This window comes from Methylobacterium oxalidis (assembly GCF_007992195.1).
Taxonomy (GTDB): Bacteria; Pseudomonadota; Alphaproteobacteria; order Rhizobiales; family Beijerinckiaceae; genus Methylobacterium; species Methylobacterium oxalidis.
In genome coordinates this window covers 51,332-103,978 of sequence record NZ_BJZU01000043.1, presented here as the reverse complement: position 1 = coordinate 103,978, position 52,647 = coordinate 51,332, and the positions used below count along the sequence as shown (strand labels likewise).

48 protein-coding genes and 2 pseudogenes (1 of these 50 running past the window's edge) are annotated in these 52,647 nt (G+C 70.3%); 28 read left to right on the top strand and 22 right to left on the bottom strand.

Annotated elements, in window-relative coordinates; all coding sequences use genetic code 11:
- Positions 1-181: hypothetical protein (locus MOX02_RS31855; protein ID WP_210250379.1), on the top strand; the 181-nt coding region annotated here is incomplete at its 5' end.
- Positions 182-282: 101 nt separating this feature from the next.
- Here the strand turns inward: MOX02_RS31855 and MOX02_RS11890 are convergent.
- Positions 283-1,899, bottom strand: coding sequence for a magnesium transporter CorA family protein (locus MOX02_RS11890; protein WP_147026001.1), 1,617 nt, complete (start codon positions 1,897-1,899; stop codon positions 283-285).
- 250 nt (positions 1,900-2,149) lie between these two features.
- On the opposite strand from MOX02_RS11890, the pseudogene MOX02_RS11885 reads away from it, so the two are divergent.
- Positions 2,150-2,386 (top strand): annotated as a pseudogene (locus tag MOX02_RS11885) (IS630 family transposase); the annotation flags it as partial.
- A gap of 51 nt (positions 2,387-2,437) precedes the next feature.
- Here MOX02_RS11885 and MOX02_RS11880 read toward each other — a convergent pair.
- The gene (locus MOX02_RS11880; protein WP_147026000.1) at positions 2,438-2,716 is read right to left on the bottom strand and encodes a hypothetical protein; all 279 of its coding nucleotides are present in this window, start codon (positions 2,714-2,716) and stop codon (positions 2,438-2,440) included.
- 422 nt (positions 2,717-3,138) lie between these two features.
- On the opposite strand from MOX02_RS11880, the gene MOX02_RS11875 reads away from it, so the two are divergent.
- From MOX02_RS11875 to MOX02_RS31180, 3 genes are all read left to right on the top strand, one after another.
- Positions 3,139-5,121, top strand: coding sequence for a transglycosylase domain-containing protein (locus MOX02_RS11875; RefSeq protein WP_147025999.1), 1,983 nt, complete (start codon positions 3,139-3,141; stop codon positions 5,119-5,121).
- Positions 5,122-5,366: 245 nt separating this feature from the next.
- Positions 5,367-6,023, top strand: a complete 657-nt coding sequence (locus tag MOX02_RS11870) for a hypothetical protein (RefSeq protein ID WP_238178851.1) — start codon at positions 5,367-5,369, stop codon at positions 6,021-6,023.
- Between the two features lie 134 nt (positions 6,024-6,157).
- Positions 6,158-6,331 carry a hypothetical protein gene (locus tag MOX02_RS31180; protein ID WP_170267828.1) on the top strand — a complete coding sequence of 58 codons (174 nt, stop codon included), beginning with the start codon at positions 6,158-6,160 and terminating at the stop codon, positions 6,329-6,331.
- Between the two features lie 128 nt (positions 6,332-6,459).
- On the opposite strand, the gene MOX02_RS11865 is transcribed toward MOX02_RS31180, so the two are convergent.
- The 3 genes from MOX02_RS11865 to MOX02_RS11855 form a co-directional block, all read right to left on the bottom strand.
- Positions 6,460-7,515, bottom strand: coding sequence for an efflux transporter outer membrane subunit (locus MOX02_RS11865; protein ID WP_238178853.1), 1,056 nt, complete (start codon positions 7,513-7,515; stop codon positions 6,460-6,462).
- Between the two features lie 492 nt (positions 7,516-8,007).
- Positions 8,008-11,154, bottom strand: a complete 3,147-nt coding sequence (locus MOX02_RS11860; RefSeq protein WP_147025997.1) for an efflux RND transporter permease subunit — start codon at positions 11,152-11,154, stop codon at positions 8,008-8,010.
- A gap of 13 nt (positions 11,155-11,167) precedes the next feature.
- Positions 11,168-12,418 carry an efflux RND transporter periplasmic adaptor subunit gene (locus MOX02_RS11855; RefSeq protein WP_238178855.1) on the bottom strand — a complete coding sequence of 417 codons (1,251 nt, stop codon included), beginning with the start codon at positions 12,416-12,418 and terminating at the stop codon, positions 11,168-11,170.
- A 522-nt stretch (positions 12,419-12,940) separates the two neighbouring features.
- Between MOX02_RS11855 and MOX02_RS11850 the strand changes: the two genes are divergently transcribed.
- Complete coding sequence (locus MOX02_RS11850) at positions 12,941-13,168, top strand: hypothetical protein (RefSeq protein ID WP_174804915.1); 228 nt, start codon at positions 12,941-12,943, stop codon at positions 13,166-13,168.
- Positions 13,169-14,413: 1,245 nt separating this feature from the next.
- On the opposite strand, the gene MOX02_RS11845 is transcribed toward MOX02_RS11850, so the two are convergent.
- Complete coding sequence (locus MOX02_RS11845; RefSeq protein ID WP_147025995.1) at positions 14,414-14,779, bottom strand: winged helix-turn-helix domain-containing protein; 366 nt, start codon at positions 14,777-14,779, stop codon at positions 14,414-14,416.
- Between the two features lie 107 nt (positions 14,780-14,886).
- Here MOX02_RS11845 and MOX02_RS11840 point away from each other — a divergent pair, with 107 nt between their 5' ends.
- Positions 14,887-15,633 carry a glucose 1-dehydrogenase gene (locus tag MOX02_RS11840; RefSeq protein ID WP_147025994.1) on the top strand — a complete coding sequence of 249 codons (747 nt, stop codon included), beginning with the start codon at positions 14,887-14,889 and terminating at the stop codon, positions 15,631-15,633.
- Positions 15,634-15,859: 226 nt separating this feature from the next.
- On the opposite strand, the gene MOX02_RS11835 is transcribed toward MOX02_RS11840, so the two are convergent.
- A complete protein-coding gene (locus MOX02_RS11835; protein ID WP_147025993.1) occupies positions 15,860-16,783 on the bottom strand; it encodes a DUF6328 family protein in 924 nt (307 codons plus the stop codon).
- A 345-nt stretch (positions 16,784-17,128) separates the two neighbouring features.
- Between MOX02_RS11835 and MOX02_RS11830 the strand changes: the two genes are divergently transcribed.
- From MOX02_RS11830 to ppk2, 4 genes are all read left to right on the top strand, one after another.
- Complete coding sequence (locus tag MOX02_RS11830; protein WP_306424499.1) at positions 17,129-18,124, top strand: AraC family transcriptional regulator; 996 nt, start codon at positions 17,129-17,131, stop codon at positions 18,122-18,124.
- 137 nt (positions 18,125-18,261) lie between these two features.
- Positions 18,262-19,380, top strand: a complete 1,119-nt coding sequence (locus MOX02_RS11825) for an efflux RND transporter periplasmic adaptor subunit (protein ID WP_147025991.1) — start codon at positions 18,262-18,264, stop codon at positions 19,378-19,380.
- Between the two features lie 3 nt (positions 19,381-19,383).
- Positions 19,384-22,569, top strand: coding sequence for an efflux RND transporter permease subunit (locus tag MOX02_RS11820; RefSeq protein ID WP_147025990.1), 3,186 nt, complete (start codon positions 19,384-19,386; stop codon positions 22,567-22,569).
- Positions 22,570-22,615: 46 nt separating this feature from the next.
- Positions 22,616-23,437, top strand: a complete 822-nt coding sequence (gene ppk2, locus MOX02_RS11815) for a polyphosphate kinase 2 (RefSeq protein ID WP_373866738.1) — start codon at positions 22,616-22,618, stop codon at positions 23,435-23,437.
- 54 nt (positions 23,438-23,491) lie between these two features.
- On the opposite strand, the gene atpC is transcribed toward ppk2, so the two are convergent.
- The 6 genes from atpC to MOX02_RS11785 are packed head-to-tail and all read right to left on the bottom strand — an operon-like array spanning position 23,492 to position 29,793.
- Positions 23,492-23,893 (bottom strand): ATP synthase F1 subunit epsilon, encoded by a 402-nt coding sequence (atpC, locus tag MOX02_RS11810; RefSeq protein ID WP_147025988.1) that lies wholly within the window; start codon positions 23,891-23,893, stop codon positions 23,492-23,494.
- A gap of 36 nt (positions 23,894-23,929) precedes the next feature.
- On the bottom strand, positions 23,930-24,712 hold the full coding sequence (gene fabI, locus MOX02_RS11805; RefSeq protein ID WP_147025987.1) for an enoyl-ACP reductase FabI: 783 nt from the start codon (positions 24,710-24,712) through the stop codon (positions 23,930-23,932).
- Positions 24,709-27,063 (bottom strand): DUF3141 domain-containing protein, encoded by a 2,355-nt coding sequence (locus tag MOX02_RS11800; RefSeq protein ID WP_147025986.1) that lies wholly within the window; start codon positions 27,061-27,063, stop codon positions 24,709-24,711. Before MOX02_RS11800 ends, fabI begins: the two co-directional genes overlap by 4 nt.
- A 26-nt stretch (positions 27,064-27,089) precedes the next feature.
- The gene (locus tag MOX02_RS11795) at positions 27,090-27,593 is read right to left on the bottom strand and encodes a hypothetical protein (RefSeq protein ID WP_147025985.1); all 504 of its coding nucleotides are present in this window, start codon (positions 27,591-27,593) and stop codon (positions 27,090-27,092) included.
- A gap of 16 nt (positions 27,594-27,609) precedes the next feature.
- Positions 27,610-28,815, bottom strand: coding sequence for an acetate/propionate family kinase (locus tag MOX02_RS11790; RefSeq protein WP_147025984.1), 1,206 nt, complete (start codon positions 28,813-28,815; stop codon positions 27,610-27,612).
- 3 nt (positions 28,816-28,818) lie between these two features.
- Positions 28,819-29,793, bottom strand: a complete 975-nt coding sequence (locus tag MOX02_RS11785) for a phosphate acetyltransferase (RefSeq protein WP_147025983.1) — start codon at positions 29,791-29,793, stop codon at positions 28,819-28,821.
- A gap of 606 nt (positions 29,794-30,399) precedes the next feature.
- Between MOX02_RS11785 and MOX02_RS11780 the strand changes: the two genes are divergently transcribed.
- The 4 genes from MOX02_RS11780 (at position 30,400) to MOX02_RS11765 (ending at position 32,786) form a co-directional block, all read left to right on the top strand.
- On the top strand, positions 30,400-30,765 hold the full coding sequence (locus tag MOX02_RS11780; protein WP_147025982.1) for a PRC-barrel domain containing protein: 366 nt from the start codon (positions 30,400-30,402) through the stop codon (positions 30,763-30,765).
- A 13-nt stretch (positions 30,766-30,778) separates the two neighbouring features.
- On the top strand, positions 30,779-31,606 hold the full coding sequence (locus MOX02_RS11775) for a DUF4344 domain-containing metallopeptidase (RefSeq protein ID WP_147025981.1): 828 nt from the start codon (positions 30,779-30,781) through the stop codon (positions 31,604-31,606).
- Positions 31,607-31,755: 149 nt separating this feature from the next.
- A complete protein-coding gene (locus tag MOX02_RS11770) occupies positions 31,756-32,136 on the top strand; it encodes a GCG_CRPN prefix-to-repeats domain-containing protein (protein WP_147025980.1) in 381 nt (126 codons plus the stop codon).
- Positions 32,137-32,249: 113 nt separating this feature from the next.
- On the top strand, positions 32,250-32,786 hold the full coding sequence (locus MOX02_RS11765; RefSeq protein WP_147025979.1) for a GNAT family N-acetyltransferase: 537 nt from the start codon (positions 32,250-32,252) through the stop codon (positions 32,784-32,786).
- Positions 32,787-32,818: 32 nt separating this feature from the next.
- Here the strand turns inward: MOX02_RS11765 and MOX02_RS11760 are convergent, their stop codons facing one another.
- The gene (locus MOX02_RS11760) at positions 32,819-33,160 is read right to left on the bottom strand and encodes a hypothetical protein (protein ID WP_147025978.1); all 342 of its coding nucleotides are present in this window, start codon (positions 33,158-33,160) and stop codon (positions 32,819-32,821) included.
- A gap of 217 nt (positions 33,161-33,377) precedes the next feature.
- On the bottom strand, positions 33,378-33,767 hold the full coding sequence (locus MOX02_RS11755; protein WP_147025977.1) for a hypothetical protein: 390 nt from the start codon (positions 33,765-33,767) through the stop codon (positions 33,378-33,380).
- Positions 33,768-34,055: 288 nt separating this feature from the next.
- On the opposite strand from MOX02_RS11755, the gene MOX02_RS11750 reads away from it, so the two are divergent.
- The 6 genes from MOX02_RS11750 to MOX02_RS11725 all read left to right on the top strand — a co-directional run bounded on the left by MOX02_RS11750 (position 34,056) and on the right by MOX02_RS11725 (position 40,442).
- Complete coding sequence (locus MOX02_RS11750) at positions 34,056-34,535, top strand: VOC family protein (protein ID WP_147025976.1); 480 nt, start codon at positions 34,056-34,058, stop codon at positions 34,533-34,535.
- A 190-nt stretch (positions 34,536-34,725) separates the two neighbouring features.
- Positions 34,726-35,205 carry a PAS domain-containing protein gene (locus MOX02_RS11745; RefSeq protein ID WP_147025975.1) on the top strand — a complete coding sequence of 160 codons (480 nt, stop codon included), beginning with the start codon at positions 34,726-34,728 and terminating at the stop codon, positions 35,203-35,205.
- Between the two features lie 280 nt (positions 35,206-35,485).
- Positions 35,486-35,788, top strand: a complete 303-nt coding sequence (locus tag MOX02_RS11740; protein WP_147025974.1) for a hypothetical protein — start codon at positions 35,486-35,488, stop codon at positions 35,786-35,788.
- 61 nt (positions 35,789-35,849) lie between these two features.
- Positions 35,850-37,565, top strand: a complete 1,716-nt coding sequence (locus MOX02_RS11735) for a methyl-accepting chemotaxis protein (protein ID WP_147025973.1) — start codon at positions 35,850-35,852, stop codon at positions 37,563-37,565.
- Between the two features lie 21 nt (positions 37,566-37,586).
- The gene (locus MOX02_RS11730) at positions 37,587-39,959 is read left to right on the top strand and encodes an EAL domain-containing protein (protein WP_147025972.1); all 2,373 of its coding nucleotides are present in this window, start codon (positions 37,587-37,589) and stop codon (positions 39,957-39,959) included.
- Positions 39,960-39,971: 12 nt separating this feature from the next.
- Positions 39,972-40,442: a BLUF domain-containing protein gene (locus MOX02_RS11725; protein ID WP_147025971.1), complete on the top strand. Its 471-nt coding sequence runs from the start codon at positions 39,972-39,974 to the stop codon at positions 40,440-40,442.
- Between the two features lie 104 nt (positions 40,443-40,546).
- Here the strand turns inward: MOX02_RS11725 and MOX02_RS11720 are convergent, their stop codons facing one another.
- Positions 40,547-41,320: a Crp/Fnr family transcriptional regulator gene (locus MOX02_RS11720; RefSeq protein ID WP_147025970.1), complete on the bottom strand. Its 774-nt coding sequence runs from the start codon at positions 41,318-41,320 to the stop codon at positions 40,547-40,549.
- 11 nt (positions 41,321-41,331) lie between these two features.
- Positions 41,332-41,721 carry a response regulator gene (locus MOX02_RS11715; RefSeq protein WP_147025969.1) on the bottom strand — a complete coding sequence of 130 codons (390 nt, stop codon included), beginning with the start codon at positions 41,719-41,721 and terminating at the stop codon, positions 41,332-41,334.
- 318 nt (positions 41,722-42,039) lie between these two features.
- Between MOX02_RS11715 and MOX02_RS11710 the strand changes: the two are divergent.
- A pseudogene (locus tag MOX02_RS11710) lies at positions 42,040-42,752 on the top strand (Crp/Fnr family transcriptional regulator).
- 124 nt (positions 42,753-42,876) lie between these two features.
- On the opposite strand, the gene MOX02_RS11705 reads toward MOX02_RS11710, so the two are convergent.
- A complete protein-coding gene (locus MOX02_RS11705; protein ID WP_147025968.1) occupies positions 42,877-44,835 on the bottom strand; it encodes an AI-2E family transporter in 1,959 nt (652 codons plus the stop codon).
- A 218-nt stretch (positions 44,836-45,053) separates the two neighbouring features.
- On the opposite strand from MOX02_RS11705, the gene MOX02_RS11700 reads away from it, so the two are divergent.
- From MOX02_RS11700 to MOX02_RS11685, 4 genes are all read left to right on the top strand, one after another.
- Positions 45,054-45,590 (top strand): Ros/MucR family transcriptional regulator, encoded by a 537-nt coding sequence (locus tag MOX02_RS11700; protein WP_147025967.1) that lies wholly within the window; start codon positions 45,054-45,056, stop codon positions 45,588-45,590.
- Positions 45,591-45,684: 94 nt separating this feature from the next.
- The gene (locus tag MOX02_RS11695; RefSeq protein ID WP_147025966.1) at positions 45,685-46,302 is read left to right on the top strand and encodes a DNA-3-methyladenine glycosylase family protein; all 618 of its coding nucleotides are present in this window, start codon (positions 45,685-45,687) and stop codon (positions 46,300-46,302) included.
- Positions 46,303-46,462: 160 nt separating this feature from the next.
- Positions 46,463-46,708: a hypothetical protein gene (locus MOX02_RS11690; protein WP_147025965.1), complete on the top strand. Its 246-nt coding sequence runs from the start codon at positions 46,463-46,465 to the stop codon at positions 46,706-46,708.
- Between the two features lie 17 nt (positions 46,709-46,725).
- Positions 46,726-46,989, top strand: coding sequence for a hypothetical protein (locus MOX02_RS11685; protein WP_238178857.1), 264 nt, complete (start codon positions 46,726-46,728; stop codon positions 46,987-46,989).
- A 72-nt stretch (positions 46,990-47,061) separates the two neighbouring features.
- On the opposite strand, the gene MOX02_RS11680 is transcribed toward MOX02_RS11685, so the two are convergent.
- Positions 47,062-47,268, bottom strand: coding sequence for a hypothetical protein (locus tag MOX02_RS11680; RefSeq protein WP_147025963.1), 207 nt, complete (start codon positions 47,266-47,268; stop codon positions 47,062-47,064).
- 223 nt (positions 47,269-47,491) lie between these two features.
- Here MOX02_RS11680 and MOX02_RS11675 point away from each other — a divergent pair, with 223 nt between their 5' ends.
- Positions 47,492-49,459, top strand: coding sequence for a hybrid sensor histidine kinase/response regulator (locus tag MOX02_RS11675; RefSeq protein ID WP_147025962.1), 1,968 nt, complete (start codon positions 47,492-47,494; stop codon positions 49,457-49,459).
- Here MOX02_RS11675 and MOX02_RS11670 read toward each other — a convergent pair.
- Entirely contained in the window at positions 49,348-50,013 is a 666-nt protein-coding gene (locus MOX02_RS11670; RefSeq protein ID WP_238178859.1) for a hypothetical protein, read from the bottom strand. The genes MOX02_RS11675 and MOX02_RS11670 overlap by 112 nt on opposite strands.
- Before the next feature lie 107 nt (positions 50,014-50,120).
- The gene (locus tag MOX02_RS11665; RefSeq protein WP_147025961.1) at positions 50,121-50,576 is read right to left on the bottom strand and encodes a tautomerase family protein; all 456 of its coding nucleotides are present in this window, start codon (positions 50,574-50,576) and stop codon (positions 50,121-50,123) included.
- A 194-nt stretch (positions 50,577-50,770) separates the two neighbouring features.
- Between MOX02_RS11665 and MOX02_RS11660 the strand changes: the two genes are divergently transcribed.
- Positions 50,771-51,394: an outer membrane protein gene (locus MOX02_RS11660; protein WP_147025960.1), complete on the top strand. Its 624-nt coding sequence runs from the start codon at positions 50,771-50,773 to the stop codon at positions 51,392-51,394.
- Between the two features lie 14 nt (positions 51,395-51,408).
- On the opposite strand, the gene MOX02_RS11655 is transcribed toward MOX02_RS11660, so the two are convergent.
- Positions 51,409-52,647: the 3' portion of a bifunctional protein-serine/threonine kinase/phosphatase gene (locus MOX02_RS11655; RefSeq protein ID WP_147025959.1), read on the bottom strand. Its footprint extends 498 nt past the window's final position; the window shows 1,239 of its 1,737 coding nt (coding positions 499-1,737); its start codon lies beyond the right edge, outside the window; the stop codon is at positions 51,409-51,411.

The window sequence follows — 52,647 nt, the reverse complement described above, 5'->3', positions numbered from 1 at the left end:
TGGGCTCTTGCAGCACATGTTGCATAAAGTACCTGCTGGTCGGGAGCTACGTCAGCGCCTCGACCGCCGAACCGCGCAGGGTCAGGCGCTCGGCGTCACGGCGGCGGACCTCGGCCACGATGTCGCTCGCCGCCTCGAGATCGTCCCCCGGTCGAAGGTGCGGGCTCCTGAGGATCGATGAAGCCGGAGGGCGACCGGAAAGGGCCACGCTGCCTGCCGGGCCTCTGCGACGGCGGTGACCATCATCCGAAGCGTCAGGCTTGGCACTCCCCTCAGACACGCTCATCGCTCTTCCCTGCGCCAGATGGAAAGAAAAGCCTGCGCCTTGGCGAGGAAAGACAAGCGCTCGTCCGAGAGAGAGTCGATGAACCCGGCGAGCCGACGCGACTTCATGACCGTGTAGGCCGTGAGAAGCACGACCCCAGTGAACACGAAAGTGACAGCAAGTATCTTCTCGAGATGTGTGGTGCCCGCGAAATCGAGCACATTCATGCCCAGGAAGGTCGCCGTAATCGCTCCCACCATGAAGCAGATCGTCACTACGGTGAGCTGCAGGAAAAAGCGCGATTGGCGGCGCAGCGACTCGCTGTCGAGGTAGGCCGACATGGCGCCGAGTGCCTGCCTCACGTCCTCGTAGAGCCGCTCAGTGCCCAGCTTGCTCGTGAGCAGGGAGAAGATCTCACTCGCCTGTGTCTGGTTGGATGCTTGGTGGAACCAGTAGCGGTGCGAGAAGCGCAGGAAGCTCTCCATAGCCAGCCGCATGTCCTGGGCGAAACGGCCCACGCTGCGTCGGTCGTTGATGTCGAGCGCGTTCGCTGCAAGCGCCAATCGATCGGCCTGCATGAGCAGAGCGGCCTTGTGGAAGCGAGCCAGGACGAACAGCAGGAAGTAGCGGTGGCGGAACTCGCCCAGGAGGCCGCGTTCGGGATCGACCGCGGCAGGCGATGCGCCGGTCACCATCGTGAGCCCCCACGCGCTGCAGGTGAGACGCATTCCCGACGCCGACTCTCTCTCGGGGGCGTAGAAGCGATCGTGGCAATGATCCGCCTCGAACCGAGCGAGGTACGCATCGGAGTAGGGCAATCCCTCCGACGGACCAGGCCCCGTATTCAGTCCAAGCCGAACGTAATCAGCCCGCGTGACCGCACCGGGGTCGCTCATCGCGAAGAACCCCATACCCGGGATCCGGTAATCTTCAAGATGCCGGTAGCGCAGTCCGCCGGTCTCCTTCGATTGATGTGGAACCATCGGCGCGAGGAGGAACTCCCAGTGAGCCGCGATCTCGGCCGACCGGTTACGGCAGACGCCAGCAAGATATCTCTCGCGCTTCTCGAAATCGGAAGCTGCGAGGATTTCGCCTGTGGCACTCACCCACTCGACGTGTCTTGCGCAATGGAGCGCTCGTCCCTGCTCGTCCCATCCGGCCGGATAGGCGCGACCAAGGCGGAACATGATGTCCTGCGCAACGGACAGCGGCAGCCGCCGGGCCGCGATCTCAACGTTGAGCAGAACGACGTCCACGTCATGGAAGAAGAAGAGGTCCACACGCGCGACATCGAGCTCGATCGCTGACGTGGCATCGTCGAGCGTGATCCGGACAAACCTCACGTCGTCGCGGCGAACGACGTGGATCGGCGACTCGCCGTAGCCTCGGCCTGCTTCGCGCTCATACGCCTCGCCGTAGAGGAAGTGTTGAACGTGCGGGAGGAAGGAGACGAACTCGCGATAGTGCCGCTCTTGGAAGTGGGCTGGATCGCGGACGAATTCATCCTCAACCTTCCGCCAAGGCAGCCCCAGCATCTGCCAGTGACGCGCCATCTGCTCCTTGCTGGACGGAACCAGCTGCAAGGGCCAGAGCAAGATGTGACGGAAATGCTCGACGATCGTTGTCGATGTCATCGCGCGCCCCGGTTTCGGTTTGCGTATCGGGCTTCCTGCCCAGCCCTTCCAATAAGATCGACTTGCTCGGCCGTCTGCCTCCTGTCGGATAGCAGAGGCTCAGGATGGAAAGAACCAGAGCAGTGGCGCTGACGACGGCCATCCCCGCTAACGCGAGAGCCTGCCTGGCGGCTCTGGCCGCTTCTGAGCGGTTGTCATTGGCAGCCAGCAAAGCAGGAAGCGGCCGTTGGCTCAGCTCTGTTGCTATGCCGCGCGGCTGCTTTTCCTGCCGCCCTGCTCGCCGGACTTCGACCCGATCGAGATGGCCTTCGCCAAGCTCAAAGCCTTGCTGCGCAAGGCCGCAACGCGCACCGTCGTAGGGCTGTGGTCGGCCATCGGGCGGCTCATCGATGCCATCACGCCCGACGAGTGCGCCAACTTCTTCGCCGCCGCAGGAGATGAGCCAAATGAAAATCAATATGCTCTAACGAGCGGACATCTCTTATGAGGAGCGTTATGCAAATTTTCTGTCTTTATGCCGATGATTGAGGTGGCCGCATCAAGCAGCTTCGCGCAATCGAGACGGCGGGCTTGCGCCATCGGTCCTCAGGAGTGCAGAGATCGCCACCTGCTCCTCTCGGAAGAACTCCCGCATCGAGGTATAGAACTGGTGCATGGAGCGGCAGGCCTCATAGATCGAGTCATCCGCCTCGCCTTGCGCGAGCTTGAGGTAGTCTTCAGCCTTTCGCTCGGCGGCCTGAGCGCCGGCGATGCACTCAGCCAATGCCTTCTCGATCTGCGGCGGAAGATTTTCGTTCACCTTGGTCGTACCAGACACGGACGCATCTCCCGTCAGATGGCAATTCTCTAGCCTGTCCCGCGAACAACAGGCGCAGCATGTCGCTTCGCGAGATGCCTGTGCGGCCTGTGCAGCTACGATGGCCCAGCGGGCTCAATGCGAATTGCATCTGTTCCGCCACGGCATCCATTCACGCCGGCCCAGATACTGGTATACGAAATTTGGTATTCCAAACCAACTTTTGTTGACGACGAGGTTCGATTTCCGACTGAGTCCGCGCCAATGTACGAATTCGTGCGGTGTCGACAGTGAGATCCACGCGACGCCGACAAGTGGAAGGCAGCGACTCACCAAGTCGTTGAGCCTCGTTGCGCGCTGAGCTCGCCTTGTAGAACCGTAAAGCCGATCACAATTGCTACAACCGTGGCCGTCTCGCAGTGGACGGGCTGGGGAGTTGGCACATGTGGCGCGCCGCAGGTCTCGTCCTTCTCTGCTCGCTCGCGACGTTTCGGCCCATCCGTACCGAAGCCGCCGAGCACCTGTCGTTCTGGGATCTCAAGCCGGCGCATTTGCGCGCACTCGTAGCCGCGCCGCAGGTGATGGTCACCCGAACGGCATCCGGATGGGACGCATATTGCCGTTGCCCCGTCGTGCTCAAGCCGCACGAGATCCCCGAGTCGATGAAGAAGGCCATCATCGCCGTCGAGGACAGACGATACATGGACCACGGCGGTGTCGACCTGATCGCCCTCGCCGCGGTGTTCCGCGGCGGCCTGAGCCGCGGCGGCAGTACCATCCCCATGCAGCTCCTCAAGAACCTCGTGCTCCACGACCTGCAGGGGCGGGATCTGTTGAGCAAGCTCGAGCGCAAGGGCTCAGAAGTTTGGCATGCGGGCACCTTTGACGGCGCAGTCGCCAAGCAGGAGCTGCTCGCGGCCTACCTCAACCAGATCGAGTTCGGCGGACGGGAGATCATCGGTCTCTATCGGGCGAGCCGGCACTACTTCCGCAAGGAACCGAAGGACCTCAATCTCTACGAAGCTGCCATGCTGGCCGGGATGGTGCAGGCCCCGGCCCGGTTCAACCCGATCAAGGAGACCACGAGAGAGCGGGCTCACGCGCGCGCCCGCCTCGTTCTCGATCTGATGGTTCAGCAGGGCCGCATCGGCAGGGCCGAGCGGCTGCGGGCCGAGCAGGTCGGCCTGCGGCCCGGCCTTCTGCCGGAGTTCAAGATCCAGGCGCAGCCGTTCACCGAGTGGGTGGTCCAGACCTGGGCGCCCGGCTTCGTGCAACAGGGAGAGACCGTCCGGTTCTTCGTCACCCTCGAGCCTCGGTTCCAGCGCTTGGCAGAGAAACATCTCAGCGCGCTGGTCAACGAGGGAGCCGTCCCGCCCGCGTACGAGGCCGGCGCGGTGATGATGACGGGCGATGGCCGCGTGCGCGCGATGATCGGCGGCGTGGACTGGTCGCGGCGCCAGTTCAACGCCGCCGTGAAGACGAGCGTGCAGCCGGGTTCGACGGCGAAGCTGCCGCTCCTGATCGCCGCCTGCGAGGCGGGCCGAGGGCCGCAGAGCCGCGTCACCGACCTGCCGATCACACCGGGTTGGCCGTCGAATGGAACGCTCGGCTATCGGGGCGAGACCACGCTCACGGAAGCGTTCGCGTCCTCCCGGAACGCCGCCGCCGTTCGGCTCACCCAGGAGCTCGGCGTCAAACGCGTGGCGGAGACGAGTCGCCGCCTCGGGATCGATCCCGGCCCCGATCCTGACGTCGGGTTCGTCCTGGGCTCGTTTTCCACCAACGTGATGAGCATGACGGCCGCCTACGCCAGCATCGCGAATGGTGGCTACCGCGTCGTGCCGATTGGCGTGCTGGCGGTCGTCGACGGCCGCGGGCAGGTGAGGGCCAACTTTCTGGAACCGCTGAGGGCGCGGATCGTGCCACAACGCTGCATCGAGCCGACACGGCAGGTGCTGCAGGAAGTCGTGCGGACCGGGACGGGTCGGAACGCTGCGCTCGGTCGGTGGGCATCGTTCGGCAAGACCGGGACCACGACAGGGTTCGCGGATGCGTGGTTCATCGGCTGGAGCGAGGGCCGCGTGCTCGGCATCTGGATGGGCAGGCGGCGGGACGCCGAGGGCGACGCGCTGGCCGGGAAGGGAGCGCCCGCGAATTACTTCCGTCGCGTCTCGATCAGCGCGAATGAGATGATGGAGTACCGCGCCGCTCAGGATCCGGACAAAGCTCGGAGCCTGACTGCCACAGCGGTGGCTCGCGTGAAGCGCCAGACCTCCGCGAACGGACCCGAGCGCCCGTCGGCTCAGGCAAGCTTGCCGCGACGCGACGCGCACCGCGCCGCGGCCCAATCAGGATTGCCCCTCCTGCCGTTCAAAGGGCCCGAGCCGAGGTTCGCCGACGATGACGAGCCGCACGAGCTCAGGTGACCGTGCGTGCCCTGGTCTCCTGAGCGGCCGAAGGCAGCCGTGACCGGGGCGGCGCTGAGCACGCTCGTCAGTGCTGCGCCCAAGCCGAACCCGATCTTCCCGCCATTCCGCGCTGGAGCCGCGCAGGAGTCTCCGGCTTGTCTCAGGCCACCGCGCCGGTCAGATCGGGAACGCGATAACGAGATGAAGCTCCGCGATCCGCGATGCCCGACCCGTCACTCCGCACCACCAAGCCCGAGAGCCTCTTGGCCGAGGCCTGCACGCGGCTGCCGCTGTTCGAGGACCTGACCGAGGACACGATCCAGCGCCTCTCGGCATCCGGATACGGTCGCGGCTTCCTGACGGCGTCTCTCAGGGCGCGCCTGCGAAAGGCCGGCTTTCGGGACCTGGGCCATCTCGCCCAATCGACGCCGGACGAGATCGCGAAGGTTCGCAAATTCGGTCCGGTCCGGGTCGAGGCCGTGCGGGCCTTTCTCCTCGACACGATCGCCCGCGCGCTGCCTGGCGCGCGTGAGCGGCAGACGCGGGACGCGATCGCTGAACGGCGGCTCGCCCGCCTTCGGGACCTCCCTGCCGATCGCCTCACCCTTCACAGAGACGAGATCGTCGCTCTCGGCCTCCAAGGCGCAACCTGCGCGGATCTCGCACAGCGCTCGCGTCTCGAACTTCTCCGCACGGGCATGTTGACGTCTTCCGACCTGGATCGCCTCGTCGCGGACCTCGCCCAGGTTCTCGGAGAAGGCAGGGAGGTCTGCCAGCGGGCTGCGCCGGATCTCGCGGAGAGACCGGATACCGAGGCGCGACGGGCGCAGGCGAGCCGGGCTGCGCTCCTTGCAGAACAGGACCGCGAGTGGGAGGCGGCCGCGCCAGCGAGAATCGGACATCGCGCCGACCTCGCCTAACCGTCGCGCCTCGACAAACCGACCGGCTTGGAGCGAGCGTGAGATTCCGCACCGCTTCCGGCGGTGTACTGCGTCTAGACAGAGAGTGCTGAGAAGACGAACTCAGCCGAGCGGCGTGGAACGAGGATCTCCCGATGACAGACCAGCGCGACGCCGCCCTTCAAGACGTCTGGAACGCCAGCCGGATTGGCAGCGGGTCCGATTTGCGGGACACCCTGACCTGGGCTCTCCTCGCCGCAACGGCGGCACTCGCCATCACGTGGGACAGCACCCTCACGCAGGCTGTGATGAAACTGCTCGCTCTGTAAGGGCGGCGCTGTCGATCGAGAACCGGACGCATCGCTCGTTCCGATGCCTGACCCACTCCATGTTCAGCAGCACGTCGCGAAAGTAATTTGGCTCCTGCACCCGCGCGTGAACCGGCGTCGCCCGCGACCTATAGGAATTTTGCCGGGTCGGTGTCCGGTGGTGACGGGACCACATCCGCGCGGTTCCACCAGCCGCCGCCCAGCGCCTGGAACAGGGCGGCGGTGTCGGCGTATTGGATGGCCCGTGCACCGGCCGAGGTCACGAGAGCCGACAGGTAGCTTTGCTGGGCGATCAGCACCTGCATCGCGTTGACCGACCCTGCCGTGTACTGCTTGCGAACGAGCCGCAGGCTCTCGCCCGTGGCCCTCTCGGCCGCGGAGGCCGCCGCGACGGCCTTCGCGTCGGACTGGAGGGCCCTCAGGCTGTCGGCGACGTTCTGGAAGGCGGCGATTACGGTGGCGCGGTACTGCGCCTGCGCCTGGTTCAGGGATTCCTCGGAGGCACGATAGCGGCGATAGAGGGTGCCTGCATCGAAGATCGGCTGTGTGGCTTGGCCGATGATCGTGAAGAAGCCGGTCGCGGGATTCGTGAGCTGGGCGAGCCGCACCGCGCTGGCGCCTGCGGTCGCCGTGATGCTGAACTGGGGTAGGCGGTTGGCGACGGCGACACCGACATTGGCGCTGGCCTCCTTCACCCGGGCCTCGGCAGCCTTCACGTCGGGCCGTTGCTGGACGAGGCGCGAGGGCAGGCTCACGGGCAGCCGCGTCGGCAGATGGAGCGCGGCCAGGGTGAAGGTCTCGCCGACCTCTTCGCTGGGCAGCCGGCCGGTCAGGGCGGTGAGCAGGTTGCGCTGCTGCGCGAGCTGCTTCTCCAGGGGCGGCAGGAGCTGCTGCGACAGGGAGAGCGCGGCCTGCTGCTGAACGACGTCCGCGCCCGCGATCTGCCCGAGCCTGAGCTGCTTGTTGTAGAGGTCCAGCACCTCGGTCTGCGCCTGGATCACCCGCCGGGTCGCCTCGATCTGGGCGCGCAGGGCCGCCTCCTGGATCGCGGCGGCCACGACATTCGCGGTGAGGCTCAGGTAGGCTGCCTCCAGCTGGAAGCGCTGGTTCTCGGCCTCGGCCTCCAGCGCCTCGATCTGGCGGCGATTGCCCCCGAACACGTCCGGGTTGAAGGCGACGGCCACCTGCGGCGTGTACAGGCTGTAGAGATAGCGGTTCTGGTCCTGCAGCGGCGATTGCAGATCGAGGCCGGGCGCGCGCGCCCAACGCCTGCGGAGCGGCGGTCAGCGTCGGGAACAGCGTGCCGCGCTGCGCGAGGACGTTCTGCTGCGCGATGCGCAGAGATGCCTGCGCCGCCTCCAGCGTGGGGTTGCTGGCGAGCGCTTCCTCCACGAGGCGGTTCAGCGCCTTCGAGCGGAACAGCGTCCACCACTGTCCCGGGATGTCGGCACCGGACACGAAGCTCTGATCGGCCGAGCCACCCTGCCGCGTGCGGATCGCATCCGCGGCGACCGGATTTCCGAGCGGCTCCTTGGTATAGCGCGTGACGGGCGGATCCACCGGGGGCCGGTAATCCGGCCCGACCACGCAGCCTGCGAGCGCCGCGCAGAAGCCGGCGACGCCGAGACCAGCGGCGACCCGATTCACTCGCCGCACGCTCCGCACCCGACGACCCATCACGCGGCGACCCGGTTGGCGGCCGGCGCAGCGCTGTCGTTCGGCCGGCGGCGGGAGAACAGGGAGATCAGAACCGGCAGCACCACCAGGATCAGGTTCGGAGCGAGCAGGATGCCGCCGACCACCACCAGCGCCAGAGGTTTCTGGACCTGCGACCCGATGCCGGTGGAGATCGCGGCCGGCAACAGGCCGACGCAGGCCGCCACGCACGTCATCATCACCGGCCGCATCCGCACGATCGAGGCGTGACGCACGGCTTCGGCCCGCCCCCAGCCCTCGTCGAGGAGCTGATTGTAGTAGGCGAGCAGGATCACGCCCTCCATCGTCGAGATACCGAACAGGGCGATGAAGCCGATCGCCGCCGAGATCGAGAAGGGCGTGCCGGTGAAGAACAGGGCGAAGATGCCGCCGATCATCGCCATCGGGATCACCGACAGGGTGAGCAGCATGTCGGTGACGGAGGAGAAGTTGACGAACAGGAGCAGCGCGATCAGGCCCAGCGTGATCGGAACGACGATGCTCAGCCGGGCGACCGCCTCCTTCAGGTTGGTGAACTGACCGACCCATTCGAGATGGAATCCCGGAGGCAGCGTCACCGTCTCCGCGACGCGGGCCTGCGCCTCCAGAACCGCGCCGCCGAGGTCGCGTCCGCGCACCGAGAACTTCACCGGAATGTAGCGCTCCTGATCCTCGCGGTAGATGAAGGCCGCCCCGGAGACCAGCTCGACGGTCGCGATCTCCGAGAGCGGGACCTGCACCACACCGCCGTTCGGGTTCGGTGCCCCGACGGTGATGCTGCGGATCGTGTCCAGGGATGACCGGTATTGCGGGGCGAGCCGCACCCGCATCGGGAAGTGGCGGTCCGAGCCGTGCTCGTAGAGGTCGCCCGCGGTCTGGCCGCCGATCGCCGCCGCCACCGTGGTGTTCACGTCGTTGATGGAGAGGCCGAAGCGCGCGGCCTTGTGGCGGTCGACGTCGATCTGGACGGTCGGCTGGCCGAGGGATTCGAAGACCGCCAGATCCGCGATGCCCGGAACGGAGGCGAGCGCCGCCTTCACGGCGTTGGCGGTGCGGGTGATCTCCGCGAGATCGTTGCCGTAGATCTTGACCGAGTTCTCGCCCTTCACGCCCGAGGCCGCCTCTTGGACGTTGTCCTCGATATACTGTGAGAAATTGAACTCGATTCCCGGGAATTCGCTGTCGAGGCGCCTCGACAGGTCGCGGATGAGCGTCTCCTTGTCGAGCCCCTTGCGCCACTGATCGAGCGGCTTGAGCGGCGCCAGGATCTCGACGTTGAAGAACCCGGTGGCGTCCGTGCCGTCGCTCGGCCGGCCCTGATGCGAGATGACGGAGACGACCTCGGGCACCTCCTGGAAGATCTTCCGCATGCGCTGGACGTAGCCGTTCCCGGCCTCGAGGGAGATCGAGGCCGGCATGGTGCCCCGGACGTAGAGGTTGCCCTCTTCGAGCCGCGGCAGGAACTCGAGACCGAGGCTCCGGACCGCGGGACCGGACACCGCCAGGATCGCCAGGGTCACGCCGAGCGCGAGGATGCGGTTGCGCAGGCCGAAGCGCAGGACGATGCGGTGACCGAACCGCAGGACCCGCACGATCAGCGTGTCCCGCTCCTCGACGCGCCGGGGCAGAACGAGCGCCGAGAGCGCGGGCGAGACCGTGAAGGTGGCGAGCAGGCCGCCGACCAGCGCGTAGGCGTAGGTTTTGGCCATCGGGCCGAAGATGTGCCCCTCGACGCCGGTCATCGTGAAGAGCGGCAGGAAGCCGACGATGATGATGCTCGCCGAGAAGAAGATCGCCCGGTTCACCTCGGCCCCGGCGATGGCGATGGTGGCGAGCCCGCCGGTCAGGCCGCCCGGCGCGGGCACGCCTTCCGCGCGCTCGGGTTCGGCCAGGTGGCGGAAGATGTTCTCGACCATGATCACGGTCGCGTCGACGATCAGGCCGAAATCGATCGCGCCGAGTGACAGCAGGTTGGCCGAGTCGCCGCGCAGCACGAGGATCAGGATCGCGAAGCCGAGGGCGAAGGGGATTGTCGCCGCCACGATGATGGCGCTGCGCAGGGACCCCAGGAACAGCCACTGCACCGCAAAGACCAGCACCACGCCGAAGACGAGGTTGTGCATGACCGTGTGGGTGGTGGTGTGGATCAGCTCCGAGCGGTCGTAGATGCGCTCGATCCGCACGCCCGGCGGCAGGATCGTCGAGCCGTTGATCCGCTCAATCTCGGCTTCCACGCGCCGGAGCGTGGGCAGGCTCTGGCCGCCGCGGCTCATCAGCACGATGCCCTCGACCACGTCCGGGTCGTTGTCGTGACCGACGATGCCGAGCCGCGGCGCGTGCGAGACGCGCACCTCCGCCACGTCGCGCACGAGGACCGGCACGCCGTTGACCTGCGTCAGCATCGTGTCGCCGATATCGTCCATGTCCCGGATCAGGCCGATGCCGCGCACGACCGCCGACTGCTCACCCACGTTGAGCGTCTGCCCGCCGACATTGATCGAGGAGTTGTTGAGGGCGTTGACGAGTTGGACGAGGGTCATGCCCAGCCCCTGCAGGCGGGGCAGATCGACGGCGATCTCGTATTCCTTGGCCTTGCCGCCGAAGGCCGTCACGTCCACGACGCCGGGAATCGCCTTGAAGCGGCGCTGCAGCACCCAATCCTGCAGCGTCTTCATGTCGGCAGAGGAGAAACCCGCCGGTCCGACGAGCTTGTAGCGCATGATCTCGCCGACGGGGCTCGTCGGCGAGATCTGCGGCTGGGCACCGTTCGGGAGCGGAGGAAGCTGCGACAGGCGGTTCAGGACGCGCTGGAGCGCCTCCTCGTACGTGTATTCGTAGTTGAACTGCACCTTCACATCGGAGAGGCCGAACAGCGAGATGGTGCGCACCACCTGGGCGTTCGGGATGCCGGCGAGCTGCACCTCGATGGGGATCGTGATGTAGCGCTCGATCTCCTCCGCAGACTGACCGGGGTTCTGCGTGATGACGTCGACCAGCGGCGGGACGGGATCGGGATAGGCCTCGACGTTGAGCTGGAGGTAGCTCGCGTAGCCGAGGGCGAGCATCATCACGAAGCCCAGGACCACCAGCACGCGCTGCCGCAGGGCGAAGATGATCAGGCTGTTCATCGCTGCCGGGCCCTTACGACGCCTTGTCGCCCGAGGCGGCGCGGTCGATGAACAGGGCGCCGCGGGTGACGATCTCCTCGCCAGCCTGCAACCCTTCTGTGACCTGCGCCCGGCCGCCGTTCACAAGCCCGGTCCGGATCGGTCGCGCCGCGATGGTGCCGTCGGCGCGCGCGACCCAGACATGGGCGGCGGCCCCTTCGTAGACGATCGCCGCGAGGGGCACGGAGGGCGAGGGCTGCGTCGGGCCGGTGATGATGGTGATGGTCGCGAACATCTCCGGCCGCAGCACCCGAACCGGATTCTCGACCTCGCTGCGCACGACGAGCCTGCGCGTCGCCGCGTCGAGGCTGGCGGCCATGTAGTCGATGCGGGCCTTGAACACGCGGTCGCCGAAGCCCGCCACCTGCGCCTCGACCGGCTGGCCGATCCGCACCTTCGGGACTTCGCTCTCGCGGATGTTGGCGATGAGCCAGACGGTCGAGAGGTCTCCGATGACGAAGGCGGGATCGCTTGACGAGGAGAGAAACTGGCCGACGCCGACCTTGCGCTGAACGATGGTGCCCGCGATCGGCGCACGGATCTCCACTTCCGAATTGAGCTGGCCGCTCTTCTCGAAGGCGGCGATCTCCGCATCGGACTTTCCGAGGAGGCGCAGACGGGTCCTCACCGCGTCGAGACTCGCCTCGGCGGACTTCAGGTCACTCTGCGCGGCGATCACGTCGTTCTGAGCCGACTGGTAGTCCTTCAGTGCGACGGCCCGGGCGGCGAACAGCTCCTGCTGGCGGGCGGCAATGGTCTGGTCGAGCTTCAGCAGCGCCTGCTGTTTCTGAACATTGTTGAGAGCGGTCTGAAAGTCGTTCTGCGCCTGGACCATGTCGCTGGCCTCGAGCGTCAGCAGGAGGTCGCCCGCCTTCACCTCCTGGCCGGCTCGGACCTGCACCCTGGTCACGCGGCCCGAATAGGGTGAGGCGACCGGCACGTTGTCGTCCTCGTTCAGGGCAATGCGGCCCTCGGCGGAACTCTCGGGCCGGAACGACAGCGTGGTGACCGGCGCGATGTCCAGATTGGCGCGCTGTTCCCGCGTGGGACGGAAGACGGGCGCACCATCGACGGGACGTTTGCCCTCTCCCGCTCCCGCCGCTCCCTCGCCCCGACCCGAGAGACCGAAGGCATCCGCGGCTGTCTCGAGTGCGCGCCGCGCCGGCTGCGGGACGATGACGGCCGCGGCGACCACACCGGCGACGGGGAGCAGGCAAGCGACCACCGGGAACAGGACTCTCCGGCGACGCGGCGCATCGCGCACATCGGCTTTTCCGGACTGGTGCGCGTCCATCGCGGCCTCTGCTCGATAGAGTTGCTCGAGGATTGGTCGGGAGGATCGCGCATCCCACCAGATGCTCGCCCGCCGACGGCCAGAGCACGCTCCTTAGCGGCTTTCCGACGGCGGAAGCGTGACCGTACGAAAATGTGATGGAGGGATGGCGCCGCATCGGCGGATCGCGGACGCGCGATCCACGGCGGCGATCTGAGACGGACGGCGCATCGTCACGGCTCAGCACTCCTGCAGGCCGAACAGGGCAATGGGTCCGAGCGGGACAAGGGCGCGGCTCCGGGGACCCCGCGGCGCAGAGATCATCGAGCGAGACGCGGCAGGCGGAGGCCCCGATTATATTGATGACGTCGATATAGGATATCGATCGCATCTGTTTGAATGATGGTGTAGCGCAAAGCATATCCCTCCCATCAGACAGGGCACCGGCCCTGAAACATGAGAGGGATCAGTATCATGACCGTTCGTGCTCTCGTTCTCGCCGTCGTCGCGTCGGCCACCCTGGCCGGCACCGCGCAGGCCGATGACCGCATCCACGTCACCCCGACGCTCTATCGCGAGCAGGCCCGCGCCACGGCCGCCGTGCGTCCCGCTTCCGAGCTGACGACCACGCCGTCGCTGACCGTGCGGGCTTCCGAGGGGCCGCGCATCGTGGCTGAGGCTGCCGCGACCTCGGCCCGCTAGGACGCGCCGTTCCATCGGGAACAGCCACCTCGGCATCGCCCCGGCCTCGCGCCGGGGCTTCTTTCTTGCCCCGGCCCCTGGCGAACCGTGACGGCGGTACGCCGATCGCGTGCGACCGCGCGCCGTCTGCCCGGTCATGATCCGGCAGTTGGCCAGGGTGCGCCTGATTCTGCCCGAGCCTCGTCGAGATCGACGAGAACGGGAGCGCCCGGATGATCGATCCGGCAGAACCGGACCGAAGGAACGACATCCGCGGCGGACTCGTCGTGTGCGCTCCGTCGTCCCCGGCGTAGCGTCCGCGCAACACTCTGATTATCATGAATTCAGATACGTCCGACCGCTTGCGTCATCCACAGGAACTCGCGATGAACTGGTGATGTCGCTTCGCCGAGATGGTCCGGATGGTGATCTCGCCCACCAGTGTTGTGGTTACAAGCTCATGCGGAACGTGGGCGGCAACGATCCATCGACGCAATGATCTCGCCGCCGGTCAGATCTTGACCGTATCCAAGTCGCCGACAATCTCTACACAGCGCGCTCTATCGCGGTCCCCAGGTTTGCTGGAGCGGGCAATCACCGCTTTGCTGCCCTTGAGGTCAGCCGTTCCGCTCCAACCGCTGAGTTCATCCGAGCACCTTCAAGGTCTCGCAGAAGCAGCGGCTTGACGCCCGGCCCGCGGCCGGATCGATGGAATCAGATCAGGCCGAGACGGCTCAGCACCTCGCTCACCCCATAAACGGCAAGCGCGGCGAGCAGGCCGCAGATCAGCGCGACGAGTATAGGCTGGCGACGCATTCGCACCTCAGCGCACGCAGGCAGCCGAAGCGCCTCGGCAGAGCATGTCCAGCCATGCCGTTCAAAATATGTCCGGCCAAGCATCCGCAGAGTTTTCGATAAAATTATCCCGATCGATAGTGAATGGTTCGTTAATTTGAGCCTTACGCTCGATTGATCTAGACAGATCTGCGCCTCTGAGAACGCAACGCAACACCCAGAATGGTGCGGCCTGCCGGTCGTTCGCGTAGCCCTGATGCGTCGGGAGTTGGCAGATCCGTGGCTCACCCGACGCGTTCCGCCGTCCACGGGTGGCCGGGCATGCATCCAGCCCGCCCACTACAGGGAGAACCTTCGTCGCCGCGAGATGGGCCGTCCTGCACATCGCCCGCCAGGTTGGTTCCGCCTCCGAGCTTACCCTGGCGCCGTCACGCCCGGCGGAGGCCGGACGATCGCCCACCATCGTCGAAGTCAGGCGGCGGTCCCGCCCTTCTGCGCCGCCACCCGGGGCGCGCCTGCGCGGGCATAGGCGCCCATGATCGCGGACAGCAGGCCCGGGAAACGAGCCTCCACCTCGGCGCAGCGCGAGTGGTTGCGCATCTCCACGCCGTGACGCTCACAGCGGATCAACCCAGCCTCGCGCAGCACCTTGAAGTGGCTGGACAGCGACGATTTCGGGATGACCCGATCACCCACCGATGAGACGGCCGAGCAGGCCTCGACGCAGCCCGCCGTGCTGATCTTCGCGAAGATCGCGGCGCGGGCGGGATCGGATAGCGCGTGCAGGATCGCCTCCGGCTGAACGTCCTCGATGGCGGGGTGGAACAGGGGCCTCATATTTTGTCCATATGGGGGGTTGTTTCGCGTTCCGTTAGTTCCGAAATTCAGAACTATGGGACCGAAGCCGCCATTCTGGTGCCGGCCCAGGCTGAAGGTTAGCACACATGACGAAGCTTGATGGCAAGGTCGCCGTGGTCACCGGCGCATCGAAGGGCATCGGCGCGGCGATCGCCAAGGCGCTGGCGAGAGACGGCGCGGCAGTCGTGGTCAACTACGCGTCGAGCCAGGCGGGAGCGGAGGCTGTCGTCGAGGCCATCACCGCGGCCGGGGGCAGGGCCATCGCGGTGCAGGGCGACGTATCGAACGCCGCGCAGGCACGGGCGTTGATCGAGGCGGCGGTGGACCACTTCGGCCGGCTCGATGTGCTGGTCAACAATTCCGGCGTCTACGATTTCGCAGCGATCGAGGACGTGACGGAGGAGCACTATCGCCGTCACTTCGACATCAACGTGCTGGGCGTCCTGCTGGCGACCCAGGCGGCGGCGAAGCATCTCCGGGAGGGCGGCAGCATCGTCAACATCTCGTCGGCAGCCGTGAGCCTTCGGCCGGCGACTTCGGCGGTCTACACCGGGACGAAGGGCGCCGTGAACGCGATCACGGGCGTCCTCGCCAACGAGCTGGCCCCGCGCAGGATCCGGGTCAATGTGGTCAGCCCGGGCTTCGTGGTGACCGAGGGCACGCACACCGCCGGCATCGTGGGCTCGGACATGGAAGCGGGCTTCGTCGCGCAGCCTCCGCTCGGCCGCGCCGGACAGCCGGACGACATCGGCGGCATCGTCGCGTTCCTCGCGTCGGACGACGCCCGCTGGGTGACCGGAGAGGAGATCACGGCGAGCGGCGGCCTGCGCTGACGCGCGGCAAGTCGGCCGACGCGTGCTCCCGCAAGGGAGTGCGCAGTCCCGAATCGTCTGCGCACCGCTCCGGCCGATGCAGATTGCCCGCGCCGTCGAGCGGTGCCCGTTCCCCTTGGGCCAGCCCCGTGTCCAAGCCCGGATCGCGCCCGGTGATCGACGTGGGCGGCGTTCCGGGTGTCCCGGGAGAGTCGAGAGCGTGCATCCCACCCCACCGGGCGCCGTCTCACCCGGGTGAATCTCGCCTCCGCCGAAGCATCGCCGGGTACAGGTGCCAGAGGCCGATCAGGAGGCCGAGGGCGGCGAGGGAGGCGGCAATCCCGGCCTTGTCCGAGCCGAGGACCTTGGCCACCACGATGCCGAGGTCCGCCGAGATTCCGAGCGCCAGGCTCACGCTGGCGGCGAGCAGGAAGCGGGTGCCGAGCGTGTGGAACTCGGGTGTGTCCTCGCCCGCGTAGACGATGCGGTGGAACGCGGCCGGCGCCATCAGCCAGATCACCGTGAGGGCGAGGAAGCCCAGGGCGATCAGGTGCACGACCTTCGAGGCGAGGGGCAGCGTCTCGAACGCGTCGGAGAAGGTGATGACGAGCTGAAAGCCGAGCAGAGCCTGGGCGCCGGGCAGAACCACCCGCGCTTCGGTCAGCATCTGCTCGATCTTGGTCTCCAGGGAGGTGTGATCGTGCTCGGGTTCGCGGCTGGTCATGGTGCGCTCCCGGTGTCCGAAGCGGCGCGCCTTCAGCGCCTCCAATCCGTACCAGAACAGAAGCGCGAGGCCGCAGAAGCCGATGCCGGAGGCCAGGCCGGGACCGAGCCCCAGAACCGGCTCGACGGCCAGGAACAGGTCGGCCCCGAGCGCCAGAGCGAAGGGCGCCAGCGAGAGACCGGCGCAGCGCCCGATCACGCCGAGCAGGCGCCTGGTGTCCCGGCCGTCCTCGACCATCCGGTGTTGGACCGACGGCGTGATCAGTAGGGCGACGGTGAGGGTGATCAGGCCCAGCGCCGCGGCCCAGACCAAGCGGTCGCGATAGGGCAGCGCCTCGAAGGCCGGGCGGAAGGCGCCCTGAAACTGAAAGCCCAGCAGGATCTGCGAGCCGAGGATCAGGATGCGGGTCTCGTCGAGACCGACTTTCACCTTCTTCGACAGGGACATACGCGACACCGATCCCCAACCGGGAGGTCACCGAGAACGGAGCGCCAAGCCGGTGGGTTTCTGGGCGGCGACCCCGACCACGACGAGCGCCACCCGCCTCCCAGAAGATATCAGCTTTGTATAAATCGGGACATTATCCGTCTCGGTCGTGTACGGATAAGACACGCCGTTGCCGTGCCAGATTAGTCGAGGTTACATTTAGGAATCGGTCTGAAAGCCGGAGGATTACCTATGTCCTCGTCTGTCAGATTACGTACCTGCCGTGCTTCGGTCGAGGCTGACTCGATCACAGATCTTGCTGAGGCTGACAGATCTCCGTCCGCCGGCTACATCCATTTCGGAGTCGTGCAGGCGATCCGCACCGTTCTGGCCGAGCGCGGCGCCGATTTCGACGGCCTCGTCGCCGAGGCGGGCCTCGATCCGCGCGTGTTCGGCGGCCGGCTCGTCCCGTTCACGGCGCTGGGCCAGCTCCTCGCGCTCGGGGCCGGCCGCACGGGCTGCGCGCATCTCGGGCTCCTCGTCGGGCAGCGGGCCACGCTGGACTCCCTCGGGCTGATCGGCCTGCTGATGCGCAACTCCGGCACGGTCGGGGACGCCCTGCGGGCGCTCGAAGCCCATCTTTGCGTGCGGAACCGGGGCGCCCTGGTCGGGCTCAGCGTCTTCGACGACACCGCCGTCCTCAGCTACGCGCCGCACGAGCCGGAAGCCGAAGGCGCAGCGCATCATGCGGAGCGCGGCATCGCCAAGGCGACGAACCTCCTTCGGGCGCTGTGCGCGGCCGACTGGGCGCCGCTGGAGGTGCTGCTGCCGCGGTCCGCGCCGCAGGATATCGCGCCCTACGGAGCGTTCTTCCGGGCGCCCGTCCGGTTCGACCAGGAGACGGCCGCCCTGGTGTTTCCGGCAAGCCTCCTGGAGCAGCGGATCGCCGGTGCGGACGCGGCCGTCCGGCGCAGCGTGGAGGAGCGCATACGCCGCCTGGAAGCCGCTCAGTCCTCCACGCTGACGGAGAAGCTCCGCGAATACCTCCGGACCGAGGTGACCCGCCAGCGCTGCAACGCCGAGCGGGCGGCGCGGCTCAGGATGGTCAACCGCCGTACCCTGAGCCGCCGCCTGAGAGCCGAAGGGACGAGCTTCAAGCGGCTCGCCACCGAGGCGCAGTTCCGGGTGGCCCGGCACCTCCTGGCCGACACCACCCTGACGATGGGGCAGATCTCGGCGGCCCTCGACTTCTCCGAGCCCGCCGCGTTCACGCACGCCTTCCACCGCTGGTCGGGCACGTCGCCGAGCGCCTGGCGGCGGGAGAACCAGCCGGAGCGGAAGGGAGCGCAGCCGAGAGCCTGAGACTGCGCGAGCCGGGGCGTTCTGCCGGCCCGGATCCGCGGCCTCCCATGTCCCGTCCAATCAAGCCGACCGGCGCCGGAACTGCGAAGATCGGGCATCCGCTGAGGTCCGGGGGCGCGGCGAAGCGAGGGACGACGATGGCCCGCCTTTCCCTTCTCCTGTGTGCGTTGGGGATGGCCGGCGGGCTCGCCCTTCCCGCCGGGGCACAGCCGGATCCGGGCTCCGCGCTGCCGGTCGGCACCGTCGCCGCCGAGCGCCGGGCCATCGACCGGGCGCTCGACTTCGTCGGCCGCATCGAGGCGATCGGCCGCGTCGAGGTGCGGGCGCGGGTCACCGGCTTCCTCGAGGCCGTCCAGTTCAAGGAAGGCGAGCCGGTCAGGGAGGGGGCGGAGCTCTACCGCATCGAGCCGGACCTCTTCGAGGCCGCCGTCAAGCAGGCCGAGGGCGCCCGGGAGCGCAGCCGGGCCGCGCAGACGCTGGCGGAGATCCAGCTGCACCGGGCCCAGGAACTCCTCGACAGGAATTCGGGAACCGTCGTGGCCCGCGACCAGGCCCGCGCCGCCCTCGACCAGGCGAAGGGCGCTGTCACGGGCGACGAGGCGAACCTCCAGACGGCGCGGATCAATCTCGGCTACACACGGATCCTCGCGCCGATCGCCGGCAGGATCGGCCGCACGAGCGTCACGAAGGGGAACGTCGTCGGGCCGGACAGCGGCGTGCTGACCTCGATCGTCAGCCAGGACCCGATGTACGTCACCTTCCCGGTGAGCCAGCGCGAGTTCCTGCGCTACCAGCAGGGCGCCGATCGCCCCGACCGCGACAAGGTCGGCGTCCGGATCCGGTTCCAGGACGGCTCGGATTACGGTCAGGTCGGCCGCGTCGACTTCGTCAACATCAGCGTCGACCGCGCCACCGACACGGTGGTCGTGCGCGCCGTGATGCCGAACCCGGCGGGCGCGCTGCGCGACGGACAGCTGGTTCATGTCGCCCTCCAGGTCGGGACGCCCGAGCAGAAGGTGTTGGTGCCGCAGGCGGCCCTGATCGCGGACCAGGGGGGCGTCTACGTCTTCATCGTCGAGGACGGCAGGGCCGCGATGCGGCGCGTCAAGACGGGGGCCGGCGGCACCGGGCCGGACGTCGTCGTCGAGGAGGGCCTCTCGGGCGGCGAGCTCGTCATCGTCGACGGGCTGCAGCGGGTGCGGCCCGGAATACCCGTGCGGGCGAGCCCGATAAGCCCGTCCGCCAGCAGGACGTGAGCCATGCTCTCGGCCATCTTCGTCGACCGGCCGCGCCTCGCCGTGGTCATCGCGATCGTGATCTCGATCGCCGGCGCGCTGGCGCTCCTGACCATCCCGGTGGCGCAGTACCCGGACATCGTGCCCCCGCAGGTCTCGGTGACGACGACCTATCCGGGCGCGTCCGCCGACGTGGTGGAATCGACCGTCGCGCAGCCAATCGAGTCCCAGGTCGTAGGCGTCGACAAGATGATCTACATGAAGAGCGTCAGCGGCAACGACGGCAGCTACACGCTCACCGGCTCGTTCGAGCTCGGCACCGACCCCGACATCAACGCCGTCAACGTCAACAACCGGGTCCAGATCGCCCTCGCCAAGCTGCCCGAGGACGTCCGCAAGCAGGGCGTCACCGTCAAGAAGAAGTCCTCGGCCCTGCTCGGCGTCCTGGCGGTCTACTCGCCGAAGGCGATGCAGGATCCGCTCTTCATCTCGAACTACGTCACGATCAACCTGCTCGACCGCATCAAGAGCACGCCCGGCGTCGGCGACGCCACGCTCTGGGGCCCGCAGGACTACGCGATGCGGGCCTGGGTGCGGACCGACCAGCTCACCGGGCTGAACCTGACGACAGGCGACGTCATCGCCGCGATCCAGGCCCAGAACGTCCAGGCGCCGGTCGGGCGGATCGGCGCCCGGCCCATCTCGGACGAGCAGCAGCTCCAGCTCAGCATCCAGACGCAGGGGCGCCTCGCCTCGGCCGACCAGTTCCGGAACGTCGTCCTGCGCACCAACCCGGACGGATCGTTGCTGCGGCTCGGCGACGTCGCCCGGGTCGAGCTCGGCGCGGCCAATCTCGACCGCGAGACGCGGCTGAACGGCAGCCCGGCGACCGTGGTGGCGATCTACCAGTCGCCCGGCGCGAACGCCCTCGCGACCCTGAAGGAGGTCGAGCGGCGGGTGGGCGAGCTGGCCAAGGCCTTCCCCGAGGGGCTGGCCTGGAAGGTCACCTACGATCCCACGACCTTCATCACCGAGACGGTGCACGAGGTGCAGAAGACGCTCGTCGAAGCTTTCGTGCTCGTCGTGATCGTGGTGTTCCTGTTCCTCGGCAGCCTGCGCGCCACGCTGATCCCGACGCTGGCCGTGCCCGTCAGCCTGATCGGCACCTTCATCGTGCTCAAGGCGGTCGGCTACTCGGCGAACTCGGTCTCGCTCCTCGCCCTGGTGCTCGCCATCGGCATCGTCGTCGACGACGCCATCGTGGTGGTCGAGAACGTCGAGCGCGTCATGGAGGAGCACCCGGAGCTGTCGCCGCGCGAGGCGACGAAGCGGGCCATGTCCGAGATCACGGCGCCGATCATCGCCATCACGCTGGTGCTGCTCTCCGTGTTCGTCCCGGTGGCCTTCGTGCCCGGCATCTCGGGCGAGCTCTTCCGCCAGTTCGCGGTCGCGGTCTCGGTCTCGATGCTGCTCTCGGCCATCAACGCGCTCACCCTGTCGCCGGCCCTGTGCGGCGTGCTGCTGCGCCCGCATCACGGCCCGCGCCGGGGCGTCATGGGCGTGATCATGCGGGCGATCGACCGGGTCCGCGACGGCTACGGCGCCGCCGTGGCCCGCATCGTGCGCCTCTCCGTCCTCGGGCTCGTGCTGGCCGGCGCCGCGGCCTACGGCACGGTGCAGCTCGCCAAGATCACGCCGACGGGCTTCCTCCCGGAGGACGACCAGGGCGCCTTCTTCGTCGTGGTGCAGCTCCCCGAAGGCGCGTCGGTCGGCCGGACCGCCGAGGTCGTTGGCCGCGCCGAGGCGATCCTGCGCGAGGAGCACGCCGTGGCCGACACCACCTCGGTGATCGGTCTCAACTTCATCGACAACTACTCGCAGGGGAACGCCGCCTTCCTGGTGGTGACCCTGAAATCCTTCGAGGAGCGCAAGGAGGCGTCCGCGGGGGCCGGCGCTATCATCGCGCGCCTCGGGAAGCGCTTCCGGGAGATCCAGGGCGGAACGGTGGTGCCGCTGGCGCCCCCGCCCATCATCGGCCTCGGGACCGGCGGCGGCTTCGCCTACGTCCTGGAGGATCTGCGCGGCGGCGACCCGAAGGAGCTCGCCCAGGTGCTGCGCGGCCTGATCGTGGCGGCCAACGAGGAGCCGCGCCTCAATCGCGTCTTCAGCACCTTCTCGGCGACGAACCCGTCCGTCTATCTCGATATCGACCGCAACAAGGTCCAGATCCTCGGCGTGCCCCTGAACAACGTGTTCCAGGCGCTCCAGGCCTCGCTCGGCGGCTACTACGTCAACGACATCAACCTGTTCGGGCGCACTTGGCAGGTGCAGGTCCAGGCCGAGGCGGCCGACCGGGCGAGGATCGACGACATCTACCGCATCAACGTGCGCAACAAGGACGGCCAGATGGTGCCGCTGCGCAGCCTCGCCGAGGTCCGGATCGTGGTCGGGCCGCCGGCGCTGATCCGCTACAACAACCTGCGCGCCGTCACGGTCCAGGGCTCGCCCGCCCCCGGCGTCTCGTCGGGGCAGGCGCTCGCCGCGATGGAGGCGGTGGCCGCCCGCACGCTGCCGGCGGGCTTCGCGGGCGAGTGGACCGACACGGCCTTCCAGGAGAAGCGGGCCGAGGGCAAGACGGCCATCATCCTCGGCTTCGCGGTCCTGTTCGCGTTCCTATTCCTCGTCGGCCTCTACGAGAGCTGGACGATCCCCGTGCCGGTGCTGCTCTCGGTCACGGTCGGCATCCTCGGCGCCTACGCGGCGATGGCGTGGGGCGGGCTGACGCTCGACCTCTACGCCCAGATCGGCATGGTGGTGCTGATCGGCCTTGCGGCCAAGAACGGCATCCTGATCGTCGAGTTCGCCAAGGAGCAGCGCGAGCGGGGCGTGGCCGTGCGCGAGGCGGCGACCGAGGGCGCGCGGCTGCGCTTCCGGCCCGTCATGATGACCTCCTTCGCCTTCATCCTCGGCCTCCTGCCGCTCGTCATCGCGACGGGCGCCTCGCAGCTCGCGCGGCGCGACGTGGGCACCCCGGTCTTCGGCGGCATGATCGCGGCCTCCTTCATCGGCATCTTCGTGATCCCGCCGCTCTACGTGGTCTTCCAGAATCTGCGCGAGCGGGCCTGGAGCCTGATGGGGGGCAGGGGCGCGAGGAAACACGAGCCGGCCGACCGGTCGGCTGCCACACCGGGACACCTCCCGGCCGAGTGAGGGGGCGGCGCACAGGAGCAGGGCGATGCACGAGACCGAGCAGATCATGCTGGACGAGCGGCCCGAGGCGGAGGAGAGCGAGGGCGAGCGGGGCAAGAAGCTCAAGCGGAAGATCTACGAGCGGGAGCTGCGCAAGCTCCAGGTCGGGCTCTGCCACCTGCAGGAGGCGGTGCGGCAGAGCGGGGAGCGCGTCATCGTCGTCTTCGAGGGGCGGGACGCGGCCGGCAAGGGCGGCACGATCAAGGCCATCACCGAGCGGGTCAGCCCGCGCGTGTTCCGCGTCGTCGCGCTGCCCGCACCCTCGGACCGCGAGAAGTCGCAGATGTTCCTGCAGCGCTACATCGCGCACTTCCCGGCCGCCGGCGAGATCGTGATCTTCGACCGGAGCTGGTACAACCGCGCCGGCGTCGAGCACGTGATGGGGTTCTGCTCCAAGGCGGAGTATCGCCGCTTCCTCGAGCTCTGCCCGCGCATCGAGCACTTCATCGTCGACGGCGGGATCCGGCTCATCAAGTTCTGGCTGGAGGTCGGCAAGCCGGAGCAGAAGCGCCGCTTCGAGGCGCGGATCGCGGACCCCCTGCGGCACTGGAAGCTGAGCCCGATGGATCTCGAATCCTACGGCCGCTGGTACGACTTCTCGCGTGCGCGCGACGCGATGCTCGCGGCGACCGACACGGAGGAGGCGCCCTGGCACATCGTCCGCTCGGACGACAAGAGACGGGCACGGCTCAACTGCATCGCCCACCTGCTCCACCTGATCCCCCACAAGGCAGTGAAGCGCGAGGCGGTGAGCCTGCCGAAGCGCGACCGGGACAGGGCCTACGACGACGCGCTCCGCCACAGGCGCTTCGTGCCGGAGCTGTACTGAGGCCCGCACTCGCCGCGAGCGTGTGCGCGGGCTCCGCGTCGGAGAGGATCGGGGTCAGAGCCCGAGGCTCGCCTTGTACTCCACGAGGCGGCCGATCGAGACGTCGAACCGGGCGCGGGCCGCGTCGTCCATCGTCCCGTCCCGCTGCGTCTGGAGGTGGAGGATCTCCTCCTCGAGCTGGTCGCGGGTCAGCTCCTCCACCGGCAGGACCCGCTCGGCCAGGATCGTGAGGCGGTCGCCGGCCATCTCGGCGAAGCCCCCGCTCACGAAGGCGCGCCGTCCCGTGCCGGCGATGTCGGTGGCGAAGACGACCCCGGGATGCAGCATCGTCAGCAGGGGCGCGTGGCCCGGCAGGATGGTCATGTCCCCCTCGATGCCGTGCAGGACCACCGACCGGACCTCCCCCGCGAAGACGAGCCGGCCCGGCGAGACCAGTTCGGCGAAGAGCGTTTCCATCGGCGCGTCCTCCTCGGCATCGGGACGGGCGGCACCTCAGGCCATGATGCTGAGGCCGCCGTCCACGTAGACGGTCATGCCCGTGAGGTGGGCCGCGTAGGGCGTCGTCAGGTAGGCCGCGGTCAGGCCGACATCGTCGATGTCGACGAGCTCGCCGATGGGCGCGCGCTGCACCGCCTCCGTCAGCAGCAGGTCGAAATCCTTCAGGCCCGAGGCGGCGCGCGTCTTCAGGGGGCCGGGCGAGACCGCGTGGACCCGGATGTCCTGCTTGCCGAGCTCGTAGGCGAGATAGCGGACCGCGCTCTCCAGCGCCGCCTTCACGGGGCCCATCAGGTTGTAGTTCGGCACGACCTTGTTGGCGCCGTGATAGCTCATGGTCAGGAGGGTTCCGCCCTCCGGCATCAGGGGCGCGGCGAGCCGGGCCATGCGGATGAAGGAGTGGCAGGACACGTCCATCGCCACGGTGAAGCCCTCGGCCGAGCTGTCGACGAGGCGCCCCTGGAGATCCTGCTTGGGCGCGAAGGCGACGGAGTGCAGGGCGATGTCGAGGCCGCCCCAGGTCTCGCCGATCCGCCGGAAGACGGCGTCGAGATCGCCGTCCCGCTGGACGTCGCAGGGCAGGAAGATCGGGGCTTCGAGCTCCCGCGCCAGCGGCTCGACGTAGGGCCTCGCCTTCTCGTTGAGGTAGGTCAGCGCGATCTCCGCCCCGAGCCGGTGGAACACGCGGGCGCAGCCGTACGCGATGGAGTGGGCGTTGGCGACGCCGAGGACGAGGGCGCGCTTGCCGGCAAGGGCGTTGCCGTCGGGAAGCTGAGTCATCGGTGGGCCCTCTGCGGTTTGCCGCGGCCGGGCGGTCGTCGGGTCGCGCGCGAGGCCGCCAGGGCCGCCGACGCCGTCCCGGGGGGCGGCTCCGGCGCCAGCAGGCGGCGGAACTCGGGCATCAGCGCCCGCTGCTCCGGCTCGAGGTCGATATGGCCCATCAGCCGCTCCAGGAGGCCGAGCAGGCGGCGGCGCTCGCCCGCCCCCGGGACCAGCCTCGGCAGCGTTTCGAGCGCCCGCTCGGGCTCCTGCTCGACGATGCAGGCCTGCAGCCGCACGACGTGGCTCGCCTCTCCCGCCGGCAGGTCGAGCAGGCCGACATCGTGGCCGACGAGCTCGCGCATGCGCTTGAAGGTCGAGAGCCGCCTCTCGTGCGTCCCGAGCCGGGCGGCGAGCAGGGCGGCGCGCACGGCCGCCTCGGTGAACCCGCCCTCCGCGATCCGGGCCAGCGCCTCGCGGACGAAGGCCCCGTCGCGGCCGGCCGGCTTCGCGGGGGCGGGGGCCTCCTCCGGGGCCAGCACGCTCATCGGCGCGTAGACCGTGTAGAACAGGTTCTCGACCGCCGCGTCCCGCACCTGCCGGTAGAGGTCCCACGCGGCGGTCGTCTCGGCTGCGAGGAGCCGCTCGGCCGCGGCGCTCGGGCCGGCCTCGTCCCGTTCGGCCCGATGCGCCCGCGCCAGCGCGGCCCAACCCTCCAGCGGGGCGAGCCAGGGGTTGAGGTCCGAGATGGCCCAGCGGCGCACCCGCAGCGGGTGGAAGGCCCGCGCGAGCCGCCCGGATTCCGGCGGCACCAGCGCGCCGAGGATCGGGTGCACGAAGGTTTCGTAGAGCGAGGCGTTCAGCTCGGAGACCTTCTCGACCGCGCTGAAGGGAATCTCGTCCTTGCGGGCGTATTTCTGCAGCCTCTGCAGGTCCTCGACCCGGTGCTCCGTCAGGACGACGTCGTAGCGGGCCGCGCCGTTCGTCCGCTGCTCCTCCACCTGCATGCCGTAGAGGCCGGGGGGCAGGTGCTCGATGTACTCGAGCAGGTCGATGATCTGGGCGTGCTCCTTCCGTGCCACGCCCGCCGAGACGAAGATGCCGAGATGGCCGATGCTCCGGTGCATCAGCCCGACGATGACCTGCCCGTTCGCCTTGAGCTCCTCCGTCGTGGGGTAGACGTCCGCGACCCAGTTGAAGGCCTGCTGCGGCGGGGTGATGTTGTCGCCGAGCGAGGCGAACAGGATGATCGGCGAGCGGATGGCGCGCAGGTCGAAGGCGTGCCCCGCCGACCATTCCGCGCCGCCGCCGGCGAGCTTGTTGCCGACGAACAGGTTGTCGACGATCCAGCGGATCTCCTCGCGGTTCATCAGGAAGTAGCCGCCCCACCAGCGCTCGAATTCCAGGTAGCGCTCGGGCTCCGTGTCGATCTTCGCGAAGAGGTTGTAGCTCTTGCCGAAATAGGTGTTGGCCGGGTTCAGGTACTCGAAGTTCTCCACGAGGTAGGCCCCGTCGAAGGTGCCGCCCCCGAGATCGCTCGCGAGCGAGGCGGTCCAACTCCCGCCGAGCATGCCGCCCGCGTAGCGCATCGGGTTCTCGGCGTCGTTGCCGGCCCAGTAGGACATCGGGGCGCCGTTCACCACGATGGGCCCGGCGCAGTCCGGATCGAGTGCGCCCACCAGCATCGCGGCCCAGCCGCCCTGGCAATTGCCGACGACGACCGGCTTGCCGCGGGTGCGGTGGCGCGTACCGACGATGCGGAGGAACTCGGCCTCGGCCCGCGCGACGTCGGCGAGGGTCTGGCCCGAGACGGGCTCGGGGAAGAAGATCACGACGTAGACGGGATGGCCCGCCCTGAGCGCGACGCCGACCTCGGAATCCGCCTTGAACCCGCCGATGCCCGGCCCGTGGCCGGCGCGGGGGTCGATGATGACGTAGGCGCGCCTGTCGGGGTCCGTGCGGATGCCGGGCGGCGCCTCGATCCGCACGAGCGCGTAGTTGACCGGCCGCGCGAAGGTGCGCGCGTCGGCCACGATCTCGTAGTCGAAGGCGAGGAGCGGGGGCTTGCCCGCCTCCTCGTGCTCCAGCCAGTTGTTGCCGCGCTGCCGGAGCGTGTCCCAGAACAGGAGCGTGCGCTGGCCGAAGTCGCTCCAGTAGGTGGCGGCGTCGCGCCACGCCTCCATCGGCGTGAGCGGCCGCGACGCGTCGAGCCAGTCGCGGCCGGCCGCGCCTACCGCGTCGAGATAGGTCCGGGCGGCCGACGCGCAGCGGTTCTGGTAGACCTCCGCGACGCGCGCCTGCACGGCGAGCAGGGAGACCGGCGCGGGCTTGCCGGCCGCCGGGGAGGGGTGGGATGCCTGGGCGTCGGTCATGGCTGCCGTCCCGAAGCTTGAGGGGTTCACGCGCGGCGCTGGGTCCAGGTGAGGAAGAAGCCGACGTCGCCCGGCATGCCGTCCGGCCAGTCGACGATCATCGCCTTCAGGCCATAGCCGGCGGGCTGCAGGCGGTCGCGCCAGAACTCGAAGGCCTGCCGCGGGCGGCCCGTCAGGGTCTCGGGCCAGTCCCGTTCCGCGTTGTTGATGGCCCGCCCCCCGTCGCGGCACATCACGTTCGGGAAGCGCATCACCAGGAGCTCGTTCTTGCCCTGCTCGGCGGCGATGCGGAGCTTGTGCAGCAGGGACTTGGTGATGTCGTGAATCCGCTCGGGCGTGACCTCGACGGGCTCCGAGAGGGTCTTGATCAGGTCGGCCCGCGCCTTCCCGGCGCGGTCCTGGGCCTGCATGTCCTTCATCATCTTCGCGGCCTTCAGCTTGGCCGTGTAGGCCCCGAGTTCGGCGGCGGACATGAAGGTCTCGTCGCCGAGCTCGTGCTCGGCCGGCGGCTTCGTCTTCAGCGCTTCCATGACGGGCTCCCTTCGCTCACAGGGCCGGCTGGCGCCGGGCGTGGTCCAGCGCGGCGCGCGCGCCGCGCGCGATCATCAGTTCCTCGTCGGTCGGGATGACCCAGGCGGCAGGGCCGGGCCCGCACGTCACGCGCGGGCCCCCGGCGGCGTTCCGCGCCTCGTCGAGGGCGAACCCCGCCCAGGCCGCGCCGCGCAGGACCTCGGCCCGCGTGGCCGCGTCGTTCTCGCCGATGCCCCCGGTGAACACGAGGGCGTCGATCCCGCCGAGCGCGGCCACCAGGGAGCCGAGCTCCCGCCCGATCCGGTAGACGAACAGGTCGATGGCGAGCCGCGCGTCGGGATCGGAGGCGGCGAGGGCGCGCAGCCGGCGCATGTCGTTCGAGAGCCCCGAGACGCCGAGAAGCCCCGACTGCGTGTAGAGCACGCGCTCCGCCTCGGCCGGGTCGAGCTTCATCTCCCGCAGCATGTAGAAGACGACGCCGGCATCGAGGCTGCCGCAGCGGGTTCCCATCATCAGCCCGTCGAGGGCCGAGAAGCCCATCGTGGTGGCGATGCTGCGCCGGTGCCGGAGGGCGCACAGGCTGGCGCCGTTCCCGAGATGGGCGACGACGACGCGGCCCGAGGCGAGCGCCGGGTCGTGCTGCGCGATGACCGAGGCGATGTAGGCGTAGGACAGGCCGTGGAAGCCGTAGCGGCGCACCCCCGCCTCGGTCATCGCGTGCGGCAGGGCGAAGAGCTGCGCGATCTCGGGCTGGGCCCGGTGGAAGGCGGTGTCGAAGCAGGCGACCTGCGGCAGGTCCGGCAGGCGCCGCTGCAGGATCCGGATCGGCGCCAGGTTGTGCGGCTGGTGGAGCGGGGCGAGGGGCACGAGCCGCTCGAGGGCTTCGAGCACGGCCGCGTCGACGCGCACCGGCTCGGCGAAGTCGAGGCCGCCGTGGACGACCCGGTGGCCGACCGCGGCGAGCCGGAGGTCGCGGCTGTTCGCGCGCAGCCACGCGGCGACGTGCAGGAGCGCCGCCTCGTGGCCGGGGGCCGGCGCCTCGACGGTCTCGTCGGCCACCAAAGCCCCGGCGCTGTCGCGGATCAGCAGGCGGGCGGACCCGTCCAGGCCCTCGAACAGGCCCCGGAAGAGGCAGCCCGGATCCTCGCCCTCGCCCGCCTCGAACACCTGGAACTTCAGGCTCGACGAGCCGGCGTTGAGGACGAGGAGGACTGGGGTCATCGCCTAGACCTCCGGCAGGACCCGCCGCGCGCGCTCGGCCGCGGCGACCAGGGAGGCGACCGCGCAGGAGGCGAGCCGGGTCAGCCGCGCGTCGGCGCGGCTCGTCAGGATGATCGGGACCCGCGCCCCGAGCACGATCCCGGCCGCGTCCGCGCCGGCCAGGAAGGTCAGGCTCTTCGCCAGCATGTTGCCGGCCGCGAGGTCGGGGACGACGAGCACGTTGGCTTGGCCGGCGACGGGGGAGCGGATCCTCTTGATCCGAGCCGCGCCGAGGTCGATGGCGTTGTCGAGGGCGAGCGGCCCGTCGAGCACCGCGCCGGTGATCTGCTCCCGGTCCGCCATCTTGCAGAGGGCGGCGGCGTCGAGCGTCGAGGTCACCTTCGGGTTGACGGTCTCCATCGCCGACAGGACGGCGACCCGCACGGTCTCGACGCCGAGCGCGTGCGCGAGGTCGATGGCGTTCTGCGTGATGTCGCGCTTCTCCTCGAGCGTGGGCGCGATGTTGACGGCGGCGTCGGTGACGATCAGGGGCGTGGGGTGGCCCGGCACGTCCATGACGAAGCAGTGGCTGAGGCGGCGGGCCGTGCGCAGCCCGACGTCCCGGCGCACCACCGCGGCCATCAGCTCGTCGGTGTGGAGGCTGCCCTTCATGAGGGCCTCGGCCTCGCCGGCACGCACGAGCCCGACAGCCCGCTCGGCCGCCTCGTGGCTGTGGGCGGCCTCGCAGAGGCGGAACGGGCCGATGTCGGCGCCGAGGGCCGCCGCGGCGGCCTCCACCTTCGTCCGCGGCCCGACCAGGATGGGCTCGACGATCCCGAGGTCCGCGGCTTCGAGGGCGGCGCCGAGGGCGGCCTCGTCGCACGGATGCGCGACCGCGACCCGCAGCTTCGGCAGCGCCCGGGCGGCCGCGATCAGGCGGTCGTACTTCTCGTGTCCGCGGGCCCCGGCCGGGGGGCGTTCGAGCGTCGACGTCGGCACGGCGGTCTCCCCTGACGTCCGCGAGGATGGGTCTCCCGCCGGCGGGTCCCGGCCTGTGGGAGGCCTGAGGCCCGTCGGAGGCGTCGCGGCCCGGCCGGCCCGCGCGGGCTCGCCGCTCCTCGGGCGAGCCGCGCCGCGGGTTCCGGGCCGTGCGCCGGCGACCGATCGGCACTCTGCCGCTTCCGCCGCGGGCGAGCTTGATCGAACGGGACGGTGCGCCGGCCCGCCGAGTCGTGCCCGCGGCCTGTACGGATGATGGCGCCGTCGACCCCAAGGCAGAGAATCAGTCGAGCCCGCGGCGACATCTAAGTTTGTATGATCTGTCGACGAATAAGCCGCGGACAGCAGCGTACAAACAAAAGGCAAGGACAACGCTTGCTTCATCTCGACTAGATGTGTGGGCAGGTTCAGTACGGCATTCGGGCGAAGGCAGGCGAGTGCCGCCGCCGCATTCCGCGCGGCGACGCGGCCTCCTCGACCGATCCGCGGATCGCCGCCGCGCCCGAGCCGACACCAGATCCGATCCCGAAGGCTTGGCCGCCCCCTCGCGCGGCCAGGCCGCGTTCCGGCCGGCCCGATCCGCGAGGGAGGGTGCAGGAGCGTGAGATGCGCAAGCCTGTTCGCCGCTCGGCCTGTGTTGCCGCCGCCATGACCCTCGCCGGTGCCGCGGCCGGCCAGGGAGCCCCGACGCCGCTCCTGAACCGCGCGGATTCGATGATGCAGATGAGCGCCGCCTCGCTGATGCCGACGCTGGGCGGGCGCTGGCTCTACGCGGACGGCGGCCTCGTCGTGGGCCGCGTGCACGAGGTCCGCGTCTCGCCGGACGGCAACACCCTCGTGGCGGTCGTCGTGCGGCGGCGCTGGCTCGGCGGAGGGCTGATCGGCGTGCCCGTCCCCCGGCTCCGGCAGGTCGGCAACGACCTCAGCATGGCCGGGACGCGCCAGTCGATCCGGGCGATGCCCCCGCTCTGAGGCGGAGCCGGACATGATCCGGATGCTCGGGCTCGCGGCGGGACTGGCGCTCGCCCTCCTGACCGGACCGGCCTGGTCCGGTCCCGCCCGCGAGAGCCGCATCCGCGTCCTCTACGAGCTGCCGAAGCGGCCCGAGGCGCTGGAGATCTACCGCGAGATGCGCGCGCGGCGCCTGCTCGAAGGGCTGCGCGAGGTCGTCGGCATCGTTCGGCTGCCCCGCTCCCTCACCCTGCGCCTCGCCGAGTGCGCGGGCGAGGTCAACGCCTGGTACGCGCCCGAGACCCGCTCGGTCACGGTCTGCTACGAGTACATTCAGGATGTGAAGAATCGCGCGCCGGAGGAGACCTCCCGCGCCGGCGTCACCCGCCGCGAGGCCATCATGGGCCCGCTCGCGCAGGTCTTCCTGCACGAGACCGGCCACGCCCTCTTCCACCTGCTCGACCTCCCGATCCTCGGCCGGGAGGAGAGCGCCGCCGACCAGTTCGCCGCCCTGCTCGTCCTGCGGCTCCGGTCGGCCCAGGCAAGACAGATCGTGGACGGCACCGCATTCCTCTTCACGAGCTACGGCGCCGAGGAGACGCTGGAGACCGAGACCCTGGCGGACGACCACGGCCTCGCCCGCCAGCGGCTCTACGACCTGCTCTGCCTCGCCTACGGATCGGACAGGCGCGCCTTCGCCTACCTCGTCGAGCGGGGAGACCTGCCCCGCGAGCGGGCCGAGCGATGCGGCGCCGAGTACGATCAGGCGGCCTACGCCCTCGACAGGCTGTTCCGCCGCCACCTGCGCGGCGGCCGCATGGAGCGCGAGCGGGTGCGACGGGGCTTCCGCTGGGCGTTCTGACGGCGCGGCCTCCGCAGGCCACGCCGCGGTGAAGCCCCCGTCCTGTCCCATCGGATCAAGCGCGCGGCGCGGCCTCGCTCTACCGTTCCGGTCGCCGGCTCGCGGGCCGCCCGCCCGGTCGGCGCAGATGTCCGCTGGAGTGCCTCGTGATGAGAGCATGGAGACTGACGGCGCTCGTCGCCCTGACCTTCGCGGCCTTCCTCGGGTTGGGTTCGCCCGAACGGGGCCGGATCGGCATCGACACGGCCGAGGCGGCGGGCGGCTGCGGGCCCGGCTTCCACCGCGGCCCGTACGGAGGCTGCCGGCCGAACGTCTACGGCGGCGCCTACGGATACCGGGGCGGGGCCTACGGCTATCGGGGCGGGGCGGTCTACGGATACCGGGGCGGAGGCGTCTACGGCTATCGCGGCGGTCGCGCCTACGGCTATCGCGGCGGCCGGGCCTACCGTGGGGGTGCCCTGTACGGCCGCCGGGTCGGCGGTGTCCACGCCGGCCGCGGCTTCCACGGGGGCGGCCGGTTCCGCCGCTAGGCTCGGGCCCGATCCTGCTTCGCGGTCAGCGGAGCGGGCATCGGGTCGCCGGCGGCCCGTCCGCTCCGGATACCGGCCGCGCCGTCCGAACAGCGCGTCTGGCCGAGGCCGACATGGATGATCTCCCGCACTACGCGGCCCTGGAAAGCCTCCGCGACGGACGCGCGCTGGAGATCCGCGCCCTGCGCCCGGATGACCGGAACGGGCTCCTGGCCGTCGTCGATCACGCCAGCGAGGAATCGCTCTACCGGCGCTTCTTCGGTGCCCGGCATCGTTTCACCGATGCGGAGATCCGCTTCTTCCTGAACGTCGATTTCAGCACCCACGTCGCCCTGGTCGCCGTCGCGGAGGAGGGCGGGGAGCGCGGGATCGTGGGCGGCGGCCGATACGTCCTGACGCGGCCGGGCGAGGCCGAACTGGCCTTCTTCGTCGTCGACGCGCTCCAGGGGAAGGGGATCGGCGCCGTATTAATGCGGCACCTCATCGCCATCGCCCAGGGCAGCGGGCTCCGGGCGCTCACCGCGGAGGTCCTGCCCGAGAACACGCCGATGCTGAAGCTGTTCGAGCGCTGTGGCCTGCCGCAGAGCCGCAGGCGCGAGGGATCCGTGGTGCATGTGGCGCTTCGGCTGCCCGGAGGGGCGCCGCCGTGAGCCCGCGGCTTCGCGCGGGCGCCCGACCGCGCTCACAGGCTCTGCAGGAAGCGGCTCCGCGCCCGCTCGAAGCCGCTCGTCCACCGGGTGGTCTCGTCCCGCATCACCTGGGCGCCCTCGCCGAAGGATGAGCCGAAGGCGACCTGCCGGTCGCCGTCGACGTAGCTGTTGATCGCCCGGATCGTGCCGCGCGGCATGACGCTGAGATCGTCCGCGAGAGCGTCGCAGATCGCCAGCAGGACCGTCTCGCTGAGATCGGGGCCGAGACCGAGGGCCATCGCCCCGCCCTCACGCTCGACGAGCGCGCAGAACGCCTCGCGCACCGCGCTCCTGCTTCTCAGATCGAGCGCGCCGACCCTGCCGCTTCCCGCCATGGCCTCCTCCCGGCTCGGGTTCTGCCGCATCATTCGATGCCGGGAGCCGGGAGGGCGGGCCGCGGCACTCCGGTGAGGAGAACGGGCGCGCCGGGCTCGGACGGCAGCATCGCGGCCTCCGGACCTGCCGGGTGGACGCCCCTCTGCGCGCCGGCTGTTCGGAGCCGTCCGGCGGACGGGGAGGGTGCGCCCGGAACCGGGCGCACCGGCGAGCCGGTCAGTTCGGTCGGCAGGTGCCGGAATACGCGTCGTAGTAGCTGTAGGGGCCGCAGCCGCCATAGGTCGCGCCGTAGCCGGCAGCGGCTGCGGCACCGACCGCGGCCGCGCCGAGGCCGTAGCCGTAGGGGCGGTATCCGTACCCGTAGCGCCCGACCCGTGCGTACCCGCCGCGATAGCCGCCGGCCACGGCGCCGCGATAGCCGCGGAAGCCGCCGGCCCGCACGCCGTAGCCGCCGCCCCGGAATCCGCCGCCCCGGAAACCGGCACCGTGGAACCCGCCGCCGCCCCGGAACCCGCCGCCGCCGCCTCGGAAGCCGCGCGCATCGGCCGCCACGCTGGTGATGATCAGGGCGGCGAAGGCCGTGGATGCGATGAGCAGCGTTTTCATGGGATCATCTCCTCGCCGGAGGACGACGTATCGCGCCGAGGCGCCCGTTCGGCCGCTGTGGTCGGCCGCCCGGTCCGCACGGCTACGACCTGCGCGAGTCGAACGTAGGTCCGAACGGACGGCGCTGCTTGATCCGAAGGGACAGCCGGCGGAGTTTCGCCCGGCGCCGCGAGCCGCGGTTCCGACGCCGCCGGAGCGAAGCGGCCGCCGACTCGCCGAATCCGCCGCTAGACGCTAAGCCTACCGCCCGGGACCCCTCGACCAGCCGTATCCGGATGGAGGCTCCTCATGTCGAAGGCCAGCACCTGCCTCTGGTTCAACCGGGACGCGGAGGAGGCCGTCCGCTTCTACGTCTCGCTCGTGCCGGGCTCCAGCCTCGATTCGACCCTGCGCGCCCCCGGGCCCTGGCCGGGGGGCGAGCCCGGCGACGTGATCCTGCTCACCTTCACGCTCGGCGGCCAGAGCTTCCAGGCCCTGAACGGCGGCAGGCCGGCCGAGTACGGCACGGCCGCCTCCATCTCGGTCTCGTGCGCGGATCAGGCGGAGGTCGACCGCCTCTGGGAGGCGCTGACCAGGGACGGCGGGGCCGAGATCATGTGTGGCTGGCTGCGCGACCGCTGGGGAGTACCCTGGCAGATCGTGCCCGAGATCCTGCCGCGCCTGCTCGCCGACCCGGATCCGGCGGTCGCCGCCCGCGCGTTCGCCGCCATGCAGGACATGGTCAAGATCGACGTCGCGACCCTGGAACGCGCCGCCGGCGCGCCCTGAGCGGATCCCGCCGGCGGGCAGCCTCAGCCCGCGTCCGCGCGAGGACCCCGGTCGTGGCGGGCGCGCCGCCGCCGCGCCGCGGTGCTGTTCGCGCGCGTGACGCGTTACAGAGGCCCTGGCCGGTGCCGAGGGACGATGTCCCGAACGCGGCACCCGGGCCAGGCACCCGTCCCGCGCGGACCGCACCGACATGACCGCCCTCGAAGTGATCTGCGCCCTCGCTCACGACTCGGCCGTGGCCATCGTGATCACCGACGCCAAGGTGGAGAAGCCGGGTCCCACCATCCTCTACGCCAACGCGGCCTTCTCCAGGCTCGTCGGCCGGGAAGCGGCTGAGCTTGTCGGAAGCAACCCGCGCTTCATGCAGGGGCGGGAGACCCGGCGCCCCGCCCTCGACCAGTTCGCCCAGGCGCTCGCGGCGGGCGAGCGCTTCCATGGATACCTGACGAACTACCGGCCGGACGGCAGCAAGTATGTCGCGGAGATCGACTGCCATCCCCTCAGGAACGCCGAAGGACGCGTCGAATATTTCCTGGCGTTCGAACGTGAGGTTGTCCGCCGACGGGGACGCCCCTGGGGCGGGACCGCCAGCCGCTTCGAGCCCGCCTCGGTAAGTGACGAATCATTAACACCTGACCTCAAGTTGCTCGGCGCGTTTCAGCGCAGATAATCAACTCAAGTTAGTCTTCAGATCCGTTGTGTACGCAACTGGACGATAAAGCAACCTGCGTTAATTTGGTTCTTCAGCGGCTTCCGAGGCGTTTTAACGAATAATTAGCAAATTCTTGACACTGTTGGAACATCGAGGGCTCGGTCGCGGCACCGATACTTCACGATCAGCCTCTCGCATCCGCATCATCATTCCTGCCAGGCGGCCGAGCGTGCCGCATCCCTGCTGCCGAGCCCCGCCCGGCCCTGGATGCTCGCGTGCCGAGCGTTGGAGCGTTCGCATGAGCCGTCCCACCACGAACGTCGTCAGGCCGTTCCCCCGCAGGGTCGAGCAGATCGGCCTCGTCGAACGGCGCCGCCTCGGCCTGACGGCGGACCGGCGGTACCTCGACGAGCTTCAGCTCCGGCTCGGGGCGCTGAAGCAGGAGCTTTCCGGCGCCACGGCCGCCTTCAACGAGGCGCTCGCCGGGGTCGGCAGGCCGGAATGCAGGGTGCCGACGCAGAGCTTCGTCGAGCAGATCGCGGCGCTCGAGGCCGGCATGCACCGCCTGGCGGGCGCGATGACCGCGCACCAGCCGCGCTGACCGAGACGGATCGCCACTCTCGCTGCTGGCTCAAGGCAGAGCATTTTTCGAGGAGCCCGGAATGTTCGGCACGTTGAAGAGCCACACGGACCTGAAGGCCAAGCTCGACGCCCTGAGCCGGTCCCTGGCGACCATCGAGTTCGCGCCCGACGGCACGATCCTCGACGCCAACGAGAACTTCCTGGCCGCGATGGGCTACGCGCGCGCCGAGGTGATCGGCCAGCATCACCGTCTCTTCATGGAGCCGGCCGAGGCCGCGAGCCCCGCCTACGCGGCGTTCTGGGAGGCGCTGCGCGCGGGCCGCTTCCAGGCGGCCGAGTACCGTCGCCTCGCCAGGGGCGGCCGCGAGGTCTGGATCCAGGCCACCTACAACCCCGTGCTCAACGGCAGCGGCACGGTGGCGAAGGTGGTGAAGTTCGCCACCGACGTCACCGCCCAGAAGCAGCGCAACGCCGAGTTCGAGGGGCAGATCGCGGCCATCAACAAGGCGCAGGCCGTCATCCACTTCGCCCTCGACGGCACGATCCTCGACGCCAACGAGAACTTCCTCGCAGCCGTGGGCTACCCGATCGAGGCGGTGCGCGGCCAGCACCACCGCATGTTCGTCGATTCCGCCTACGCGGCGAGCTGGGACTACGCCGACTTCTGGCAGAGACTCGGCCGCGGCGAGCTCCAGGCCGGCGAGTACAGGCGGCTGGCCCAGGGCGGCCGCGAGATCTGGCTGCAGGCAAGCTACAACCCGGTTTTCGACGCGGCCGGACGGCCGGTCAAGGTGATCAAGTACGCCACCGACGTCACCGCCCAGAAGCTGCACGCCGCCGACGTCAACGGGCAGATCCAGGCGATCGGCCGCTCGCAGGCGGTGATCGCCTTCGCGGTGGACGGCACGATCCTCGACGCCAACGAGAACTTCCTCGAGACGGTCGGCTACAGCCTCGCCGAGATCCAGGGCCAGCACCACCGGATGTTCGTGGACCCCGAGGACGCGGCCGGCCGCGAGTACCAGGGCTTCTGGGCGGACCTGCGCCGCGGCGAGTACCGGACGGGCGTCTACCGGCGGCGCGGGCGCCAGGGCCGCGAGATCTGGCTGCAGGCGACCTACAACCCGATCTTCGACATGAATGGCAAGCCCTTCAAGGTCGTGAAGTACGCCTCCGACATCACACTGAGCGTGCAGGCGCGGCTGGAGGCGACCGAGGCGACCAGGCAGACCCTCGACAACGTGCAGGCGGTCGCCTCCGCGGCCGAGGAGATGAGCGCCTCCGTCACCGAGATCAGCGGGAACATGGCGCAGTCGAAGGCGGCGGTGGACGACATCCATCACCGGACGCTCGCCGCCGACCGCGCGACGACGCAGCTTCAGGACGCCGCCCAGGCGATGGACGGGGTGGTGCAGACGATCAGCAAGGTCGCCGAGCAGATCAACCTCCTGGCGCTCAACGCCACGATCGAGTCGGCCCGGGCCGGCGAGGCGGGCAAGGGCTTCGCGGTCGTCGCCAGCGAGGTGAAGGCGCTGGCGAACCAGACCACCGCCGCCACGGCCCGGATCTCGGACCAGATCGTAGAGATGCAGCGGGTGTCGGGCGACGTGGTCGGGCTGCTCGCCGCCATCGGCGGCATCGTGGCGACGGTGCAGAGCTACGTGACGGGCGTGGCGAGCGCGATCGAGGAGCAGAGCGCGGTGACGCGCGAGATCTCCTCGAACATGCAGACGGCGGCCGGCGGCGTCGCCAGCATCAGCCGCAGCCTCGATCGCGTCGCGCTCGCCGCCGGCTAGGTCCAGTCCCAGGCGCCCGCCATGACCCAGCTCTACGCCTGCGTGGCGCACCAGCACGATCTGCGGCTCGTCGCCGTGGCGGCCGTCATCTGCGCGCTCGGGACCTACTCGACCTTCGCCATGGGCCGGCAGGTGCTCCGGGAAGGCCCTGCGAAGGACCGGATCGCCTGGGGCGTCACGGGCGTCGTGGCGACCAGCACGGCGATCTGGGCGACCCACTTCGTCGCGATGCTGGCCTACGAGCCGAGCCTGCCGTTCGGCTTCGCGGTCGGCCAGACGGCGGCCTCGCTCCTCGTCGCGATCCTGATGGTCGGCCTCGGGGCCGGGATCCTCGTCGCCAGGCGAACGCTCGGCGGCCGGGTCTGCGGCGGAGCGGTCGTCGGGCTGGCGATCTCGGCCATGCACTACACGGGCATGGACGCCTACTACGTGCAGGGCACGCTGCACTGGGAGACCGCGTTGGTCGCGGCCTCGGTCCTCGTCGGGGTCTCGCTCGGCAGCCTGTCGATGGTGCTCGGCTTCAGCGCCGACCGGCGCCTGCGCCGGCTCGCGCCGCCGTCCCTGCTGGCCGCGGTCTGCGGCATGCACTTCCTCGGCATGAGCGCGGTGACCATCGCGTTCGACCCCGCCGTCGAGATCCCGGGCGGCAGCCTCGATGCCACGATCCTGTCGATCCTGACAGCCAACGCCGCCCTCCTGATCGTCGGGCTGTCGCTGGCCGCGCTGCGGCTGTGGCACGCGAACCGGAGGCGCCACGAGGCCGAGAACCAGCGCCTGCGCGACCTCGCCGACATCGCGGTGGAGGGCCTGATGATCTGCGACGGCGACACCGTCACGGGCATCAACCACAGCCTGGAGCGCATCATCGGGCGGCCCCGAGAGGCCCTGATCGGCGCGCCCCTGCAGAGCATCCTGCCCGGCCTGTCCACGGCCGGGATCCCGACGGAGCAGGAGGCCGACGCCCTGCTGCGGGACGGCGAGGCGGCCGGCATCCCGGTGCGCGTCATCGCCCAGTGGATCACCATCAAGGCCAAGCCGCACCTCGTCGTCGCCGTCCGGGATCAGCGCGAGCGGCTGCGGGCCGAGGCTGAGATGCACCGCCTCGCCCATCACGACGCCCTGACGGGCCTCGCCAACCGGCACCAGTTCAACGAGGCGCTGGCGGCGCGCTACGCCTGCCGCCGCGGCGAGGAGGGGAGCTTCGCCCTGCTGCTCCTCGACCTCGACCGGTTCAAGCTCGTCAACGACACGCTCGGGCACGGCATGGGCGACGAGCTGCTCCGGCGCGTCGCCCGTCGGCTCATGAGCGCCCTGAGCGAGGATGATCTGGTGGCACGGCTGGGCGGCGACGAGTTCGCCATCCTCAAGGGCGGCGGGACCGACCTGCCGGCGATCCAGGCCGTGGCCGAGCGCGTGAACGACATCCTGGCCCGCCCCTTCCTCATCGACGGGCACATCCTGAACGTCGGCACGAGCATCGGCATCGCCCTCGCCCCGGACGACGGCGAGACACCGGACCTCCTGATGGGCAGCGCCGACCTCGCCCTCTACGGCGCCAAGGAGGAGGGCCGCGGCCGCTACCGGATGTTCGAGGCCAGCATGAACGCGCGCATCCAGGCGCGCCGCTCCCTCGAGCTCGACCTCCGGCGCGCCATGGCCCGGCAGGAATTCGCGCTCTACTACCAGCCGCAGGTCGACGCCCGGACCGGCACCTTCGACGGCGCCGAGGCCCTGATCCGCTGGCATCACCCGGAGCGTGGCCTCGTCTCGCCCGCCGATTTCATCCCGCTGGCGGAGGAGACCGGCCTGATCGGCAGCCTCGGCGAGTGGGTGCTGCGCACCGCCTGCATCGAGGCGCTCGGGTGGCCGGACCACCTGACGGTGGCCGTCAACCTCTCGCCGGTGCAGTTCCGCGACGCGCGACTCGCGGCCACGATCCGCAACATCCTGGCCGAGACGAGCTTCCCGGCCGCCCGGCTGGAGCTGGAGATCACCGAAGGCTCGCTGATGCAGGACGAGCAGCGCGCGCTGACCACCCTACGGGAGCTGCGGGCGCTGGGCATCCGCATCGCGATGGACGATTTCGGCACCGGCTACTCGTCGCTCAGCTACCTGGGCCGCTTCCCCTTCGACAAGATCAAGATCGACCAGTCCTTCGTGCGGCGCACGCCCGAGGACAAGGACAGCGCCGCGATCGTGCGGGCGATCGCGATGCTGGGCGCGAGCCTCGGCATGAAGACCACGGCCGAGGGCGTCGAGACGGACGCGCAGTCGAACTTCATCGCCGGCGAGGGCTGCGACCAGCTCCAGGGCTACCTGATCAGCCGTCCGGTCCCGGCCGACAGGATCGGCGGCCTGTTCGCCGCCTCCATGACCCGCCGCGCCAGCGCCTGAAGGAGGGCCCGCTTGCCCATCCACCGCCTTCTCTACTGCAGCGACATCCACATCGCCGGGACGGAGGACGCCGTCCGGCAGCAGATCGCGGAGATCGTCCGGGCCTCCGAGATCCGCAACGCGGCGGACGACCTGACCGGCGCCCTGCTGCACACGCGCGGCGTGTTCGTCCAGGCCCTGGAAGGCCCGCTTCCCGCCATCGAGGCGACGTTCGAGCGCATCTGCTGCGACCTGCGCCACCGGCGCGTCGAGCTCTTGGAGTTCGTCCAAGCCGAGGCGCGCACCTTCGGGGCGTGGTCGATGGCGGGCATCCGCCCGGACCGCACGATCGGTAAGCTGTTCCCGGGCCTCGAAGCGGGCGCGGCGCAGATCGCGGAGCCGGCCTCCGCGCAGGCCACGATCAGCCTGATGCGCTCGCTCCTGATCGCCGGAGCGGGCGAGGCCGCGCCGCTGCCGACGAGCCCCGCGCAGACGGCACGCTGACCGGGAGCGTCCGGTCGGCGCGGGAGGTCCAGTCGGGCCGCTCGGCGACCAGCGACAGCGTCGCCTCGAACACGTCCTTGCCCGCCGGCCGGCGGGCGCGCCGGTCAGTGGGCGGTGCAGAGGTCGGTTCCGACCGCCGGCTGAAGGTAGCCGGCCTGGAACTCGGCAAGCGCCCGGAGGCGCGGCAGGTCCAGGATGATGAGGCGGCGCTGGCCCGTCGCGATCAGGCCCTGCCGCCGCAGCTCCTGCAGCGTGCGGTTCACGTGCACGTTCGACAGGCCGGTCGTGTCCCCGAGCTCCACCTGCGTGACCGGGAACTCGAAGCTGTCGTTCTCGGCGAACCCTACCGCCTGCAGGCGCAGCAGAAGCTCGCAGAACAGGTGGGCGATGCGCTCGATGGCGGAGCGGCAGCCGAGATTGACCAGCCACTCGCGCGTGACGGCCTCCTCCACGATCTTCGCCCGCCGGAACGCCTGGGCGACGTTCGGGTGCCGCTCGACGGCGAACAGCAGCGCCTCACGCGGGATGCGGGCGACCGAGCAGGCCGAGAGCGTGCCGAGGGCGTGGTCGATCCGACTCAGATGCGCGATGTCCGGGTCGCAGAGATCGCCCGGCAGCAGGTAGCTCAGGATCTGGCGTTTGCCGTCCTGGCGATGCTTGTAGCGGCAGGCGATGCCCTTCAGGACCAGGAAGGCGGCGTCCGGGGCGCTGCCCTCGCGGATCAGGTCGACATGCGGATCGGCGAGCCGCGCGCCCGCGGCGAGCTGATCCAGGATGCTGCGGTCGGCTTCCGAGAGCGGGGCGAGCCCCTCGAGCTTGCGCACCAGCGGGTTGGAGGAGTGGCCGTTCAGGAGGGACCTCCGGAGGGGTGCGTTCATTGCGAAACCGGTCATCGACAGCATGGGCGGGCCTCCCGCCGCGCGATCTCGCTCAGCAGATCGACGACGTCGCGGTGCCAGGCGGGCTTGGCGAGCCAGGGCGCGTCCGGGAGGGCGTCGGGCGAGGCGCCGTCGCCCGGGTGGTCAGCGTGGATGACGAAGGGCACGCCCCGTGCGCGGAGGACGCGCATCAGCGCGCCGCTCGGACCGTCCCTGAGCCGCTGATCGACCACCGCGAGACTGGGCCTCGTCCGCTCGATCTGAGCGATGGCTCCTGTCTCGGTGTCGAGCGGGCCGGCGACGCGGTAGCCTGCCCGCTCCAGGGCGTCGGACAGGTCCAGGCCGACGATCGGATCGTCCGCCGTGAGCAGGACCGTCGGGCGCAGATCGAACCGTTCCATGAGGCATCCCGTGGGCGAAGCGAGTGACATTCGGCTCGCTCCGAGCAGATGCACTTGGCTGTAGACGCAAGTGAAACTGATCGGAAGAGGAGTTCTCTCCCGGTGTGTTGTCGAACGTTTCAGATCATTTGCCAAGTTCCGAAAATTAATCCCTGTTAAAATCCGAAATAACTTATGTTAAACCCTCATATTCCTCTCAAGACAATGAGATATTTCATGCAGAAACTCACTTTACTACTATGCGTTCCCTGACTTCGATAGATTGCTCGGGCGCTCGCTGTTGGAAACGTGAGCTCGTGCCTCGACGGTGAGGGCGTCATGGCTCAGCCACAGCAAGCCACCTCACGCAACCGCCTGCTGCGGGCGCTCGCGCCCGACGACTTCCCCTGCTTCAACCGCACCTGCAGACCACGACGACGCAGCTGCGCGAGACGCTGATCGAGCCGGGCCGGACGATCGAGGAGGTCTACTTCCCGGAGACGGGCTTCGTCTCGATCGCCACGACGGTCGGCGGCAGCGACATCGAGGTCGGCCTCTGCGGGCGCGAGGGAATGGTCGGTGCCGCGGAGCTGCTGCTCGGCAGCGGCACCACCCCGCACGAGTATTTCGTGCAGATGGCCGGCGAGGCGCTGCGGATGGAGGCGCAGGCCCTGTGCGCCGCGGTCGAGCGGAGCCCGTCCCTGCGCAGGCTGCTCCTGCGCTACGTGCACACGCTGATGATCCAGGGCGCGCAGACCGCCTACGCCAACGCGGCGATCAACCTGGAGGGCCGGCTCGCCCGCTGGCTGCTGATGTGCCACGACCGTTCGGACGGCGACGAGCTGGTGCTGACCCACGAGTTCCTGTCGATGATGCTCGGCGTGCAGCGGGCCGGCATCACGCTGGCGATCCAGAACCTCGAGGGCGCGGGCCGCATCCGGGCGCGGCGCCGACGCATCCAGGTGCTCGACCGGGAGAAGCTGGAGGCGCTGACGAACGGCAGCTACGGCGTGCCCGAGGCGGAGTACGGGCGGCTGATCGGGAGGGGGTGAGATGCCCCGCGACTTCTTCCATCTCCGGCACGGGCCGGCGCCCGGGCAGGTGGCGATCGACGAGGAGGGCGAGGCGCCCGCTCCCGCCCGATGAGCCCCGCGCGGGCGGGAGCCCACCTGGGCCTCACGCCGCGGCGGCAGGCTCGCGCGGGGCCTCGCGCACGGCCTTGAGGCAGGCCTCGACGCCGCCGCGCAGCGATGAGACGTAGACATCGGCCCCGAGCTCCCGGCCGAGCGCCGCGTCGCTCAGGACGCGCTCGCCCACCGGCCAGAGGCCGACGAGGATCGGGGTGTCGGGCGCGCGCCGGCGCAGGCGCTCCAGGAGGTAGCGCAGGTGCGCCGGGCTGCCGGTGATGTCGAGGTAGGAGATGCAGATCATCGCCACCCCGCTCAGGTCGAGGTCCCGGATGCGCCCCCGGGCCACGGCCTCGTGCGGCGTCACCCGCGCCCCGAGGCCGTGCTTGCGCAGGAGCTGGGCCAGGATCGAGGCGGCCGCCTCGTCCAGAGGCCCGCGGCCGGCGATGCACAGGACCGGCGCCTCGCCGCGCCAGGCGGGCGGGCGCTCCTCGACCGGGGGCGCCTGGCCCGGCACGGCCTCGTTCTTCGGGTGCGCCTGCTCGGCCAGGGTCGGGACGTCGGAGTGACCTCGCGCCTTGCCGTCGCCGGGCGGCTCGGCGTCCGGCCGGCCCTCGAAATCCTCGACGAGGCCCTGGCAGGAGGTCTTGATGTTCTCGAGCTGCGCCGGCGTGACGACCCCGCGCGCGTAGTCGTTCGCGGCGAGCTGCAGCCCCTTGAGCGCGACCTCGTCGTAGTAGGAGGAGAGCGAGCGCTCCTTCAGCATCGCCTCGCCGATGTCGCGCGCCTCGTCCGGGTCGCCGGCGAGCATGCGCTGGTAGAAGTTCTCCACCGGCGTCAGCGGCGGCCGGTCGCCGAGGAGCACGTCGAAGAACTCCAGGCTCTCGACGTGGCGGCCCAGCACCACGAGGCAGACCGTGAACGGCGTGGCCAGGATCAGGCCGATCGGCCCCCAGAGGAAGCCCCAGAACAGGGTCGAGACGATGACGGCGAAGGGAGAGAGGCCGGTTGAGTGGCCGTACAGCAGCGGCTCGATCACGTGGCCGAACAGGGGCTCGGCGATCAGGAACAGGGCCGCCGTCCAGACGACCATCGACCAGCCCGGATCGACCGCGGCGGCGAGGGCGAGGGGGAACAGCGCGGCGATGAAGGCGCCGATATAGGGCACGAAGCGCATCAGCGCGGCGAACACGCCCCAGAGGATCGGGCTCGGCACGCCGATGAACCAGAGGCCGAGGCCGATCAGCACGCCGAAGGCGGCGTTCATGCCGAGCTGGGCCAGGAAGTAGGTTCCGAGCCGGCTCGCGGCGTCGTCCATGGCCACCGTCGTGCGGTGCAGGTCGCTCGAGCCGAACAGGCGGATGAGGCGGTTGCGCAGGTCCTCCCGCTGCATGAGGAGGAAGATCACGACCACGAGCACGATGCCGACCGTGGTCAGCGGCTCGACGACCGGCCCGAGGATGTTGTGGGCGAGGGTGAGCGGCGAGGGATCGGGCTCCTGCACGCGCACGAGCTGGGCCTTCGGCGTCTCGCCGCCGCTCGGCGCCGCGGCGGTCGTGCCGGAGGCGGCGGCCTTCTGGGAGGCGTCGTGGACCTGATGGTTGATCCGCTGCAGCAGGGCGTTGGCGCGGCCGAGGATGCCCTCCTGCAGGCCGGAGACCTTCTGCTGCACCGTCGCCTGGTACTGCGGCAGGTTGCCGGCGAGGCTCGCCACCTGCGTCCCGATCACCGCCCCGATGCCGAGGATGACCCCGAGCGCGAGCAGCACGGCGACGATGACGGAGGGCGCCCGGCCGAAATGGATGCGGCGCAGGAGATTGACCACGGGCGCGAGGACGAAGCTCAGCAGGATGGCGAGCACGAGGGGGATGAACACCTCGCGGCCGAAATAGAGGGCGGCGATGACCACCACGCCGACGGCGAGGGTCAGGAGGCCGCGCAGGCCCGGCGTGACGGGGGGCGGCACCTGGGCGGGCTGGCGCGGGGCGGATGTCGAGGGTGCTTCCATCGGTGAGGCCGGCTGGGACACGGGACCGGCCAGGCCGGGTTCCCCCCTCAACGCCGGTCGGTGCGTTTCGGTGACATCCCTTTGTCCGCCAGCGCTCGCAGGAGTTGCAGAACGGCGGCGGCCGAAGGGGAGAAGCCGCCCAGATCGGCCCGCAATCTTGCCACCGCAGGTTGCGTCACTATGTCGGCTGCCCGGCCGTCAACAGCCTGCAGGGTCCCATGCCCACGAACGGTCCCCCTCCAGCCGCGCTCGTCGCCCTCACGGCCGAGATCGTCTCGGCCTATCTCGGCCGCAACCACGTCCGCCCGAACGACCTGCCCGGGCTGATCGCGAGCGTGCACGCCTCGCTCACCGGCCTCACCGGGTCTTCGGGCAGCGCGGCGCCCGCCGTGGCGAAGCCGACGCCCGCCGAGATCAAGCGCTCCGTCACCCCGGACCACCTCGTCAGCTTCGAGGACGGGAAGCCCTACAAGACGCTGGCGCGCCACCTGCGCCTGCGTGGCCTGAGCCCCCAGGCGTACCGTGCGAGATGGGGCTTGCCCCTGGATTACCCGATGACCGCGGCGAGCTACTCCGCCCAGCGCGCGGAGCTGGCCCGCTCCTCGGGCCTGGGCCGGGGTGGCGGGCCCCGACCGGGACCGGCAGAGGCGGGCGAAGGGGCCGCTCCCGGCAGGGCGTCCGAGCCGGAGGATGCCGAGGCCGTCGCGGACACCCTCACCCGCGAGCCGTTCGAGGACGATGGCGTCGCCGAGTAGGGGCGCGGGGCTGGCCGGGAGCGCGCGCGCGACCACCTGTCATGGCGGGCCCGCTCATGGCGGGCCCGCGCGGCGGAGGGTGTAGCCGATCCCGATGCTCGACCCCGACGTCTACGATCACCTGCGGCAGGTCGCGGCCACCGAGTCCGAGCCGCTCTTGGCCGCCATCGAGCGGGTCGGGCCGATCGGCATCCCGGCACCGGCCCATGCCCGCGTCGCGGACCGCCTGTTCGTCGAGGTGGTCAACCAGCAGCTCTCGACCCGGGCCGCGGCCGCGATCTGGGCGCGCGTCGAGGCCGCCGCAGCAGGGCAGGCCCTGGCCCCCCGCGACCTGTTCGTGCCCGGCCACGAGGAGCGCCTGCGCGCCTGCGGCCTCTCCCGGAACAAGGTGCGCGCCCTGCAGGCGATCCGGGAGGCCGAGGAGGCCGGATCCCTCACGGACGACCTCGCGGCGATGCCCCACGGGGCTCGCTCCGCGATCCTGTGCGGCATCCGCGGCGTCGGGCAGTGGACGGCCGACATGGTCGGCATCTTCCACTACCTCGACCCGGACATCTGGCCGGCCGGGGACGTGGCGGCCGTGGGCAGCCTTCGCCGCCTGACCGGATGCACGGACACGGTGGCGCTCGCCGCAGCGTTCGCGCCCTACCGGTCGATCCTGGCGCGCTACGCCTGGCGCATCCGCGACGTCCAGGAGACGCCGGTCGCCTGACCGGTCCGCGCCGCCGGCCCCGGGCTCGCTCGGGGCGCCGAAGTGTCTCCGAAAGGACACGCCGGCGCGGAAAGGGCGTGCCGGCCGGCGCGCGGCCACATTCCCTCCACCTCGCGTCGCTCAGGTGCGCCCCGGATCGGGGCAAACCAAGGAGCGCGTCATGTCTGCTCTTCCCACGGCTTCGGGCGCCGCGCCCGTTGCGGAGACCGCGGCCGGACGTCCGTCCGCCGATCTCGACCGCCAGGCCATCGGATGCATCGTGAGCGGGGTCGCCTCGGGGCTGCGCGACGTCCTGCCGGTGCCGGAGCGCGAGCCGCTTCCCTCGCGGTTCGAGCCCCTGATCCGGCGCCTGACGGCCGGCTGGCCGCGTCGCCCCAGATTGCCCTCGCGGCGGAAGGCTGCCTGATGTCCTTGGAGGCCCCCTTGTCTGAGCGCACGAACGTCACGCGGCTGCCGACCCGCGCCGCCGAGGTCGAGCCCGACGCGAACATCGCCTCGGTGATCGCGGTTCTGCAGGAACAGCTCGCACTGGCCCGCGAGGGCAAGCTTCGCTCCGTCGCCGTCGTCAGCGTCGCGGCCGACGGCGGAGCGGTCGGCACGCACTGGTCCTGCACCAACGGGGACATCGTCGGCCTGATCGGCAAGCTGACGGTCCTGACCCACGACCTCATGGCCTCGCGCAACTGAGCCTCGCGCGCGGGGCCCTCGCGGAGGGGGCCGCCCCGGGATGGAGGCGGCCCGGGACCGTGGATCCGCGGTCTAGGCTTCGGGGCCGGCCGCCCCGGAGCGGACGAAGCAGCGGTCGAACGCCTCCGGGTCGTAGACCCGCCCGTGCATGTCGCTGACCTGCACGTCCTCCGCCTCCTCGCCGGCGAGCGTTCTGGCCCGCTCGAGCGCGGCCTCGGCGGTGCGCGTCTGGTAGGCGACGTGCCCGTCCGGCGTGTTCGCCCTGATGATGAACAGCAACAGCTTCCCTCCGTGATCCGGACGGTCAAGCTTAGCCGAAGCCCGCGCGCCAAGCGAGGCGGGATCGGCCGCCGGCCCTCGCGGCCGCCGTTCCGAGGCGGCCCACTCGGGTCGGGACCCGTTCCGCCCTTCGTTCGGATGAAAAGAGACGCTACAACCCTGCGTTGAGTAATGCTGGGATAGTCCTGGAACGGACGCGGACGGCAGGTCGATCGAGGATGGCATGACGGCAGAACATTCGGCTGGCGCCGGACCGTTCGGCGAGGATCGTTTCCGGCTCCTGATCCAGGCGGTGACCGACTACGCCATCTACATGCTCGATCGGACCGGCGTCGTGGTCAGCTGGAATCCCGGCGCGGAACGCTTCAAGGGCTACGCCGAGGCCGAGATCATCGGCCAGCACTTCTCCCGCTTCTACACCGACGAGGACAGGGCGACGGACCTGCCCAGGCGCGCGCTGGCGACCGCCGCCACCGAGGGCCGCTTCGAGCAGGAGGGCTGGCGGGTCCGCAAAGACGGCACCCGCATGTGGGCGCACGTCGTCATCGACCCGATCCGCGACGCCTCTGGCACCCTGATCGGCTTTGCCAAGATCACCCGGGACATCAGCGCGCGTCTGGCGGCCCAGGAGGCCCTGCGTGCCAGCGAGGAGCGCTTCCGCATCCTCGTCCAGGGCGTGACCGACTACGCCATCTTCATGCTGGACGCGGACGGCATCGTCACGAACTGGAACTCGGGTGCCGCCCGGATCAAGGGCTACAGCGAGGCCGAGATCGTCGGCCAGCACTTCTCCCGATTCTACACGGAGGGGGACCGGGCCGCGGGGCTCCCGGCCCGTGCCCTGGCGACGGCCGCCCGCGAGGGCAGGTACGAGGCGGAGGGCTGGCGCCTGCGCAAGGACGGCACGCGCTTCTGGGCGAGCGTCGTGATCGACGCGATCCGCAACGAGGCGGGCGAGCTCGTCGGCTACGCCAAGGTCACCCGCGACATCACCGAACGGCGCAAGTCGCAGGAGGACCTCGAGAAGACGCGGGCGTCCCTGTTCCAGGCACAGAAGCTCGAGGCGCTGGGCGGCCTCAGCTCCGGCATCGCGCACGATTTCAACAACCTGCTGACGGTGGTGCTCGGCAATCTCGACCTGCTGCGGCGGGCGCCGGAGGAGCACCGCCCGCGGCTGATCGACAACGCGATCCAGGCCGTCGAGCAGGGGCGCCGGCTCACGCAACAACTGCTCGCCTTCGGCCGTCGCCACGTCCTGCAGGCCGAGGTGGTGGACGTGAACCGGCTCATCCGCGGTATGGACGACATGCTGAAGCAGTCGCTGCGGGGCGACATCCACGTCGTCCTCGACCTCGCGGACGGTGCCTGCCCGGTCGAGGTCGACGTCACGCAGCTTCAGACCGCCCTGATCAACCTGGCGGTGAACGCCCGCGACGCCATGCCGAAGGGCGGCGAGTTCCGGATCCGGACGGAGACCGTGACCGGCGGGAGCGAGGCCGTGAGCGTCGAGATCGCGGTCAGCGACACCGGGCACGGGATGTCGCCCGAGGTGCTCGCACGCGCCTTCGAGCCGTTCTTCAGCACCAAGGACGTCGGCAAGGGCACCGGCCTCGGTCTCCCTCAGGTCTACGGCTTCGCGCAGCAGGCGAAGGGCTCGCTGCGGGTCGCGAGCGAGGTCGACCAGGGTACCACCTTCACCATCGCGCTGCCCTGCACGAGCGCCCGGGGTGCCGAGGCCGCCGAGGCCGGCCTCAACCTGGGCGAGGTCCCGCGCCCGCTCCGTATCCTGCTCGTCGAAGACAACGCGCAGGTGGCGGAGGTCGCCGGCGCGGTCCTCACCGAGCGGGGGCACGCGGTCACCGCGACCGGCGACGCGCTGGAGGCCCTGCGCGTGCTGGCCACCGATCAGCCCTTCGACCTCGTCCTGTCCGACCTGATCATGCCGGGCGGCCTGAGCGGCTTCGACCTCGCGCAGCGCGTGCGGAGCCGCTGGCCGGCCCTGCCGGTCCTCCTGGCGACGGGCTACAGCGATCAGGCGGCGAAGGCGCTCGGCGACGGCTTCCCGCTGATCTCGAAGCCCTACGAGCCCGCGGCGCTCCTGCTCGCCGTCGAGAGGGCGGCCGCGCCGATCGCGGTGTCGGCCCTGCAGGACAACGTCGTCCCGCTCTCGCGCTCGGCCGGCGAGCGGTGAGCGGGCGGCCCCTGCGGCGCCCCGGCCTCGGTGCCTGACGAGGCGCCGAGCCACGCCCGGAGCTTCTGCGCGAAGGACACCGGCCCCGCCCGCTCCGGCGCCTCGTGCCGGCGCGCAGCGTCCATCCGGCCGGCGACCTCGTGCCGCCCGGGCGCGTCCGCCTGCCGCCCGATGGCGAGGGCCCCTTCGAGGATGCGGATGCCCTCGTCGATCGTCATGTGCGGCATGTACCGCGCGTCGAGATCGATGTGGCGGCGGATGTAGGCCGCGCGCTCCTCCTCGATCGCCGGCACGTCCGCGCAGGCGAGGCGGGTGACGAAGGGGATGAGCCGCTGCCGCTCCGTGTCGCCGGCCTCGTCGTTCAGGTGCAGGGCGAGGCGGCAGATCGGGCGGGAGAAGCAGAGAGGCAGGTCGACCGGCGCGCGCACCGGCCGGTAGGGGTAGCCGCACGCCACGACGGCCGCTTCGTTGATGCAGGTGCCGCCATCCGGTCCGGGAAAGGCGTGCGAGCCGCGCTTCAACGTCCAGTTCAGGAGGTGGTCGAATTCCTTCATGGTGGCTGATCCTGTGGCCGCCCCCGGAACCAACGCTCCGGGCGACGTCCGGTATCCGCGCGCGAGCCCGCCCCCGTGCCGGCCCGGGATCGTCATGGCCAGGATCGTCAGAGCTTGAAGGAGTCCCGGTTCGTCCCGAGGCCCGACAGGTAGGTCCGCAACGCTTCGGGCAGCGCGTCGAACCAGGCCCGCTCCTGCCCCGGCGCCGGGAGCACGTGCCCGTACTCGACCATGTCGGTCGGAGCGAGATTGCAGAGATAGACCCAGATCTCGGTCTCCTTGACCCGCGCGATCGCGGCGACCTCCCGCATCATCGCGAGCATCATGCCCTGCCGGACGGATTCGGGGCGTCCGGCGCGGATGTCGCCGCGGATCCAGATCTGCCGGTCGGCGCGCTCGCCGCCGAGGAAGCGCGTGGTCGTGCCCTCGTCGATCACGACCTGCACGAAGTAGGTGGGCGCACCGGTCGCCTCCGCGTGGATGCGCGAGATCGCGCGGGCGAGTTCGGCCTTCTGCTCCTCCGAGAGCAGGTTGGCTGGCACGGCGCACACGTAGGTCGGCATCGCTCGTCTCCTCGAAGCGGGGCTGCCGCCCGGCGCGGATGCCCGGCCCGCGAAGGCGCGGGCTCCGGTCCCGGATCCGCCCCCGCGCAATGGTCTACAGGAGGACGCCTCGCGGCGCGAACCGGGCATCCCGGCGAGGGAAGCGTCGCCGCACGCGCCTGTCTCGCGCGGCCGTCTTCGGCTATCGTGGCCGTATGACCGGACTGGACACTGCCCGCTCCCTCCGCCGCTTCGCGGCCTGCCTCGCGCTCGGCGGCTGCGCGCTCGGCGCCCATCCCGCCGCCGCACAGGCCATCGCGCCGTTCACCGGCTTCGCGGCGCTGCCGTCCTTCGCCTGGCCGCTGCCGGCTGGGGGCGAGGAGAGCCGCTGGGCCGGCTCCTACGCCCGCATGTCGACCGGGTTCGAGGTCTCCTCCTCGCGGCATTTCGGCAGCTATGCCGGGCCGACCGTCGGTTTCGAGGGCGGGCGGACGTGGCAGGAGGGCCGCCTCGTCTACGGCATCTCCGGCGGGTTCGACTATCTGGCGGCGATCGGCGGCACGCCCGGCATCGGGGGCTTCGCCTACACCCGCGACTTCGCCGGCGCGCTTCAGGTGAAGGTCGGGACGCTCCTGACCCCCGACGTGCTGCTCTACGCCCGGGCCGGGGTGCTGGCGGTGCACGAGAAGCTGCGCTTCGGGGGCCCGTCGTCCGTCCTCGCCTTCACGCGCGAGGACATCGCCGTCCGGCCGGACGCGCATGTCGGGGTGGAGTGGGCCGTCACCGACCGCCTCTCCGTCGCGGTCGAGGCGGGCGTGGTCGGCGGCGGCTTCCGCTGAGGTTCGCCGGCCGGTCAGCCGGCGCGGCGCACGAGCAGGTAGAGGACCGCCGCCGCGAGCGCCAGCGAGACGAGCTTCCAGAACAGGACCGGGTCCCGCTCCAGCAGCGCCCGCCGCCCCACGCCCGGCAGGGACGGGTTGGGGTGGCGCAGGTCGTGGACGAAGGCGGAGAGGGCCTCGTAGCGCAGGGCCGGGTTCGAGTGCAGGGCCTTGCGCAGGGCCGCGTCGACGTAAGGCGGCAGGCCCGGCCGCGCGGCGGCGACGGAGACGTAGCGCAGGCGCCGACCCTTCGCCGCGTCGAAGGCCCGCGCCGCCTCGGCGCCGTAGGGCAGGCGCCCGGTGAGCATCTGGTAGGCGATGACGCCCACCGAGAAGATGTCCGAGCCCGGCGTCGCGCGGTACCCCGCGAGGCATTCCGGGGCGGTGTACTGGAGCGTGCCGAGCATCGGCTCGGCCGCCGCGCCCTCCTCGGCGAGGCCGGCGACCCGGGCCGAGCCGAAATCGATGATGCGGACCGTGCCCGCCGCGTCGATCAGGATGTTCTGCGGGCGCAGGTCCTGATGCACCATCTCGCGCCGGTGCAGGGCCTGCACGCCGCGGGCGATCTGCTCGACGAGGCGGCGCACCGTCTCCAGTTCCGGCGCGGGATTGTCCCGCAGCCACTGCGCCAGGGTCTGCCCCTCGACGTACTCCATCACGGTGTAGAGATGGCTGCGCCGCCGGGTCTGCGGGGGCGCGGCCAGGAGGTGCGGGCTGTCGACGCGGCGGGCGACCCACTCCTCCATCACCAGCCGGCGCAGGCCCTCGGGGTCGGCGCGCAGCTCCGTCGAGGGCACCTTGAGCGCGACCCGGCCGCCGGTCTCCCCGTCGAGGGCCAGGTAGACGTGGCTGCGGTGGCTCGCGTGCAGGGTGCGCAGGACGCGGTAGCCGTCGAAGTCGGTCGGCGGTTCGAGCAGCGGGGCCGGGGACAGCTCCTCGATCCGGCCCGAGACCTCGGCCCGGTCGCCGTCGGCGACGGCGTCGACGCGCACGATCTGGACGGTGAGGTTGTCGGTGCTGCCGCTCTCGTAGGCAAGGCCGGCGATCTCCCGGGCAGCCTGCCCAAGATCGTCGCCGTTGCGGGCGATCGCGGCGACGATCGCCTCGGGCCGCACGTGCTCGTGCACGCCGTCCGTCGTCAGCACGAACACGTCCCCGCGCTCGATCCCGACGGTGCGGTGGTCGATCTCGACATGGGCCGCGGCGCCGAGCGC

Coding starts and splice junctions, on each gene's coding strand:
- MOX02_RS11890 (WP_147026001.1), bottom strand. CDS start 1,899: ATGACATCGACAACGATCGTCGAGCATTTCCGTCACATCTTGCTCTGG.
- MOX02_RS11875 (WP_147025999.1), top strand. CDS start 3,139: ATGTGGCGCGCCGCAGGTCTCGTCCTTCTCTGCTCGCTCGCGACGTTT.
- MOX02_RS31180 (WP_170267828.1), top strand. CDS start 6,158: ATGACAGACCAGCGCGACGCCGCCCTTCAAGACGTCTGGAACGCCAGC.
- MOX02_RS11860 (WP_147025997.1), bottom strand. CDS start 11,154: ATGAACAGCCTGATCATCTTCGCCCTGCGGCAGCGCGTGCTGGTGGTC.
- MOX02_RS11850 (WP_174804915.1), top strand. CDS start 12,941: ATGACCGTTCGTGCTCTCGTTCTCGCCGTCGTCGCGTCGGCCACCCTG.
- MOX02_RS11845 (WP_147025995.1), bottom strand. CDS start 14,779: ATGAGGCCCCTGTTCCACCCCGCCATCGAGGACGTTCAGCCGGAGGCG.
- MOX02_RS11840 (WP_147025994.1), top strand. CDS start 14,887: ATGACGAAGCTTGATGGCAAGGTCGCCGTGGTCACCGGCGCATCGAAG.
- MOX02_RS11835 (WP_147025993.1), bottom strand. CDS start 16,783: ATGTCCCTGTCGAAGAAGGTGAAAGTCGGTCTCGACGAGACCCGCATC.
- MOX02_RS11825 (WP_147025991.1), top strand. CDS start 18,262: ATGGCCCGCCTTTCCCTTCTCCTGTGTGCGTTGGGGATGGCCGGCGGG.
- MOX02_RS11820 (WP_147025990.1), top strand. CDS start 19,384: ATGCTCTCGGCCATCTTCGTCGACCGGCCGCGCCTCGCCGTGGTCATC.
- ppk2 (WP_373866738.1), top strand. CDS start 22,616: ATGCTGGACGAGCGGCCCGAGGCGGAGGAGAGCGAGGGCGAGCGGGGC.
- atpC (WP_147025988.1), bottom strand. CDS start 23,893: ATGGAAACGCTCTTCGCCGAACTGGTCTCGCCGGGCCGGCTCGTCTTC.
- fabI (WP_147025987.1), bottom strand. CDS start 24,712: ATGACTCAGCTTCCCGACGGCAACGCCCTTGCCGGCAAGCGCGCCCTC.
- MOX02_RS11800 (WP_147025986.1), bottom strand. CDS start 27,063: ATGACCGACGCCCAGGCATCCCACCCCTCCCCGGCGGCCGGCAAGCCC.
- MOX02_RS11795 (WP_147025985.1), bottom strand. CDS start 27,593: ATGGAAGCGCTGAAGACGAAGCCGCCGGCCGAGCACGAGCTCGGCGAC.
- MOX02_RS11790 (WP_147025984.1), bottom strand. CDS start 28,815: ATGACCCCAGTCCTCCTCGTCCTCAACGCCGGCTCGTCGAGCCTGAAG.
- MOX02_RS11780 (WP_147025982.1), top strand. CDS start 30,400: ATGCGCAAGCCTGTTCGCCGCTCGGCCTGTGTTGCCGCCGCCATGACC.
- MOX02_RS11775 (WP_147025981.1), top strand. CDS start 30,779: ATGATCCGGATGCTCGGGCTCGCGGCGGGACTGGCGCTCGCCCTCCTG.
- MOX02_RS11770 (WP_147025980.1), top strand. CDS start 31,756: ATGAGAGCATGGAGACTGACGGCGCTCGTCGCCCTGACCTTCGCGGCC.
- MOX02_RS11765 (WP_147025979.1), top strand. CDS start 32,250: ATGGATGATCTCCCGCACTACGCGGCCCTGGAAAGCCTCCGCGACGGA.
- MOX02_RS11760 (WP_147025978.1), bottom strand. CDS start 33,160: ATGGCGGGAAGCGGCAGGGTCGGCGCGCTCGATCTGAGAAGCAGGAGC.
- MOX02_RS11755 (WP_147025977.1), bottom strand. CDS start 33,767: ATGAAAACGCTGCTCATCGCATCCACGGCCTTCGCCGCCCTGATCATC.
- MOX02_RS11750 (WP_147025976.1), top strand. CDS start 34,056: ATGTCGAAGGCCAGCACCTGCCTCTGGTTCAACCGGGACGCGGAGGAG.
- MOX02_RS11745 (WP_147025975.1), top strand. CDS start 34,726: ATGACCGCCCTCGAAGTGATCTGCGCCCTCGCTCACGACTCGGCCGTG.
- MOX02_RS11740 (WP_147025974.1), top strand. CDS start 35,486: ATGAGCCGTCCCACCACGAACGTCGTCAGGCCGTTCCCCCGCAGGGTC.
- MOX02_RS11735 (WP_147025973.1), top strand. CDS start 35,850: ATGTTCGGCACGTTGAAGAGCCACACGGACCTGAAGGCCAAGCTCGAC.
- MOX02_RS11730 (WP_147025972.1), top strand. CDS start 37,587: ATGACCCAGCTCTACGCCTGCGTGGCGCACCAGCACGATCTGCGGCTC.
- MOX02_RS11720 (WP_147025970.1), bottom strand. CDS start 41,320: ATGAACGCACCCCTCCGGAGGTCCCTCCTGAACGGCCACTCCTCCAAC.
- MOX02_RS11715 (WP_147025969.1), bottom strand. CDS start 41,721: ATGGAACGGTTCGATCTGCGCCCGACGGTCCTGCTCACGGCGGACGAT.
- MOX02_RS11705 (WP_147025968.1), bottom strand. CDS start 44,835: ATGGAAGCACCCTCGACATCCGCCCCGCGCCAGCCCGCCCAGGTGCCG.
- MOX02_RS11700 (WP_147025967.1), top strand. CDS start 45,054: ATGCCCACGAACGGTCCCCCTCCAGCCGCGCTCGTCGCCCTCACGGCC.
- MOX02_RS11695 (WP_147025966.1), top strand. CDS start 45,685: ATGCTCGACCCCGACGTCTACGATCACCTGCGGCAGGTCGCGGCCACC.
- MOX02_RS11690 (WP_147025965.1), top strand. CDS start 46,463: ATGTCTGCTCTTCCCACGGCTTCGGGCGCCGCGCCCGTTGCGGAGACC.
- MOX02_RS11675 (WP_147025962.1), top strand. CDS start 47,492: ATGACGGCAGAACATTCGGCTGGCGCCGGACCGTTCGGCGAGGATCGT.
- MOX02_RS11670 (WP_238178859.1), bottom strand. CDS start 50,013: ATGAAGGAATTCGACCACCTCCTGAACTGGACGTTGAAGCGCGGCTCG.
- MOX02_RS11665 (WP_147025961.1), bottom strand. CDS start 50,576: ATGCCGACCTACGTGTGCGCCGTGCCAGCCAACCTGCTCTCGGAGGAG.
- MOX02_RS11660 (WP_147025960.1), top strand. CDS start 50,771: ATGACCGGACTGGACACTGCCCGCTCCCTCCGCCGCTTCGCGGCCTGC.